This window comes from Mycolicibacterium phocaicum (assembly GCF_010731115.1).
Classification (GTDB): Bacteria; Actinomycetota; Actinomycetes; order Mycobacteriales; family Mycobacteriaceae; genus Mycobacterium; species Mycobacterium phocaicum.
The window spans coordinates 2,165,381-2,223,051 of the sequence record NZ_AP022616.1; the positions used below are offsets into that span (position 1 = coordinate 2,165,381).

A 57,671-nucleotide genomic window follows, 5' to 3' on the forward strand; every position below is an offset into this window, starting at 1 on the left:
GGGTCGGGCACGAATCCCATGGCGGTCAAGGCGAATACGCAACGCATCGGGATGCCCACCTCGATGTCGCCGGCGCTGACGGTGAGGACGTCCTGGTCGAGCAGCGACGGTGGCGGCCCCTGCGGACCGCTGTGCTCGCGGGCCAGTTCGACGCCGCGCTGAAACAACTCCAGCACCGCGGCCGCCGGCACGTCGTCGAGGTGGCTGAACCCGTCGTCGGGCGGCAACGCACCGCGCCACGCCGAGTCCATCGCGAAGCCCGGGTCGATCCGGCCAGAGCCGGGCAGCTCGTGGCTCAACGCGTCGGCTCCGGCGCACAGATCGGACGGCGCCACCCGCCCGTTCACCACGCGCGCGGCCAGCACCTCGAAACCTGTTGCGGCCCAGGCGACGACGACGTCGTCGTTCCGCGCCTTCAGCCGCACCACAGCCGCCTCGTCGAGCCGCAGCACGCGCTCGACGAAGGTCGCCAGGTTCTGCGCCTGGGCGGCGTCGGCGAGCCAGATTCCGCGTTCCGTCATCGGGCAAAACGCTGCAGGTACTCCCGCTGATGCGGGGCGATGCGCACCAGCATCTGCCGCTCGATGTTGAAGGTGGCGAGCTGGGTCTCCCCGATGACGGCCGGCTTGGAATCCGGATCGGCGTGCGCCGACCGCACCTCATAGCCCAGTGTGAAGTCGCAGGCCCGCAGCCGGTTGGTCCAGATGGTCACCTGCAGTGGTGAATCGACAAGGCGCAGTTGGTCCTTGTACTTCACGTTGACTTCGGCGATCAGCAGCCCGGTGGTGGCAACGTCCTCGGCGAAGGGCTCGGTGAGGAACGGCACCCGCGCCTCTTCGAGGATGGTCACCATGGTGGCGTGGTTGACATGCTGATACATGTCGATGTCCGACCAGCGCACCGGCACCGGCGTCGTGAAGCGTTCAGTCACCCGCCCATCATCCCTGATTGCCCGTCCCCGTCGTTCTCGTGGTCATGCTCCGCAGTTGCCGCGCGGCCACCGACAGCGTGGCCAGGTCACGCACCTCGTCGCCCAGGATCTCGGTCAGGGTCCGGCGGGCCCGCATGACCCGCGAACTGTTGGTCGACGCCCACTCGTGAATCTTCTGTTCGCCGGTCTCGTCGATCTCCCCGACCGCCATCACGTCGACGCACAGCGACCGGATGGACCCGTAGATATCGTCGCGAATGGCCAAGCGCGCCAACGAATGCCAGCGGTCGTTGCGGCTGAGTTCGGATACCGCGGTGAGCAGGTTGTCGATGCCCAGATTGTCGGTCAGCGCGAAGTAGGTGTCGGCCACCTCGGCGGGCTCCCGCTCGGCGATGTCGGCGATGTCGATGACGTCGAGCAGGCTGTACTGGTACAGGCCGGTGGCCACCATGTAGGCCAGCTCCTGCGAGACGCCGGCGGCCTCGAACTGTGCGGCATCGGTCTCGGCGATGGCCTTGTCGTCGCCACGCAGCCACTGCGCCATCTGCGGGGTGAGCTCGGCGACCTTCGCCGCGAACCGGTTGGCCTCGGCGCCGACCGCCAGCGGCTGGGGCCGGTAGTTCAGCAGCCAGCGCCCGGCCCGGTCGATCAGGCGCCGCAGATCCAGCGTCATGCGGTCGGTGACATCAACCGGGACACCGGCCATGCCGGCCGCCCGGATGTTCCGCCATACCTCGTTGACCCGGAAAATCTTGTCCACCGCGACGTAGCTGCGGACCGCGTCGACCGGCCCGACGCCGACATCCTCGGCGACGCGGTAGGCGTAGGTGATGCCGGCGGTGTCGACGAGGTCGTTCACCAGCATCGTGGTGATGATCTCCCGGCGCAGCTGGTGCGACCGGATGTCCGCGGTGAACCGGTCCCGCAACTCCTCGGGGAAGTAGTCCGGCAGCCGACCGGCGGACACCTCCTGGTCGGGCAGGTCACTGGCCAGCACGTCTTCCTTGAGCGCGAGCTTCACGTGCGCCATCAAGGTGGCCAGCTCAGGGGATGTCAGCCCCAGCCCGGTCTCCATCCGCCGACGGATCTCCTTGTCCGACGGCAGCGCCTCCAGCTCGCGGTTGAGTCCGCGTTCTCTCGCCAGGTCACGGATCTGGGCGGCGTGCACCGGCAGCAGGCTGGCGGCGTTGGCGCGGCTGGTGCCCATCAGGTCGTTCTGTGACATGTTGTCGGCGAGCACCAGACGACCGACCTCGTCGGTCATCGACATCAGCAGGTCGGTGCGCTCGGCGGCCGCGACCTTGCCCGCGGTCACCAGGGCGTCGACCAGAATCTTGATGTTCACCTCGTGGTCGGAGCAGTCCACACCCGCCGAGTTGTCCATGGCGTCGGTGTTGATGTGGCCGCCGGCCAGATCGAATTCGATGCGGCCGCGCTGCGTCACACCGAGGTTGCCGCCCTCACCGACCACCTTGGCGCGCACCTGATTTCCGTTGACCCGGATGGCGTCGTTGGCGCGGTCGCCGACGTCGGCGTCCGACTCGGTCTCGGCCTTGATGTAGGTGCCGATGCCCCCGTTCCAGAACAGGTCGACGGGCGCCAGCAGGATCGACTTCATCAGCGCCGGCGGCGTGAGCTCGGTGACGTCGGCGGCCAGGCCCAGCACCTCGCGCACCTGCGGGCTGATCGGGATGGACTTCTGGTCCCGGCTGTAGACGCCGCCACCCTCGCTGATGAGCGATTTGTCGTAGTCGTCCCAACTCGACCGGGGCAGCTTGAACATCCGGTCGCGTTCGACCCACGAACGGGCCGAGTCGGGGTTCGGGTCCAGGAAGATGTGCCGGTGGTCGAAGGCCGCCACCAGGCGAATGTGCTTGGACAGCAACATGCCGTTGCCGAACACGTCACCGCTCATGTCGCCGACGCCGACGACGGTGAAGTCCTGGGTCTGGGTGTCATGCCCCATCTCGCGGAAGTGCCGCTTGACCGACTCCCACGCGCCCTTGGCGGTGATGCCCATGGCCTTGTGGTCGTAGCCCACCGAACCACCGGAGGCGAACGCGTCGCCCAGCCAGAAGCCGTACGACTTGGCGACATCGTTGGCGATGTCGGAGAACGTCGCGGTGCCCTTGTCGGCGGCGACAACCAGGTAGGCGTCGTCGCCGTCGCGGCGCACCACCTGCGCCGGCGGCACGACGGCGCCGGTGGCCGTCTCGACGTTGTCGGTGACGTCGAGCAGCCCGGCGATGAACAGCCGGTAGCAGGCGACGCCCTCATTGCGCAGGGCATCGCGATCGGCGGCCGCGTCACCGGTGGGCGCGGGCGGCGACTTCAGCACGAAGCCGCCCTTGGCGCCGACGGGGACGATGACGGCGTTCTTCACCGCCTGCGCCTTGACCAGGCCCAGGATTTCGGTGCGGAAGTCCTCCCGCCGGTCCGACCAGCGCAGGCCGCCGCGGGCCACGTTGCCGAACCGCAGGTGCACACCTTCGACCCGCGGCGAGTACACGAAGATCTCGTATTTGGGCCTGGGCAGCGGCAATTCGTCGATGAGCTGGGGATTGAGCTTGAACGACAACGCGTTTCGCTGCCGCGCCGAGCCCTCTGCGGTGACGTAGTAGTTGGTCCTCAGCGTGGCCTGCACCAGCGCCGCGAAGGCCCGCAGCACCCGGTCGGTGTCGAGGCTCACGAGCGCGTCGATGTCCGCCGCAACGGCGGCCGCCGCCGTCTGGGCGCGACCGGCAGCGTCGGCACCGGTCGGGTCGAACACCGCCTCGAAGAGTTCGACGAGAGACTTCGCGGTGCCCGGGTTGTCCCGCAGCACCGTCTCGATGTGGTACTGGCTGTACGGAAAACCGGCCTGCCGCAAGTACTTCGCGTAGGCCCGCAGGATCGTCACCTGCTGCCAGGTCAGGCCCGCGCCCAAAACCAGCTCGTTGAACCGGTCGATCTCCACCTTGCCCTGCCAGATGGCGGTGACCGCGTCGGCGAAGCGGGTGGCGATGACTTCGCGTTCGGCTTCCGGGGCGTCCACGGTGGACTGGTGCCGGGAAATCTTGAACTGGTAGATCCACACCGGCACGCCGTCGGCGCGCACGACGTTGAACGGCTGCTCCTCCAGCACCACCACGCCCATGGACTGCAGCATCGGCAGCAGCTCGCTCAGCGAGGCCGACCGGCCGGCCAGGTACCAGGTGAGTTGGGCTGTGCCGTCATCGTCGGGGCCGGCTTCGGGATAGTCCAGCACCAGCTTGACGCTGTCGTCCTGCAGCTGATCGATGATGCTGATGGCCTCGATGGCACCGGTCGGCGTGAAGGCCTGCTTGTAGACCTCGGGGAACGCCACCGCGTAGTGCTCGGCCTCGGCGCGCGTGATGGTGCCCGGTGTGACGGCACCGATCAGCCGGTCGCCCCAGGTGCGCGCGGCCTCGGTCAGCAGACCCTGGATACGAGTTTCGTTGGCGGCCGAGGTGTCGATACTCGCGGCGCTGGCGTTCTCGCCCAATCGGACCGTGAAATGCACGACGGCCCAAGGTGATTCACTGACCCGGGCGGTGTACTCGATGCTCTCGCCGCCGAGTTCGCGCACCAGGATGTCCTGCATGGCCAGCCGCACGTCGGTGGTGTACCGGTCGCGCGGCAGGTACACCAGGCAAGAGACGAAGTGCGCCAGCTTGTCGGCGCGCAGGAACAGCAGCGCACGCCGCCGCGAACCCAGGTCGATGACGGACTTCCCCATCGCGACGAGGTCGCGCGCGGTCAGGGAGAACAGCTCGGAGCGCGGCACGGTCTGGATGATGTCCAGCATCAGCTGGCCGGGCCGGCTCGGATCACCTTGCGACAGCGCCAGCGCCTCGTTGACGCGCCGCGAGATCAGTGGAATCTCGAGCACATTGGCATTGCCCGCCGTCACGGTGAACTGGCCGATGAACCGGTGCTCACGCGCGGGCCCGTTCGGTCCCGCGCTTTCGCGCACCACCACGATGTAGGGGTAGGCGCCGTAGCGCAGGTAGCTCGGCATGGTGGCCTGAGCGACCGCCAGCAGTTCGTCGTCGCCCGCGAGCGGTGGCAGCACGTCGCTGCGCAACTTGGCCACGCCCAGCCGCGTCGCCGGGTCCACCTGGGCCTGCCCGTTCTCCACGGTGCACTGCTGGTAGCCCAGCAGGACGAAGTGCCCGTCGGCGAGCCAGCGCAGCAGGGCCGCGACGTCGCGCCGGTCATAGCCGGGGAACCGGCCGTTGTGGTCGGCGTCGAGCGCGTTGGCCAGGCCGACGAGCGCGGCGTTCATCGCGGGCGTATCGAGTTGCACCGCACGGGTGTCGGTCAGGGCATGCGGCAGCACAGCGGCCGCCTCGGCGACGGCCTTGCCGTCCCCCATGGTCGCCAGCTGCACGTGAATCCAGGCCTCGTCGACGCCGTCGGCCGGCGCGCTGGGGTCACCCGCCGGACCCATCGCGACGACCTCGCCGGCCGCATCCCGCCGCACCCGGAACTCCGGACTCATGATCGCGGTGTAGGCGACACCGATGCGGTGCAGCAGCACCATCACCGAGTCCATCAGCAGCGCGCTGTGATCGGTCACGATCTGCAGTGCCGGGCCGAAGCGGCCGGGATCGTCGGCAGGGTAGATCGCGACCAGCGTCTCCCCCGTCGACCGGCGATGACCGAGTCGATAATGCGCGGCCAGCAACTCCGGGGAAACCCGCGTCGCCATCGCGACGTCGATCGGGGCGGTGACCCCACCGTCGGCCGGCGAACCGTCGTTCGGGCCGCGGTAGGTGAGCAGGTATGCCCGTGCGAGACCAGCGTTGCCGTCCGCACCGGCGGACCGCGTCGTACCGCTGAGTCCGCCCCGATTTTCCGTCATCCGACTTGCTCCTGACGTCGCGCCGTCGTGCCCCAATCGGCACGTACGTGCGACGTTAGTCGCGAGTCAGCTTGCGGTGGGTCACTCTGTGCGGACGCGCCGCTTCGATTCCAAGTCGTTCCACTTTGTTCTCTTCATAGGCACCGAAGTTGCCCTCGAACCAGAACCATTTGGCCTCGTCCTCGTCGTCACCTTCCCACGCGAGGATGTGGGTGCAGGTGCGGTCGAGGAACCAGCGGTCGTGGCTGATGACCACGGCGCAACCGGGGAACTGCTCGAGAGCGTTCTCCAGCGAAGACAGGGTCTCCACGTCCAGGTCGTTGGTCGGCTCGTCGAGCAGGATCAGGTTGCCGCCCTCTTTGAGGGTCAGCGCCAGGTTCAACCGGTTGCGCTCACCACCGGAGAGCACGCCGGCCGGCTTCTGCTGATCGGGTCCCTTGAAGCCGAACGCCGACACATAGGCCCGTGACGGGATCTCGTTCTGGCCGACCTCGATGTAGTCGAGCTTGTCGGAGACGACCTCCCAGACCGTCTTTTTCGGGTCGATGCCCGCGCGGCTCTGGTCGACGTACGACAGCTTGACCGTCTCGCCGACCTTCACGGTGCCGCCGTCCGGCTGCTCCAGACCGACGATGGTCTTGAACAGCGTCGACTTACCCACACCGTTCGGGCCGATGACGCCGACGATGCCGTTACGCGGCAGGGTGAAGGACAGGTTCTCGATCAGGACGCGGTCGTCGAAACCCTTCTTCAGGTTGTCGACCTCCACCACGACGTTGCCCAGGCGCGGCGGCGTCGGAATCTGGATTTCCTCGAAGTCGAGCTTCCGCGTCTTCTCGGCCTCTGCGACCATCTCCTCGTAGCGTCCGAGGCGGGCCTTGTTCTTGGCCTGACGGGCCTTGGCACCGGAACGCACCCAGGCCAGCTCGTCCTTCAGCCGCTTCTGCAGCTTCTGGTCCTTCTTGCCCTGCACCTCGAGACGCTCGGCCTTCTTCTCCAGGTACGTGGAGTAGTTGCCCTCGTACGGGTAGGCGCGGCCGCGGTCGAGCTCGAGGATCCACTCGGCGACGTTGTCCAGGAAGTACCGGTCGTGGGTGACGGCGAGGATCGCGCCCTTGTAGTCGGCGAGGTGCTGTTCGAGCCAGTTCACGCTCTCGGCGTCGAGGTGGTTGGTGGGCTCGTCGAGCAGCAGCAGGTCGGGCTTGCTCAGCAGCAGCTTGCAGAGCGCGACGCGGCGGCGCTCACCACCGGACAGGTGGGTGACGGGCTCGTCCGGCGGCGGGCAGCGCAGCGCGTCCATGGCCTGCTCCAGCTGAGAGTCGATGTCCCAGGCGTCGGCGGCGTCGAGCTCCTCCTGGAGCTTGCCCATCTCTTCCATGAGCTCGTCGGTGTAGTCGGTGGCCATCAGCTCGGCGACCTCGTTGTACCGATTGAGCTTGGCCTTGACCGCCACGCCGGCCTCGACGTTCTCGCGGACCGTCTTGGTCTCGTCGAGTTCGGGCTCCTGCATGAGGATGCCGACCGTGGCGCCGGGCGCCAGGAAGGCGTCGCCGTTGTTGGCCTTGTCGATGCCGGCCATGATCTTCAGGACGCTGGACTTACCGGCGCCGTTGGGGCCGACGACACCGATCTTCGCGCCGGGCAGGAAGTTCAGGGTGACGTCGTCGAGGATGACCTTGTCGCCGTGCGCCTTACGGACCTTGCGCATCGTGTAGATGAATTCGGCCATGCCGTCGTCATGCCTTTCGTTGGCTGTTCGTCGTAGCGTTCTCGTCGCGCGCACCCCGACTCACTGGGATCGGGCGCGGTCCCGCGAAAACTCGCTGACCATCCTAGGCAAGCCGCCAAATCGCCCGCTGGCGCGGTCGGGGCGCCGCCGCTGGGCGCCCCGACATTCCCCCTACGCCGACAGCACCAGCGGGTCCGAGTTCGCGGTCTCGGGCGACTCCGAGGCCACCTCGGGCTCCGGCTGCGGCCGCTCCGGCTCGATCGGGCTCGGGCGCCGGGGATCGATCTTGACCTGGCAGCGCGCCATGTCCGGACCGACGGACGTCGCCCGCACCTCCATCGATGACCGGCGATTGCCCTCCTTGTCCAGGTACTCGTTGGTGAAGATGTAGCCGACGACCACCACCGGGTCGCCCTTGAACAACCGGCCCGCCACCCCGTCGGCCACCCGGCCCCAGCAGTTGACCGTGACGTACAGCGAGTTGCCCGGCTCCCAGCCGTCGTCGGTCTTCTTCCGTGAATTGCTCGCCATCCGGAACGTCGCGAGGTTGCTCTCCCCGGCCCGGCGCGCAACGACGTCGGTGATCACGTTGCCGACCACGGTGAAGGGTGTCTCGAACATGTGCTTCTCCATCCATCCATTTCGGTGTTGCCGGCGTTCTCGTCGGCCTGTGCGTCCATTGACCCGTCAGGCACCGACAAAAGAACCGGCGCCGCCCTCGGGGCGGCGCCGGTTGTGGATGAATCGCGAACTGTGGATAACCCGGGGTGGGACTCACCGGGCCCGGGTCACTCCGCCTCGATCGCCTTCTTGGACTTGCGCCGCTGCAACTCGCGGACATCGAACTTGATCCAGCCGATCGAATCGACGGTCGCCATGTCCGCCAGGATCGCCCGCAACTCGGCCAGGAACGCGGTGCGCCGCTCCTCCAGGTCGGGTGCCGCCTCCAGCAGCTTCTGGTCGGCCACCACCTGCCGCGCCGTCGTGAACAGCAGCGCCGACACCGACTCGTTGCTGCGAATCCGGCCCTGCGCGACGTACTGCCGGCCGACGCCGAGCGCCCTCTTGGTCAGGTCCTTCTCACTGATGTCGGGCGGCGTGCCCCGCAACACGTCGGCGACCAGTTCGTAGGCCTCCAGGAACGGCCGCAGCATGGCGCCGGCGATGATCGGCCGTTTGGCCCGCAGCATCGCGTAGATGGCCTCACCGCCCTCGGCCAGCTGCTGCTCACAGTTGTCCTGCCACGACATCTCTTCCAGGATGTGCTCGCGGAACGACGCCGAGTCGGCGAAGTAGAACTCGAACTTGAGCAGGTCGCGCAGCCGCATCACCTGGGCCCAGAACGCCCCAACCGGATCGGACTCCGCCTTGGCGGCGTGCGCCATGGCCAGCTCGACGATGGCGGTCTCCAGGAACGCGTCGATGGTCGTGTTGCGGTAGAACGCCGCCTCGTGCTCGTTCTCCGGCGCGATGAACCAGACCGGCTGGCGGCCGCTGTCCACCGCGGTCACCGGATGCCCGCCGGACATGGCGTCGAGCGTGGCCCGGACCCCCTCTGGGGTGCGGAGCCGCAGAACCGAGTTGGTCATCGGAATCTTCTTGCGCTCAAGGTAATCCAGCGCATCCTGCAGGGTGTGGTGCAACTGGTCGAGCGTCAGCGCCAGCCCGCGGGTGGTCAGCAGCAGCGCCGACACCAGAGCCGTGGCATTGATGGGGGTGGCCCGCAGGATGCGCCACGCCACCTCGAACGCCATCTTCTGCAGCGCAAGGCGTTTGAGCGCGGGATCGGTGGCCACCGGGCCGTCGGGCGGCCCCAGCTGTTCCCGCATCGACACCGCTTTGGGGAACCGCACGTAGATCTTGCCGAAGTTCCGGTCGCCCTGCGCCTTGATGTAGTGGTACAGCCAGCTCAGGCCTTCGGGCGTCTTCTCACCGCCGCGGGCGTACGCGGCGTACTCGGCAGTCTCGTGCAACTGGTCGAAACTGATGGAGACCGGCTGCAGCAGGATGTCCTCGCTGCGGCCGTCGAGGTAGGCGTCGGCGACGTATGCCAGCAGACCGAGCTTGGGGGGCAACATCTTTCCGGTCCGGGAGCGGGTGCCCTCGATGGACCAGTTGAGATTGAAGCGCTTCTCCACGATGTACCCGACGTACTCCTTGAGCACGTACTTGTACAGCGGGTCGCCGGCGATGTTGCGCCGGATGAAGATGACACCGGAGTGCCGGAAGATCGGCCCCATCAGACCGAACGCCAGGTTGATCCCGGCGAACGTGTGCACCGGCGGCAGGCGGTTCTCCTGCATCGCCACGGGCACGATCACGCCGTCGAGGTACGACCGGTGCGAGAACAGCAGCACGGCGGGGTGCAGCTCCAGCGCGTGCCGCATCGACTCGACCTGCTCGCGGTCGTAGTCGACGTTGGGGTCGAAACCCCGGCTGAAGATGGCGCGCCCGATCTTGGGGATGAAGTCGACGGAGAACCGGCTCCAGCCCGTCGACAGCTCGTCGAGCATCTCGCCGGCCTTCTCGACCGTCGCACCCGGGATCTTCTCCAGGCCCTCCCGGAACCGCGCCGACGCCAGCACCTCGGGCTTGACCAGCCGGGGTGACTTGTATTCGGGCCCGAGCAGCCGCAACTCCACCCGCTCGATGGCGAGCTGTGCCCGGCGCAGCACGAACCGCGCGAATTCCCTTGGGTTTTCGGCGGTCGTGGTGTCCTTCCACTGCTGCCGCAGCTGGCCCACCGTGGCGGGCTCACCGGCCACCACCCGGGCCCGCAGCGGGTCCTTGCGCAGGATGCGGCGCTGCAGCAGCTCCGGCGGCCGGTACCGGTCGCGGCCCGAGATGAGCGAGACGATCTTGGAGCGCGTCGGCAGGCCGGCGGGCACCCAGAACACCCGGACGGGGACCACCGAACGGCTTTCGTCGGCGCCGAGCAGTTCCACCAGCCGGGCCAGCGTGCCGGGCGACGGCTCGCCCTCGGTCGGCAGCCGGAGCACCTCGAGGCGGGTATCCGGGTGCTGCTTGCGTTGATGGGCCAGCCAATCGTTGAGCAGGTCCCACTCGGCCGCGGAACCGACCGCGGTCAGCACCAGCGCGTCGTCCGTCGGGTCGAAGCTGGCGAGGTCGTCAGCGGTGTGCTTCACCGTCGGCCCTTGGCGCTGCGCGGCGCATCGCCGCTGTCGTCGGGCGAGTCGGTCGGTTCGGCCGGCGCCTCCGCTCGGTGGTACAGCGGATTGTCGGGGACGTTGTCGTGCGGCCATTTTCGGAGGGTGTCGAGATACAGCTGCCGCACCTCGGCGATGCGCTCCGACAGATCGTCGAGCGTCCAGTCCTCGACCGAGATCGGCGGATAGACGACGACGTCGACCTTGCCCGCGTGGAAGGTCGACGAATCGCGCGCGGCGATCACCTCCGCGTTGCGGATCACGATGGGCACGACGGGGATACCGGCAGCCATGGCCATCCGGAACGGCCCCTTCTTGAACTCGCCGACCTCGGTGGTGTCCAGGCGGGTGCCCTCGGGCGCGATCAGGATGGAAAGGCCTTTACGGGCAAGCTCTTCCATCTTGTGCAGGCTCTCGATGGCCGAGGCGGGATCATCGCGGTCGATGAACGCGGCGTCCATCACCTTGCCGATGGTGCCCATGATCGGGTTGCTCTCGAGCTCCTTCTTGCCCACCGAGGTGAAGTTGTCGCTCACCAGGGCGCCGGCGATCATCGGGTCGGCCTGGTTGCGGTGGTTGAAGATGAAGACCGCGGGCCGTTGCGCCCGCAGGTTCTCCGCGCCGAGCACGTTCAGGTCGATGCCGAGCGTCGCCATCAGCGCCTTGCTCCACGCCGAGGTGAAGAAGTTGACGCCCGTGCGCCGATTGCCGGTCAACAGGCCGAGCCCGAGTGCACCGGCGGCAACCGGCGCCAGGGACGCGATGCCGGCGAAGGTCCGCAGCTGCGCGATGGGGCTGCTGCCACTGCGGCTGGAGAACTTCAGCACCGGCCAACCACGTTTGTCGGCAACGGATTCCAGCTTGGCGGCCGGGTTGGTGGGCCGCGGATTGCCGACCAGGTACATCAGGGCGACGTCTTCGTCACCGTCGGCGTAGAAGTAGCTCTTCGCCAGATCGACACCGTTGTTCGCCGCGAAATGCTGTGCGGCGTTGGCCTTTCCGGGGCCCCACAAGACGGGTCTGACCACCTCACCGGTGATGAGTCCGTCCTCGTCCGTCTCGAACTTGTTGCACAGCACGTTCTTGATGCCGAGGAAGTTCGCCACCGGTTCCACCTGGACCGTCAGCGCCGACGAGCTCAGCACGACGGTGTGCCCGCGCGCCTGGTGCGCACGGACGAGCTCACGCATCTCGGGATAAATCCGCTTCTTGATGTGCTGGATGAACAGCCGCTCGCCCAGCTCGTCGAGGTCACTGAGCGAATTGCCGTTCAGCATCCGCGCGCCCCGGCCGATCAGGTCCTCGAACTCGGCGCGACCCAGTTGATGATTCACCGCGGCCTGCACCATGCCGATGAATTCACCGACGCCCATCTGGCGGCGGCGCAACCGGTCCTGCGTCATGATGACGCCCGTGAACCCCGCCACCAGGGTGCCGTCCATGTCGAAGAACGCGCCGACCTCCGGCCCTTCGGGGCTGGCCAGAATCTCCGCCACCGAGCCCGGTAGCCGGGCGTTGCGGAACTCGCCCGCGTAGTCGTCGTCCGAACTCATTGTGCGGCACCCCCGTTCACTGCCGGCTCGGCCTGTTCGTCCGACAACTCGAACGACGCCGGAATGGCCCGGCCGTCGCCGCCCAGGGCCAGCACTTCGTTGAATCCGTCGAGCAGGCAGCGGGCCCACAGCTCCGGATCATTGATCGATGCCCGGTCGTAGCGGGTGCTGATGGTGACCCAGCCGCTGCGGGAGATGAGGACCGCCATCATCGCGACGCCGGGCAGCGGCCCGATTCCGTAGTGCCGCACCACTTTTGCGCCCGCGATGTACGTGTCGACCGGCGGACCGGGCACGTTGCTGGCCTGCACATCGGAATTGACCACCGAACCGGCCATGGATTCCAGCAGCGGATCCGGCACCAGGTTCAGCAGCGGTGCGACGACGCCCACGACCTCGATGGCGCGCTCCTCGCGCTTGCGGGTCATCTGGGCGCGCACCTTCTGGATGCGCTTACGCGGGTCGACGACGCCGATGGGCGCGGCGATGTTCACGCCGGCAAATCTGTTGCCGCCGGCGGGGTCCGAGTCGGACCGCACGTTCACCGGCACCGCCATGGGAAGTGATGCCACCGGGATGCCCTTGGCCTCGTGGTAGAGGCGCAGCGCGCCGCACAGCGCGGCGAGGTACGCGTCGTTGATGGAGCCCTCGGCCGCCTTGGAGGCCTTGTGCAGATCACTGAACTTGATGTCGATCGCCTCGCTGCGCGACGCCAGACCACGTCGTCGCAGCACCGGAGACGGCGGCGCCGCGGGCGTCATCACCCGCCGGCTCGACCGGACGTAGTCGACCACCCCGCCGACGGCGTCGGCCGGATCGCGCATCATGCGCCCGAGCAGCCCCGCCGCGCCGCGCGTTGCGTCGAGGACGTTGTTGGCGATGCCCTTCGGCAGCGCGTTGATTCCTTGGCGCGCAAGGTCATTCGGCGAAAGATCTTCGGGGATCGGCAACGGCGCCGACGGCCGTGGTGCGGGATCCCGCTCGAGGTCGTAGAGGTTCGCGAACATCTCCATGCTGCCGACACCGTCCGTGACGGCGTGGCTCATGTGCACGATGTTGGCGGCACCACCGCCCGGCAGCCCTTCGACCAACGTCGCCGTCCACAGCGGACGCGAGATGTCGAGCGGCGACTGCAGCGCCAGCTCGGCGAAATCGAAGACCTCACGCAGCGTGCCTGCGCCCGGGGCACGCACGCGGCGCACGTGAAAATCCAGATTGAAGTCGGGATCGACGACCCAGCGCGCCGCCGCCGTCGGCAGGCTCGGCATCACGACCTTCTGCCGCAGGCGGATGGCCTTGCGGGACGCCTGCTCGAAACGCGCGCGGTACTGCTCCCAGTCCGGCGTGACGTCCAGCAGTTCGACGCCCATGATGCCGGACCGCGTGCGGGGGTTGGCCTCCCCGCGATGCATCAACTGATCAACCGCACTCAACTCTTCGGGCAACCCGGCCGTGTCAAAGTCCGGCACGTCGCTCATGGCTGTCGCTCTCCTCCGTCGTTGCCCAGCGCTGGACCCTAACGCTAGTCCGCCGCCGGGAACGGTGCGGGCAATACCGCTGTTGCCATGGCCACTGCGCGGAGGCGTCGGGATAGACTTCGTCCGCATTGCCCCCGTGGCGCAACGGATAGCGCAGCGGATTTCTACTCCGTAGGTTGCAGGTTCGAATCCTGTCGGGGGCGCTCATCGGTTTCGGCCTCGATGACCGTGCGCGACGGCGCCGTCCGCTCCCACAGCACCGCGCCCACACACGCCGTGATGACCCAGCCCGCGCCGCTGATCCCGCACCAGGTGAGCAGTGCCATCGCCACCCCGATCGGCCCGAAGTCGTCCCACCCGCGCAGCAGCGGCGGGAAGATCATCCGGGCGGCCAGCGGCAGGATGGTGCCTTCGATGACCACACCCGCCAAACCCGCGAACAGCAGCGCGCGCCACGCCCGGCCGCCGTCGCGTACCAGGAGCGCGGGGGTGATCGTCCAGAAGATCCAGACCGGGATCAGCGACACCGCGAAGAGCAGAACCTGGCTCCACCCGTGGTGCTCGGCACCGAACGCGATCCGTTCGCGGACCCCGATCATCGTCAGATACAGGACGAACCACGTCACGCCGCGCCACAACTTGCCGCCCCAGCCGAACGGTTCGCGGCGCCAGGCCTTGGCAAAGATGCCGGCGATGGTCATCGACATCGGGATGCCCCACACCAGGAAGCTGGCGACGCCGAAGAACGTCCAGTTGGACCGCAGACCGGACGCACGGCCGAAGGCGGCTCGGACATGGTCGGTCAGCGGAGACGCCAGACCGAGCTGCCGGCTCACCACGACGCCGGGGCTGGCGCTGTCGGCGAACCCGGTGAGATAGCTGAACCCGATGATCGCCAGCGGGATGACCGTGGTGAACAGCTGGACCGACACCACGGTCCCCAGCGTGCCGCCATCGATCTCGTTGAAGCGGTTGACGACGGCGACGATGGGCCGCAGCTGGCGCATCTCGGCCAACCGCCGGTAGCGGTCCTCGACGCGCTGCCGCATTGCCGGCGATTCGGCGTCGTCGCTCATGCTCCCCCTCCTACGGACCCCGGGCATTGTGCCCGGTCGGGGGTGCTCCGCGCGCCGAAACGGCGCGAGGTGCGATCAGACCGTCTTCGTGACGCCGTAGTACGCGACGATGTCGTCGGTGTCGGCAGTAGAGCTGGTCAGCGTCGCGTAGGAACGCAGGAACGACTGTCCGAGGCAGCCGTCGACCTTGATGTGGACGTCCTTGAGGGTGATGCGCGCCGGCGCGGCCTTGAACGACTTCTTGTCCACCGGCACCTGGGTCACCGTGCCCGGCTTCGGGTGGACCTCGATGCTGCCGACGAGCGGGAAGGTGACGCCGGTGGGAATCGCGCCGGTGAAGAGGTTCGCGTTGGCGGTCTGTGCACCCACCGACCCGACCAGTCGGATCTGACCCAGTTCGATACCGCAGCCGATCTGGTAACCGGCCTCCAGTGTGCCGCCGGTCAGGGTGCCTTTGCCCTTGCCCGTCACCGTGCCCGTGAAGGTGCCGCCGACCAGGTACTCGCGCGAGCTGACCGCGGTGGTCAGCGGCGCGATGGGCAACTCGGTCTCATCCTTCGCCGCCACGGTCAACGTCCAGCCGTCCGGCGAGGTGACGGTGGCAGGTTCGTCGGAGACCACCACACCGGTATCCACCGGCGGACCCGCATCGCCGACCGGCGCGGGGTCAGCGTAGGCAGAGGTCGCCACCCCCAACGGGAGCAGCATGCCCACACCGGCAATCACGGCAAAACGCTTCAACATGAACTTCGGGTACCTCTCGTCACCAACTGCACAGCAATCGCACAGTTATGTCGCAGATGGTCGCGCATGTAAAGGTTTTGACTCACGTGAGTCGAAACACAGGCCATAGGCTGAGGTTGTGTCCGATCTCGTACTGACGCAGGTCATCGACCGCGTCGCACTCATCACGGTCAACGATCCCGACCGCCGCAACGCGGTGACCGCGGAGATGTCCGCCGGCCTGCGCGCCGCCATCACCGCCGCCGAGGCCGATCACGGTGTGCACGCCGTGGTGGTGACGGGCGCCGGCAAGGCGTTCTGCGCGGGCGCCGACCTCACCGCGTTGGGCGCCGCCACTGTCAACGGCCTGCGGGTCATCTACGACGGCTTCCTCGCGGTGGCCGACTGCACGCTGCCGACGATCGCCGCGGTGAACGGCCCGGCCGTCGGAGCCGGGCTCAACCTCGCTCTCGCCGCCGACGTCCGGATCGCCGGACCCGGGGCGGTCTTCGACCCACGGTTCCAGAAACTCGGGATTCACCCGGGCGGCGGCGCGACCTGGATGCTGCAGCGGGCCATCGGCCCCCAGGCCGCGCGGGCGGCGCTGCTGTTCGGCATGAAGTTCGACGCCGACGCCGCCGTGCGGCACGGCCTGGCGCTTGAGGTCGCCGACGACCCCGTCGCCGCGGCATTGGCCCTGGCCGCCGGTCCGGCCTCGGCGCCCCGCGAGGTGGTGTTGGCGACCAAGGCGTCGATGCGCGCGACGGACCACCCCGGCGTGCTGGACCACGAGCAGCACGCGAAGGCCGTCGACATCGAGATCGTCCCGCAGGCGGCGTCGATCGAGTCACCGGAATTCGCCGCTCGCTTGGCTGCTGCCAAGCAGCGGTGATCAGGCGTCGAGGAGCGCCAGTTCGGGCGCCTCGATGAGGGCCCGCAGTTCACCGAGGAACGCGGCCGCCCCCGCGCCGTCGGCGATCCGGTGGTCGAAGGCACAGGTGAGCGTCATGGTCGGCCGCGCCACCACCGCACCGTCACGCACGACAGCACGGGGTTTGAGCGTGCCCATCCCGAGGATCGCCGCCTCCGGATAGTTGATGACGGGTACGCCCTCGTCCAGGCCCAGCGCCCCGAAGTTCGACACGGTGAACGTCGAGCCATGCAGTTCAACGGGTTTCAGCGTGCCGTCGCGCGCGGAGCGGATCAGCCCGTCCACTGCCCAGGCCAGTTCCCGCGTCGAGAGGCGTTCGGCGTCCCGGACCACCGGCACCAGCAGTCCACGTGATGTCGCGACGCCGATGCCCAGGTGCACCGATTCGTGGAGATGAACGCTCGCGCCGTGTTCGGCCGGCACCCAGGTGGCGTTGAACTCACGGTGGTGCCGCAACGCGATGGTCAGCAGCCGCAGCGTCAGCACGAACGGTGTGACGGTGGCATCGGCACCGGCGAGGGTGTCGCGAACCCGGAGCAACTCGGCGCAGTCCACCTGAACCGATGCATGTGCATCCGGTATCTCCTTGCGTGACACCGCCATCCGGCGCGCCATCTCGGCCTGCACGCCGCCGACGGGAATCAGGTCGGCGTCGGCGGTCTGGTGCGCCGAGGCCAGCACGTCCTGGCGCGTGACGATGCCGTTCGGGCCCGACGGCGCCACTCCGGTCAGGTCAACGTGCAGGTCTGCCGCCAGCTTGCGCACCCGCGGTTTGGCCCGGGGCCGGCGGCGGGTGGTGTCGAGATCAGCATCCGCGCCGTACCCGACCAGCACGGGTTTGCGTTGCGGCGCCTGCTCTTTCGGGTCATCGGTCGCCGGCTCGTCGACGGTCGGCTCGGATGCAGCCGCCGCCGACGCGTCGGTGGCGATGCGGACCAGCACGGCGCCCACCGCGAGCGTCTGCCCCTCTGCCCCACCGAGTTCGGTCACCACACCGGCATACGGACTGGGTATCTCCACGGCCGCCTTGTTGGTCTCGACGGTGCACAACACCTGATTGAGTTCGACGGTGTCCCCCACCGCCACCGCCCAGGACGTGATGGTCGCGTCTTCCAGCCCTTCACCCAGGTCGGGGACCAGGAAATCGTGTGTTGCGGTCATGGCTGACTCATCGCCTTGTGCACGCAATCCAGCAGCCGGTCGACACCGGGCAGCCACAGTTTCTCCAGCCGGGCCGGCGGATAGGGCGTGTCAAATCCGGTGGCGCGCAACACGGGTGCCTCCAGGTCATAGAAGAGTTCTTCGGAGATCCTGGCGGCCAGTTCGGCGCCGAACCCCAGGGTGCGCGGCCCCTCGTGCATGACCACCGCGCGTCCGGTCTTCCGGATCGAGGCCGCGATGGTGTCGAAGTCGAGCGGGTTCAGCGACCGCAGGTCGATGACCTCCAGATCATGGTCGTCCGCCAGATCGGCTGCCGCCAAGGCGGTGTCGACGAGCGAGCCGTAGGTGATGACGGTGACGTCGCGGCCCGTGCGCCGTACCGCAGCCTGCCCGATGGGTGGCGCGGGCACGCTGGTGTCGAGTTCACCTTTCGTCCAGTAACGGCGTTTGGGCTCCAGGAAGATCACCGGGTCACGGGACGAGATGGCCTCGCGCAGCAGCCAGTACGCGTCCGAGGGCGTGGACGGGATGACGACCTTCAACCCGGCGGTGTGCAGCCAGTACGACTCGGTCGACTCCGAATGGTGTTCCACCGCACCGATACCGCCGAACGACGGGATGCGGATGGTCACCGGCATGTCGACATCGCCATGGGTACGCATCCGGTACTTCGCGAGGTGGCTGACGATCTGGTCGAACGCCGGGGCCGCGAATCCGTCGAACTGGATCTCGGGTACCGGCACCATGCCACGGATCGCCATGCCGATGGCGATGCCGACGATCGCCGACTCCGCCAGCGGCGTGTCGAAACAGCGGGCTTCCCCGAAGGTTTCGTGCAGACCATCGGTGACGCGGAAAACCCCGCCGAGTTTCGCGACGTCCTCGCCGAACACCAGCACCCGGTCATCGGCGGTCATGGCGTCGCGTAACGCGCGGTTGATGGCCTGCACCATCGACACTGTGGTCACCGTGGCGATTTCCCCCGCGGGCCGTCTCGGCTCGTCGGGCTCCGCGTCACCGGACCACGACGGTCGCTCGATGAGCTGCGTCATGTCAACCCTCCCAATCCAATTCGGCCAGCAACGCGTCGCGCTGCCGGGCCAGCTCGGGTGTGATGTCGGCGTAGACGTTGTCGAACATGTCCGCGACGTCGAAGTCCGGCGCGGTCAGAACCGCCTCGCGCAGGTCGGCGCGGAGCCGGCGGGAGCGGTTCTCGACGTGCTCCTGCAAGCGGGGCGTCCACACTCCGACCTGCTCCAGGTACGCCCGGTAGCGCGCGATGGGATCGCGTGCCTCCCAGTACTTCAGCTCGTCGGGGTCGCGGTAGCGGGTCGGGTCATCGGACGTGGTGTGTGGACCCATCCGATAGGTGACGGCCTCGATCAACGTCGGCCCGTCGCCACCGCGGGCGCGTTGCGCCGCCTCGGACATCACCGCGTAGCAGGCCAGCACATCGTTGCCGTCGACTCGGACGCCGGGCATGCCGTAGCCGATGGCGCGATGCGCGATCGACGGTCCCGCCTGCTGATGACGCACCGGCACGGAGATGGCCCACTGATTGTTCTGCACGAAGAACACACACGGCGCGGACGTGACGGCCGCGAAGTTGAGCGCTTCGTGCATGTCGCCTTCGGAGGTGCCGCCGTCGCCGACGAACGCCACGGTCACCGAGTCTTCGCCGAGCCGTTGTGCGGCCATCGCGGCGCCGACGGCGTGCAGACCGTGCGACCCGATGTCGATCGAGATTGGCGCACAATGTTTCTCGGTGAAGCCCAGACCGCCGTGCCAGCGGCCCCGCCACACCGCGCTGATCTGGGCCGGCGTGATGCCGCGGACCAGCAGGGCGCCGAGCTCCCGGTACTGCGGGAACAGCCAGTCGGTCTTGCGCAGACATGCTGCCGCGCCCACCTGTGCGGCTTCCTGACCGCGGCACGAGGCGAACAACGCAAGTTCACCCTGCCTCTGCAGATTGACGAATTCGACGTCGAGGTCGCGGGTGAGGACCATCTCCTCGTACAGCCAGCCCAGTGTTTCGGGCGGCAGGTCGCGGCGATATCGCTCGTCGGAGGTGGGCGCGCCGTCGGGCGCGATGAGTTGCACGGGCTCAAGGTCCACCCGGTTGTCCAGGCCAGGGACCGACACGTCAGCCATACCGCCTCCTTCCGGTGACGGCATGTTCGGCCGTCAGTCCGCGAGAAGCTCAGCGCGGTGGCGACCAGGGCAACCCTCAGGTGGTGAGGGTCGCCGGCCGATGCCGGGGTGTGGCATCAGTCGGATGATCCGCTCTGCTCGCCGCAGTGCTGGGGCATCACCGCCATTATGCGCCCGGAGGCCATCTGGCCGCGGTTATCGCAGGTAACAGACTGGCGACGTGTCGGACCGGCCGGCGCCGGTCGGCGGCAATACGGCCGACTTGTAGCCCGAACGTATGAATTCATTGTTATTTGTGCTGGTGACACGCTCATCGGCCCGAAGTCTGTCGTTGCCGCGTGCTAAAACCGTCGCATCATCAACGTGGCAGCGCCAGAAGCGAGAAACGATGAGACGTCCGAACCGCGCCGGCCCCTACGTCGCCCGGGCCTCAGCCGTACCAGGCCCCTGACCGCACCCGTACGTCAGCCACATCATGTTTGACACCGGTACAGGCGCCGCACGCCGCAACTTCCTCGAGCACACGATGCACGTCAGTGTGTTCCTGCGGCACGGCGGGGCGCTGGTGGTGTACGCCGTCGTGCTGGTCTCGGCGCCCCGGATCAGCGTGGCCGGCGTCGTCTTCGCCGGGCTGGCCGGCGCCTGGTCGCTGTACCGGCTGCTGACCCGCTCCGCGACGCCGCGCATCATCGCGATCGACTACGCCGTCACGCTGGCCGCGTGCCTGGTCCTGCCCGTCGCGGCAGCCGACGATCAGGTGTGCCCGTCGACCTGCGCGCCGATCACCATTGCCGGTACGGCCATCGCGAGCTTCACGGTGTTCGAACCCCTGCTCAACATCGCGATGACCGCCGGTGTCGTGGCGGCGCTCGCGGCGGGCGCGGCATCGGTCGATGGGGTGCACGACCCCGGTCAATGGGTCAACGTCTACTACTTCGCACTGCTGTGGGTGGCGGCGACACTGATCCGCGTCCTGACGGTGCGCGTCGCCGAAAAAGTCGATGTGGCCCGCGCCGAGCGCCTCGCCGTCGAGCTCCGCCAGAAAGTCAATGCCGCCGTGCGCGATTACGACCGCGAGCAGATGCGGCTGCTCCACGACACCGTCGCCTCCACCCTGCTGATGGTGGGCACCGGCACCGCCTTGTCGCCTGCGCGCGTCGCCGCCCAGGCGCGCCGCGATCTTCGCGTCTTCACCGAGACCACCCAGGCTCCCGTACCCCCGGCCGATCTCGTTGCCGCCCTGCGTGATCACGCCACCCACACCACGACGCCCGTGAGCTATGCCGGTGTCACCGCGATGTGGGTGGACGGTGCGACAGCGGCGACCATCGCAGCCGCCGCGCGCGAAGCCCTCACCAATGTCGACCGGCATTCCGGCGCCACCGCCGTCACCATCACCGTGCATCCCGGACGGATCCAGATCACCGACGACGGGTGTGGATTCGATCTCACCCGGCCGACGCGGGGACACGGCATCGCCGACTCCATCGTCGCCCGTATGCAACAGCTCGGCGGCGTCGCCGAGATCAGCACGCTGCCCGGGCAGGGCACCACGGTCGAATTGTGTTGGCCCACTGCAGCATCGGCCAGCGCCACGCCGGCACCCGACCCAGAGCGGCTCATCGAGCGCGCCCATATGGGATATGGGCTGGGGTTGGTCGCCTACGGGCTGGTGAACCTGCTGGTGACCGCCCCCGCGTCCGTGAGCTTCGCGGCGTATCCCCAGCTGCAACGGTCCCTCATCGTCGTCATCACGGTCGCGACACTGGCGGCGATCCCCCGGGTGATGGGCCGGACCAATCCGCGGGCCCGGTTCGGCATCGCAGCCCTGGTGATCGTTGCTCTGGTGCAGTCGCTCTCGATGCCGATCTATGACCTCGACCCGCAGTTGCAGTGGGCCCAAGGTGCGATCGGCTGGTGCGTGCTGCCGCTGCTGCTCAGCGTGCGGCTGAGGTATGCGGTGGGCGTCCTGGTGTGGTGCTGGGTGGTGCCCGGCGTCTACGCGATCATTCGGGATCCGTCGGTCCACACCATCGTCGACCTCGGATACGACACGGCGAGCGTCCTCGTCGCCCAACTCTGCGCTCTGGTTGTGGCCGACATGATCCGGCGGTCCGCGGCCGCTGCGTCTGCCGAGACCGAGAGCCACATGCGCCTGATCGCCGCGGCGCACATCGCCGACGCAGTACAGGAGGAATACGACCGCCGCTACGCGGACCTCGCCGCCACCATTCAGCCCCTGCTGTCCGGCCTCGCCGACGGTGCACCGGTCGACGCCGAGACCCGGAGTCGCGCGCAACTCGAATATCAGCGGCTGCGTACCCTTTTCGACCAGTCATCCAGCTTCGAGCACGTACTGCTGCGCGAGCTGCGCCCCCGCGTCGACGCGGCCCAGAATCGCGGCATCGCCGTTTCCGTCGACGTCCAGGGCACGCTGCCGGCCATGGATGTGCCCACCGCGCGGCGGCTGGCCCGGCTCGTCGACCAGGTTCTGCACGCCGCCGCCGCACCGGCCCGCATCACCGTGACCGCCGAAACGGCTGCCGTCGAACTCAGCGTCATGTGTCACCGCGCGCGCCACGCCGAATTGCCGACGAAATCCAGTGTCGGCGACGAAGATGAATTCGACCTGACCACCCTCGATGACACGGTGTGGATCACCGTGCGCCACCCACTCCCAGGAAGACCCACCGAACATGTCCGCGCCGGCCAATCCACCTGAGCCCCTGGCCATCGCCGTTGTCGATGACCACGACGTCATCCACACCGGCGTCTCGGCGTGGTGTGCCCAGGCCGACCCACCCATCCGCGTCGCGTCCGACCACCTCGACGCCGAGTCGTTCCTGGACGTCTACCCCAAGGCCGACGGCCAGTTGGCGGCGGTCATCCTGGACCTCGAATTGCGCAGCCGCCAGCCCGATTTCGACGCCGTCGCCGCCATCGTGGACGCGGGACACGCGGTGATCGTCTACTCGCACCTGGAGAACGCCGAGGTGATCCTGCGGTGCCTTGCCATCGGCGTGGTCACCTATCGCGCCAAGAGCGAAGGGCAGGGCCACCTCATCGAGGCCATCCGCGCGGCCAGCACCCACGAGCCGTACGTCGGTCCGCGGATGGCCGCGGCCATCTGCTCGGACACCGACTCCGGCCGGCCTGGCCTCACGCGGCGCGAACGCGAAGTGCTCAAAGCGTGGTTTCAGACCGAGAGCAAGGACATCGTCGCCAAGCGCCTGCACCTCGCGCCGACGACCGTCCGGACCCACCTGCAACGCGTCCGCGCCAAGTACGCCGCCGCGGGGCGGCCGGCAGCCACCAAGGCCCAACTCGTCGCCCGCGCCGTGCAAGACGGCATCCTCAGCGTCGAAGACCTGTAGCTCCCGCTACGGCGCCAGTGCGACGATCCGCTCGGCGCGGCGCAGCACCGGCATGTCGACCATGAGACCGTCGTACTGGAACACGCCGCGCTCGCGGGTCGCGGCATCGAGTACCGCACGCGCCCAGGCGATCTCCTTCTCGGTCGGCGCGTAGCCGTCCCGGATGACCGCGACCTGCGTCGGGTGGATGGCCACCTTGGCGTCGAATCCGACGGCCACGGCATCGTCGACCTCGGCCCGCAGGCCATCGAGGTTCTTGATGTCCAGGTAGACCGAGTCCAGCGCGAGCTTGCCAAAGGCCTTGGCCGCCAACAACGACTGCGACCGGACATGCTTGGCGACGTCGCGGTAGCTGCCGTCGGGCCAGCGGTTCGCGGTGCCGCCGAGCACGGCGAACAGGTCCTCGGCACCCCACATGACGGCATAGGTGTTGTCGACCCGGGCGGTCTCGGTGACGGCGAGCGCGCCGAGCGGGGTCTCGACCAGCACCACCACGTCCAGCGGCGCCAGGGCCCGAACCTGTTCGGCTGATTCGGTTTTGGCGAGCATCACCGTCGTGTACGGCGTCTTGGCCAGCGCCGCCAGATCCAGCGGGTGATCGGCGGTGTCCGACGGGTTCAGCCGCACGACCGTGTGCGCCGGGTCCAGCGGGGTGTCGATCAGTGCCTGACGCGCGGCCGGCCGGTCCTTCGCGGCGCAGCCGTCCTCCAGGTCGAGGATCACCACATCGGCTGCGGCGGCGGCCTTTTCGAACCGCTCGGGCCGGTCCGCCGGGCAGAACAGCCAGCCGGGTCCCGGAGACTCGAGCGCCATCAGACCGCGTCCGCCGGACGCTTACGCACCATGGTCTTGCGTGTCGCCGTGGCGACGATGTCGCCGTGCTGGTTGCGACCGGTGTGGGCGAAGGTAACGATGCCCTCCCCCGGCCGGCTCTTGGACTCGCGCTTCTCGATGACCTCGGACTCCGCGTAAAGCGTGTCGCCGTGGAAAAGCGGCCTGGGGAAGGCGATGTCGGAGAAACCGAGGTTCCCGACGATCGTGCCCTGCGTCAGCTGGGCCACCGAAAGGCCGACGAGCGTGGACAGCGTGAACATCGAATTCACCAGCCGCGCATGGAACGGCGGCAATGCGTCGGAGAACGCGGCGTCCAGGTGCAGCGCCTGCGTGTTCATGGTCAGCGTGGTGAACAGGACGTTGTCAGCTTCGGTGATGGTGCGGCCGGGCCGGTGTTGGTAGATGACGCCCGGCTGGAACTCCTCGTACCAGAGCCCGCGCTGCTCGATGATCCGCTTCTCGGTCACAGCCCGGCCTCACGCGCGATCAGCATCAGCTGAACTTCCGTTGTGCCCTCACCGATTTCGAGGATCTTCGAATCGCGGTAGTGCCGGGCCACCGGGTACTCGTTCATGAAGCCGTAGCCGCCGAACACCTGGGTGGCGTCGCGGGCGTTGTCCATCGCGGCCTCACTGGCGATCATCTTGGCGATGCAGGCTGCCTTCTTGAACGGCTTGCCCGCCAGCATCAGCGCGGCGGCGTCGTAGTACGCGGTGCGGGCGACGTGTGCGCGGGCTTCCATGCGGGCGATCTTGAAGGCGATGGCCTGGTAGCCACCGATCTTGCGGCCGAACGCTTCCCGTTCCTTCGAGTACTTCACGCACTCGTCGACGCAGCCCTGCGCGACACCGACCGACAGCGCGGCGATGGCGATGCGGCCCTCGTCGAGGATGCGCAGGAAGTTGGCGTAGCCGCGGCCACGGTCACCGAGCAGGTTCTCGGCCGGCACGCGGACGTCGTCGAAGCTCAGCGGGTGGGTGTCCGAGGCGTTCCAGCCGACCTTGTCGTAAGCGGGTTCGGCGGTGAAGCCCGGCGTCGGCACCGGAACCAGGATCGCCGAAATCTCCTTGTGCCCGCCGGGCAGTTCGCCGGTCACGGCCGTCACGGTCACCAGTTTGGTGATGTCGGTCCCGGAGTTGGTGATGAACTGCTTGGAGCCGTCGATCACCCAGCTGTCGCCGTCCAGCTTGGCGGTGGTCTTGGTGGCGCCGGCATCGCTGCCACCGCCGGCCTCGGTCAAGCCGAAGGCGCCCAAGGCCTTTCCGCTGGCCAGTTGCGGCAGCCATTCCTGCTTCTGCGCCTCGGTGCCGAAGCGGTACACCGGCATGGCGCCCAGGCCGACACCGGCCTCGAGCGTGATGGCGACGCTCTGGTCCACCTTGCCGAGTTCTTCCAGGGCCAGGCACAGCGCGAAGTAGTCGCCACCCATGCCGCCGTACTCCTCGGGGAACGGCAGGCCGAACAGACCCATCTCGGCCATGCCGTCGATGACCTTGTACGGGAACGTGTGGTCCTTGTCGTGCTGGGCGGCCACCGGCGCGACGACCGTCTGCGCGAATTCCCGAACCGTCTTGGCCAGCTCGGCGTAGTGGTCCGGCAGGGTGCCGGTCGAAATGAAGTCGCTCATTTGGTCTCCTCGGTTGCTGCGATAATCCGGGCCAGCGGCTGGCCCACTTTGACCTGATCGCCCACGGCGACAAGCAATTCCACGGTGCCGTCGACCGGCGACGACAACGCGTGTTCCATCTTCATGGCCTCGACGGTGACGACGACGTCACCACTACTCACCGTCGCGCCGTCCTCGACGCCCACGGCCACAACAGATCCCGGCATCGGGCTGACGATCTCGGCGTCACCGCTGTGTTCGTCGTCGGCGCGGACCGGGGCCTCGCGCACGTCCTCGATGACGGTCGTGCGGCCGGCGCCGGCCAGCCACAACCGGTGGTCCTCGACGGCGGTCAGATATTCGGTGCGCAGCCCGTCGACCGTGACGATCAGCCGGTCACCGGCCAACGACGCTGCCACGCTGCGTGATTCGCCATCCTCGATGCGCGCCGTGGCGCCGGCGGGCGTTCCGGTGAGGTGCACGTGGTCGGTGCGGTCGCCGGCCCGCAGCCGGATGGTGGTCGGTGCATGCTCGCCCACCCGCCAGCCGGTCGGGGTGGCCCACAGCTCACCGGCGTCCAACCAGCTGTGCAGCCAGCGGTACGCGGCCGCGGCGATGAACTCGTCGTCGCCGGCCTGGGCGGCGACATAGTCACCGGTGCGGCGGTCCAGCAGACCGGTGTCGAGACGCCCGGCGATGACGTCCTCGTCGGCCAGCAGGAACCGCAGGAAGTCGATGTTGGTCCCGACACCCAGCACGGCGGTGTCTGCCAGCGCCCGGTCCAGGCCACGCCGCGCAGACTCCCGATCCGGCCCGTACGCAATGATTTTCGACAGCATCGGGTCGTAGTCGCTGCCGATCACCGAGCCGGCCCGGATACCGGAATCGACCCGGGCATCGGCGGGTTCGGCCAGCGCCAGCACGGTGCCGCCCGTGGGCAGGAAGTCGTGCGCCGGGTCTTCGGCGTACACACGGGCCTCGATGGCGTGGCCGGTCATGGTGATGTCGTCCTGGGCCACCGGCAGCGCCTCGCCGGCCGCCACCCGCACCTGCAACTCGACCAGGTCGATGCCCGTGACCAGCTCGGTGACGGGGTGCTCCACCTGCAGGCGGGTGTTCATCTCCATGAAGAAGAACTCGTCCGGCCGGTCGGCGGAGACGATGAACTCGACGGTGCCCGCGCCGCGGTAGTCGACGCTGCGCGCCGTGTCGCAGGCGGCCGCACCGATCCGTGCCCGCGTCGCCTCGTCCAGCACCGGCGAGGGGGCCTCTTCGATGACCTTCTGGTGCCGGCGCTGCAGGCTGCACTCACGCTCGCCCAGATGCACGACGTTGCCGTGGCTGTCCGCGACGACCTGGACCTCGATATGCCTGGGGTTCAACACGAATCGTTCCAGGAACAAGGTGTCGTCACCGAACGCCGACGCCGCCTCGCGGCGGGCCGAGGCCAGCGCGGCGGGCAGCTCGGCGGCCGAATGCACCACGCGCATACCCTTGCCGCCACCACCGGCGGACGGCTTCACGAGGACCGGGAAGCCCACTTCGGGAGCGCCGGTGATGAGCTCGTCGTCGGTCAGGTTGGGGCGCGAAATACCGGGAACCACCGGCACGCCGAACGCCGACACCGCCGCCTTGGCGGTGATCTTGTCGCCCATGGTGCCGATGGCCTTGGCCGGCGGCCCGATGAAGACGATGCCCGCGTCGTGCAGGGCTGCGGCGAATTCGGCGTTCTCCGAAAGGAATCCGTAGCCCGGGTGCACGGCCTGGGCGCCGGTGCGCCGGGCCGCGTCCACGATGGCCGGGATGCTCAGGTAGCTCTGGCGGGCCGGGGCCGGGCCGATGTTCACCGCGACGTCGGCCTCGAGCACGTGCCGGGCACCGGCGTCGGCGTCGCTGAACACCGCGACCGAACGAATCCCCATGGCCCGCAACGTCCGGATGACGCGGACTGCGATCTCGCCACGATTGGCGACCAGGACAGTATCGAAGGTCTTCATCTCACATCCTGAACACGCCGTAGGACACAGGCTCGAGCGGAGCCTGCGCGACAACTGAAAGAGCCAGTCCCACCACGGTTCTGGTGTCCGCCGGGTCGATGACGCCGTCGTCCCAGAGCCGGGCCGTCGAGTAGTAGGGGTTGCCCTGGTCCTCGTATTGCTGGCGGATCGGCGCCTTGATGGCCTCTTCCTCCTCCGGAGTCAGGTCACCGCGGACGGTGGCCAGCACCGAGGCGGCCTGCTCGCCGCCCATCACCGAGATGCGGGCGTTGGGCCACATCCACAGGAAGCGCGGCGAGTACGCGCGGCCGCACATCGAGTAGTTGCCGGCGCCGTAGGAGCCACCGATGACGACGGTCAGCTTCGGCACCCGCGCGCACGCCACCGCGGTGACCATCTTGGCGCCGTGCTTGGCGATGCCGCCGGCCTCGTAGTTGCGGCCCACCATGAAGCCGGAGATGTTCTGCAGGAACAGCAGCGGTACCGACCGCTTGTCGCACAGTTCGATGAAATGTGCGCCCTTCTGGGCGGATTCGCCGAACAGCACACCGTTGTTCGCGATGATGCCGACAGGGTGGCCGTGGATGCGGGCGAAACCGGTCACCAGCGTGGTGCCGTATTCGGCCTTGAATTCGGTGAATTCGCCGCCGTCGACGATGCGGGTGATCACCTCGTGCACGTCATACGGCACCTTCGAGTCGATCGGCACGACGTCGTAGAGCTCGCTCTGGTCACACACCGCGTCCACCGTCGGGGCGACGTCCCACGGCGCCTGCGCGCGCGGCCCGAACGTCGAGGCGATGCGGCGCACGATGCGCAGTGCGTCGCGGTCGTCGTGCGCCAGGTGGTCGGTGACGCCGGAGATCTTGGAGTGCAGGTCGCCACCGCCGAGGTCCTCGGCCGAAACCACTTCTCCGGTAGCGGCTTTCACCAGGGGCGGGCCGCCCAGGAAGATGGTGCCCTGGTTGCGGACGATGACGGCCTCGTCGCTCATCGCGGGGACGTACGCGCCACCGGCGGTGCAGGAGCCGAGGACCGCGGCGATCTGCGGGATGCCCCGCGCCGACATGTTGGCCTGATTGAAGAAGATGCGGCCGAAGTGTTCGCGGTCGGGGAACACCTCGTCCTGGCGAGGCAGGAACGCGCCGCCGGAGTCGACGAGATACACGCACGGCAGCTGGTTCTGGCTGGCGATCTCCTGTGCCCGCAGGTGCTTCTTGACCGTGATCGGGTAGTACGTGCCGCCTTTCACCGTCGCGTCGTTGGCGACGATCATGCATTCGCGGCCCGACACCCGGCCGATGCCGGCGATCATGCCGGCGCCCGGGCATTCGTCGTCGTACATGCCACCCGCGGCCAGCGGTGCGATCTCCAGGAACGGACTGCCCGGGTCGAGGAGCCCGTTGACCCGGTCGCGCGGCAGCAGCTTGCCGCGACCGACGTGGCGTTCGCGGGAGCGCTCGGATCCGCCCAGGGCAGCGACGGCCAGCCTGTCCTTCAGATCGGCCACCAGCGCCAGGTGCTGCTCGCGATGCGATACCCGTTGGGAAACGCTCGGCGACATCGTCGCTCCATTTCACTTGAGTTAATGGCGAATAACCGAACGCGATGTTAGTCTCCATTAACTGAGTTGTCCAGACCGGGTTGGAGGTGTCCATGACGGCATCAGCGTCAGACGCCGAAACACCGCGCAGCCGAGCCAAATCCGACCGGCGCGGCCAACTCGTCGCCGCCGCCGAACGGCTCATCGCCGAACGTGGCTTCCTCGCCGTCCGCCTCGAGGACATCGGCTCCGCGGCCGGAATCAGCGGGCCCGCGATCTACCGCCACTTCCCCAACAAAGAAGCGCTCCTGGTCGAGCTGCTGGTGAGCGTCAGCGCCCGCCTGCACGAAGGGGGACGCGCGGTGGTCGCCGGCACCGACGACCCCGCCGACGCGCTCGACGGCCTCATCGAGTTCCACCTCGACTTCGCGCTCAACGAATCCGACCTGATCCGGATCCAGGACCGCGACCTCAACAACCTCCCCGACGCCGCCAAGCGGCAGGTGCGCCGCTCGCAGCGCCAGTACGTCGAGATCTGGGTCGACGTCCTGCGCCGGCTCGACCCGTCACGCAGCGAAACCGACGCCCGCACCATGGCGCACGCCGCGTTCGGGCTGCTGAACTCGACGCCGCACAGCGTCACCGCGGGCGGTGCCCGCAAGCAGGAGGAATCCTCGCGCGCGGTGCTGCGTGCCATGACCGTCGCCGCGCTGGCTCCGCACCGCTGACCCGGCCGCTGGAACGTCCCCACGGTCCACCGCGCGCCGCAGGTACCCTGCAAACATGAGGTGGGCATGACCGGATCGCGCGACGACGGGCTGGACGCCACCAAGAAACTCCCGGCCATGCCGACGGCCGGCTACCAGACCGACGCCTTCACCGATCCCTACGGTGTCACCGCACCGCCGAAGGTCCGCCGCCACAAGTGGCTGTTCCCGCTGGCCGGCGCGGTGCTGATCCTCGCCCTCTGCTCGGTGATCGCGCTGGTCATCGTCAACAGTTCCGAACAACAGACCCTCGTCGCCCCGCCGCCACTGCCGGTCCCGACGCAGGATCCGATGTCATCGTCGACGACTGTGACCACCACCACGACGCCCGAGAGCAGTGAGCCCAGCGAAGCCGTCAGTCCCCCTGCCGCGGCCGCGCCGCCGGACGCCGAAAGCGGTGACACCGAAGCCGTGCTGTACGCCGTGATCGGCAAAGGTCGTGCCGTGAGCATCACGTACGTCGACACCGGCGGGGTGCTGCAGACGGAGTTCAACGTGCCGCTGCCGTGGACCAAAGAGGTGCAGCTGAACCGCCCGGCGGCACGCTCGGCGAGCGTGAGCATCGTCAACGCCGGACGCGGCATCGCCTGCACCATCTCGGTCGACGGCACCCAGATTCAGCAACGGGAAGGCGCCGGCCTCACGGTGTGCCGGCAGGCCGGCAAACGCGGCCGCGGCCACGGGGCCTAGCGCCGCGCCGGCACCTTCACCAACAGCATCCCGACCAGTCCGATCCCCAGGACCGTGCACAGGCCGCCCAGGCCCGCGCGCGTCGTCGCGAAGATGTCGATGAACATCGAGAACAACCACGGCGACAGCACGTGCGCCGCCCGGCCCGTGGTCGTGTAGAGCCCGAAGGCCACACCCTCCTTGCCGTCCGCCGCGATGCGGAGCATCAGGTTCCGCGACGCCGACTGGGTTGGGCCCACGAACAGGCACAGCGTCAGGCCGCAGATCCAGAAGGCCAGCGGCCCGGACAGGAACATCAGCGTGATGCCCACCGCGACCATCGCGGTCAACGAGCCCACGATGACGCGCTTGGAACCGATCCGGTCGTCGAGCATGCCACCGAGCGCCGCGCCCAGTGCCGCGATGGTGAACGCACCGGCCCCGAACAACGGCACGCTCGTCGGCGCCAGCCCGTAGACGCTGACGCCCACCACCGGGCCGAAGATCGAGATACCCGTCAGGCCGTCACGGAAGATGGCACTCGAGAGCAGGTAGTAGACGACGTTGCGGTCACGTCGCCACTCCCCGACGACCTCCGTCCACAACCTGCGGTAGGCGCCGAAGAATCCGACGGCCGGGGTGCCGTCGTGCGGCGGCGACTTCACCGTCAGCAGCAACGGCAGCGCGAAGATGACGAACCACGCCGCGGCCGCCAGGACCGCGTACCGGTCCGGTTTGCCGTCCGAGTTCGGCACATTCAGGAGCCCGAGGGTGTCGCCGCTGCCGGACTTGAGCCCCACGAAGACCAGGAGCAGCAGCACGACACTGCCGAAAAACCCTGCCGCCAAGCCGAATCCAGAGACGCGGCCCGACGTCAGCGGCGTCGACAACTGGCGCAGCATCGCGTTGTACGGGACGGTCGCCAAGTCCATGCACGCCGCCGTGGCGGCCAACAACGCCAGGCCGATCCACAGGTAGTGGTAGTCGGGCTTGATGAACGTCATCGACGCCGTCAGCACCACCACGGCGCCCGTCAGCGCCGCGAGCGCGCGCCGCCGCCGGTACGCGGCGTCGACCATCACGCCCGTCACCGGCGCCAGCAACGCCACCGCGATGCCCGCCACCAGCACCGCGCGCCCCAGCCAGCTCTCCGGCGTCGTCGACCCGGGCAGCCCTTTGCCGACCTCGGAAATGAGATAGATGTTGAAACCGAAGGTCGTCACGATCGCGTTCACGCCCGTGGCACCGGAGTCCCACAGTGCCCAGGCGGCAACGCGACCCCGGCCGACGGGCGGGATACCCGCCCCGGGGCTACTCATGCGCCCACTCTATTGGTCCCTACGATTGCACCCATGCCTGTACCCGCTCCCAGTCCCGACGCCCGCGCCGTCGTCACCGGCGCCTCTCAGAACATCGGTGAAGCGCTGGCCGCCGAACTCGCCGCCCGCGGCCACCACCTGATCATCACGGCCCGCCGCGGCGACGTGCTGGCCGAGGTCGCCCAGCGCATCACCGACAAGTACGGCGTCACCGTCGAGGTCCGGGCTTGCGACCTGACCGACCCGGCCGACCGCGACAAGCTCTGCGCGGAACTGGCCGAGCGCAACATCTCGATCCTGTGCGCCAATGCCGGCACCGCGACGTTCGGCGCCGTCGCCGACCTGCCTGCCGAGGGTGAGAAGGCCCAGGTGCAGCTCAACGTGCAGGGCGTGCACGACCTGGTGCTCGCCGTGCTGCCCGGCATGATCGCGCGCAAGGGCGGCGGCATCCTGATCTCCGGTTCGGCCGCGGGCAACTCGCCCATCCCGAACAACGCGACCTACGCCGCGTCCAAGGCCTTCGCCAACACCTTCAGCGAGTCGCTGCGCGGCGAGCTCAAGCCGCACGGCATCAACGTCACGCTGCTGGCGCCCGGACCCGTGCGCACCGAGCTGCCCGACCCGTCCGAGCAGTCACTCGTCGAGCGTCTGATCCCCGACTTCCTGTGGATCGACACCGAGTACACCGCCCGGATTTCGCTGGACGGTCTGGACAAGAACAAGATGCGCGTCGTGCCCGGTCTGACCTCGAAGGCCATGTCGGCCGCGAGCGGCTACGCCCCGCGCGCGATCGTCGCGCCCATCGTCGGCGCCGTCTACAAGAAGCTCGGCGGGTCGTAAAGCCGGCCGCCGCGCCGACCTACCTCCGGCGGGTCGTGCCGAACAGGCTGCGAGTGATCTCGCGGCCTGCCACGGTCGCCGCCGACCGCAGGAAGCTCTTGAACGCCGAGCTCTGCAGCACCTCCGACACCATGCCGGGTCCTTCGGCCTCCACCTCGACGCGTCCGGATGCGGTGAGATCGGGCTCTTCGGCCGGTACGGGAGCGGGAACCGCGTCCGGGGCCGCGGGCGGCGCATCGGCCGGGGCCGGCTGCGCAGAAAGCCGCTCGAAGGCCGAGTCGCGGTCGACCGTCGGCCCATAGGTCGCCTGCAACGGGCTGGCCTTGGCAGCGGCGGCAATGGCGTCGGGTCCGATGGTGCCCATGAGCGACCGCGGCGCGCGCAGCCGGGTCCACGCCACCGGGGTCGGCGCACCCACCTCGGACAACACCGTGACGACGGCCTCGCCGATCCCGAGCGACGTCAGCGCCGACTCCAGGTCGTAGACCGTCGACTTCGGGTACGTCCGCACCGTCTTGGTCAGGGCCTTCTGGTCATCGGGAGTGAAGGCGCGAATCGCGTGCTGGACGCGCGCACCCAGCTGGCTGAGCACGTCGTTGGGAATGTCGGTCGGCAGCTGGGTGCAGAAGAACACGCCGACGCCCTTGGAGCGGATCAGCTTGACGGTCTGCTCGACCTGGTCCAGGAACGCCTTGGACGCGTCGGCGAACAGCAGGTGCGCCTCGTCGAAGAAGAAGACCAGCTTCGGCTTGTCCGCGTCGCCGATCTCGGGCAGCGTGGTGAACAGGTCCGCCAGCACCCACATGAGGAACGTCGAGAACAACACCGGGCGGGCGGCCTGGCTACCCAGCTCCAGCAGCGTGATGATGCCGCGGCCCTGCGGGTCCAGACGCATCAGGTCCTCGGGCTTGAGTTCGGGCAATCCGAAGAACGTGTCTCCACCCTCGGCCTCGAGGTTGATCAGCGCACGCAAGATCACGCCCGCGGTGGCCGGAGACACCGCACCCAGCGCCTTGAGCTCCTCTTTGCCCTCATCACTGGTCAGGAACTGGATGACGCCGCGCAGGTCCTTCAGGTCATCGAGGAGCAGACCTTTCTGGTCTGCCCAGTGGAAGATGAGCCCGAGCGTCGACTCTTGGGTCTGGTTGAGCCCCAACACCTTCGACAGCAGGATGGGCCCGAAGCTGGTGACGGTCGCGCGCACCGGGACGCCCGCACCCGTCGTCCCCAGCGACAGGAACTCGACGGGGAACGCGGTCGGTGTCCAGTCGTCGCCGGTGTCTTTCGCCCGCTGGGCGGTCTTGTCGCTGGCCGCGCCGGGCTGCGCGAGCCCGGACAGGTCGCCCTTGACGTCGGCCATCACGACAGGCACCCCGGCCGTCGACAGCTGCTCGGCGATGACCTGCAGCGTCTTGGTCTTGCCGGTACCGGTCGCGCCGGCGATCAGGCCGTGACGGTTGATGGTGGCGAGCGGAATCTTGACCTGCGCGGCGGGATCGACGGCCCCGTCGACGACCACGGCGCCGAGGTTCAGGGCCTGGCCGGTGACGTTGTAACCAGCGGCGATCTGCTGCGCGGGGGATGCACTCGAGTCAGTCGTCATGCGCCTGACCCTACTTCGTCGGGTCGCTGGTAGCCGGGTATGGACACCCGGTTGAGCGCCTGGGAATAGTCTGGAACACCGTGCGTGACGAACTGGTATGGATCGACTGCGAGATGACGGGGCTGGATCTCAAGTCCGACCGGCTCATCGAGATCGCGGCATTGGTCACCGACAGCGACCTGAACGTGCTCGGCGAGGGCGTCGACGTGGTGATCCACACCGACGACGCCGCTCTCGACGGCATGGCCGATGTGGTGATGAAAATGCACACCCGCTCGGGCCTGATCAACGAGGTGCGGACCTCGACGGTCACCCTCGAAGAGGCCGAGCAGATGGTGCTGGACTACATCCGCGGCCACATCGGGCAAGCGAAAACCGCTCCCCTGGCCGGTAATTCGATCGCCACCGATCGCGGCTTCATCGCCCGTGACATGCCGCGTCTGGACGACTTCCTGCACTACCGGATGATCGACGTCAGCTCGATCAAGGAGCTGTGCCGCCGCTGGTACCCGCGCATCTATTACGGGCAGCCGGACAAGGGGCTCGCGCACCGCGCACTGGCCGACATCCACGAATCCATCCGCGAGCTGAAGTACTACCGCGGCACCGCGTTCGTGCCCGCGCCCGGCCCGTCTACCAGCGAAATCGCGGCCGTCGCCGGCGAGTTGGGGCCGCCGACGAACGACGCGGTGGAGACCGATTCGGCTTAGCGGGCCCAAGCGGTTAGTATCTACGACGCTGCTCCTACAGAGCGGCGATGGTGGCTGTAGTTCAGCTGGTAGAGCACCAGGTTGTGATCCTGGGTGTCGCGGGTTCGAGTCCCGTCAGCCACCCCGAGGTAGAACATCGCCTCACCCGCACAGCGGGTGGGGCGATGTTTGTTTTCCAGGTCGTTCTCACCCGGCTGGCACAGTGGTGCGCGTGGATGATGCGATCGAGTTGCGAGCGTCCAGTCTCGAAGGGCCGCGAGTCCGCCTCCGCAAGGCGCGCGACAGCGACGCCAAGGGTCTGATCGAAACGCAGACCGACGAACGGGTGCGCCGGTATCTCGGTGGCCCGCGGCCCGTCAACGAAGTGCGCGCCGTGCTCGAAGGGGTCGGTGCCGCAACGCTATTGGAAGCCCCCGGCTGCTACATCGCGACGGCTGCGGATTCCGACGAGATGCTGGGGACGGTGACGCTGAGCCGCCGTCGCAACGACGTTCCCGGCCATCTGCACCCCGACGGCGACGAACTCGAGCTGAGCTACGTCTTCCGTCCGCACGCCTGGGGTCAGGGGTATGCGAGCGAAGCCGCGCGGCTGTTGCTGCGATACGCGGCCGGCGAGCTGGACGATCAACCTGTCGTGATCATCACCCAGACCGCCAACCGCCCCTCGCTGCGACTGGCTGAGCGCCTCGGGTTCAGTGTGGTGGCGACGTTCGAGCAGTACGACGCCGAACAAGCGCTGGCGACCGCTCAGCTGGCCGCGTTCCTACACACCGAGGTCTAGGTTCAGCCCGGCACCTGGTCCAGGAAGCCGTGCACCGACCGGATGCGGCCGTCGGCGTCCGTGGCCAGCACGTCGAACCCGACGATGGGCGGCTGCTCCCCCTCCGGCCCCAGGCCCCACTGAAAGCGGGCCTGGTTGTGGTGGCTGTCGGGGCCACTGACGAGCGAGAAGACGAATCCGGGGAATTGGGTGTGTACGGCACCGATCACGCCGGAAATGGCGTCGTGACCCGTGACGTCGGCCATCGGATCGGTGTAGGACGCCTCGGGCGTCCAGTGGTCGTCGAGCAGCGCCTTCCGCTCAATCGGGTCGGTGGCGTTCCAGGTCTTCAGGTACGCGGTGACGATGTCGTTCATGCTGACCTCTTTCGTGTCGGGGTGGTCAGCTCAAAGCTTGGCGGCCGTAGCGCGGCAAGTCGATTACGTGGCAGGTAATGATGTTCTGCTGCTTGGGTTTTCGTCGATGGCGGCCACCGTGGGCGTCCGCAGGCCGGCGTTGAGCCTGCGGGTCGGGCGTAAAAGGCCGGGTAGCGGAGGCCCACAGCGCAGGGTCGAGCCAAGGCCACCGTTGACCCTGCAGCTACGGCGCAGAAGGTCGCGTAACCAAGACCCACACCGCAGCGTCAACCCAAGACCGGCGCTCACCCTGCAACCAGGGCACAAAAGGCCGAGTAGCCGAGCCCCACAGCGCAGCGTCAACCCAAGACCGGCGCTCACCCTGCAACCAGGGCACAAAAGGCCGAGTAGCCGAGCCCCACAGCGCAGCGTCAACCCAAGACGACGAAAGCCCCCTCCCGAAGGAGGGGGCTTTCGCAGCTGTGCGCCGTCAGGGTTTCGAACCCCGGACCCGCTGATTAAGAGTCAGCTGCTCTACCAACTGAGCTAACGGCGCGCGAGAGAGACATTAACAGCCCGATGGCTGCAGGGTGAAATCGTATGGTCAGCGCTGTTTACGACACCTCTACCCGGGGTATGAACACCCTGCCGAGAAGCTGGGCTGCCCTGAAACCGGCCCGCGCTGTCACCAACATCACACCCCGACGGCCCGCTCGGCCGCACCGGCCCGAAATCGCCACGAGCGTCGGCCGATTCGCCACGTCACCGTTGCCACTACACACCTGCCACAGTGGTGTATAGCGACATGATCGTCAATAGCGGCTGGCGTCGACAGATCGATGAAAATCTGATGGACCTGCAATTTTGGAACAAGCAGCCCGAAAACAAAGTTAGCTGAAACCGCGTATGATGGTGTAGAAATGTAGGTGACGATAACTGAGGGGAGTTAGCTGATGACACCGATCGCCGGTGCGACCTACGCAGCGCCGAGCGCCGACGTTGCGACAGCAGCTGACGACGCCCTGGTCATCGTCCATAACTGCACCCGACTGGGCCGGGTGGCGAATCCCCCGCGCAGCTGGCTGCCAGGCTGGCTGACACCGCGTCGCGGGAACTAGAAAGTCGGGTTATCCGCGGATCTTGCGGATAACCACCACCAGCACCACGACGCCGAGTCCGGCGAACGTTGCGATCACCGCCGGCTTGGACGCGATCGCGATGGCCTTGGCCTTCGCGTCATCGGCCAGGCGCTGCGGGTTTGCCCGCTCCGCGAGGGCGTCAACCGTCAACGCCAACTGATCGCGTGCACGATCGATTTCCTGCTTGATCTCGTCAGGATTCCGGTCAGCCACTTCAGCCCTCCAGCTCGGGTTGCTCCTTGGCGCTCTACCCTAGAGCAGCTTGCTGTAACAGCAACGCCTGGCCGACAGAAGGGACCTCCCGGTGGCACCGACCCCGCGACTCGAAGTGGGCGACAAAGCCCCCGCATTCAGCCTGCCCGACGCCGACGGCAACACCGTGAAGCTGTCGGACTACAAGGGCCGCAAGGTCATCGTCTACTTCTACCCGGCAGCCTCGACGCCGGGTTGCACCAAGCAGGCCTGCGATTTTCGCGACAGCCTGGCCGAACTCAATGAGGCCGGCCTCGACGTCATCGGCATCTCCCCCGACAAGCCCGAGAAGCTCGCCAAGTTCCGTGACAACGAGGGCCTGACCTTCCCGCTGCTGTCGGACCCCGACCGCAAGGTGCTGACCGCCTACGGCGCCTTCGGCGAGAAGACGATGTACGGCAAGACCGTGCAGGGCGTCATCCGGTCGACCTTCCTCGTGGACGAGAAGGGCAACATCGAGGTCGCGCAGTACAACGTCAAGGCCACGGGCCACGTCGCCAAGTTGCGGCGGGATTTGTCGGTCTGAGTCTTTCGCGTCACCGCCGGTTCCTGGCGCGGCGAGCCCGCGCCGGGAACCGGGTGGCGTCCCGCCCAACCACGTGTGACATCCGCGTGGCCATTCGGGCAATCGTTGTCGTCACCGGTGTTCCGTCAACAGCCGCAGATGCGTTCAGGTGCAAGACTTTTGGCGTGACGCACAACATTCACATTCGCACCGTCGACAGCAGCATCCAGTACCCCAACGCGCTGAGCTATGGCGAGAAGGACCAGATTCTCTGGGTCCAGATCGGCGACCACGCCGACAGCTCCGACACCATCTACTTCAGCCCGTCCTACTGGCAGCAGTACACCGTGGACCCCCACAGTGAAGACCCGCTCGATCTGGAATTCGACGAAGACGAGGACGACGAGTAGAAGTCCGGCACCCGGAGGCACGACGTTTCGTACCCCCGGGCGCAACGGATAGGACGGGTGCCGACTTCGATCACCCGTCCGCCCCTCTCTGGCACTGCTTAGCGGCACGACGGTGCACGACTCGCTGGAGCACCGGCTGCGTACCGGCAGCCGGATCGTCGCCGACAGCAGTCCGCCTCTTCTGTGTCTACGTCGAACTGATCGGCTCGGCGACGCTGGCGCTCGACGAACTGTGCATACACCTGCTCACCCAGGACGTGTCCAAGAAACTGCTGCCCGAGCGGCTCATCGTGGTCGACGAGCTGCCCGGGTCATCGGGCGGCACGTCGCCAAAGGCCAACTGCGCGAGTATATTCGAGCCTGGACGGGAGACGGACATGACCGCGCCGCGCGGCCTCGAAGTGGGCACCATCCGTGACGCCGATCGGCGTCGACCTCACCCATGAGCAGGCCATGGCCGCCGCCCTCCGGCACCTCGCGACCATCGGCTTCGCCGAGAACCTGGCCGGGCACATCACCTTTCAGCCTGACGGCCAGACCGACATGTACGTCAACCCGTGGGGTCTGTGGTGGCAGGAGGTCACGGCGTCCGACATCTGCATGGTCGACGAAGATGCCCGCGTGCAGCGGGTTCGCTGGGACGTCACCCCGGCCATCCACATCCACACCGAGCTGCACCGCGCCCGCGCCGACGCGCGCGTGGTGATCCACAACCACCCCTACTACGTGTGCTGCTGCGCTGGGCCGGCTCCCAGGCCTCGTACACCAGACAGGCTCGTTGTTCCCGGACGACCTCTGCCTGGTCGACGAATACGACGGCGAGGTCGGCAGTCCCTCCCGCGCAGCCGAATTGGCGGGTCACATTGACCACATGCCCAGTTACCGCTCGATGTACGGCACCTGGGAACGGCTCGGCGAAAAGCTCGCGCCGGCCGCGGTTTTCACCCAGCGTGGTGGCGACCCTTCCCCCCATCGCCGGCCTCTACGACGACCTGGTGACATTGCGGGATCAACTGAACGGCGGCAAGGCCACTGGCAATTCGGGGCTTGCGATTGCGGGTGCCGTTAGTGCCTTGGTCGACCTCGTCCAGCTTGCACCGGGAATAGCGAACGGGAACATTGGCGACTTCGTCCATGGTCTTGGCGACGTTGCCACGATAACGATCGCCGTCGAATCATTCACGCGTGACGGCCAGGCGGCAACGCTATTGCTTTCTGGAGCGGACGTCGCGGTAACCGCGCTCGGGAACCTCTTCAAGTAGGCCGGCCGCAACGGATCTAGTGGTGTGTCTCGTAAATAAGTAGTCGTATGTTTGTTATTCTGTCCGGGTGAGTGCATCACCAGCAGCGGCCTTGCCAATGACGCCGGCCGAGCGTGAAACGTTGGAGAAGCTGGAACGGTCGCACACTGCGCCGCATCAGCAGGTGCTGCGGGCGAAGGTGCTGCTGATGGCCGCCGACGGTGAGGCCAATACCCGGATCGCCGAGGAAGTTGGGGTGGCACCGGTGACGGTGCGCAGCTGGCGTGAGCGGTTCAGTCAGGACGGGCTTGCCGGGCTGGGCAAGATCCGGGTCGGGCGCGGCCGCAAGCCGTCGATTTCGGAGGAGACGATCGCCGAGATTGTGCGGTTGACCACGACGACAACTCCCGATGGTGCCACGCATTGGTCATGTCGCACGATGGCCAAGCGAGTCGGGGTCAGTTCGGCTACGGTGCAACGGATTTGGTCCGACTTAGGTCTCAAGCCCCATCGGGTGGACACGTTCAAGGTGTCAGGGGATCCCAAGTTTGAGGACAAACTCATCGATGTGGTCGGGTTGTATCTGAATCCGCCCGAGCAGGCCATCGTGTTGTGCATGGATGAGAAGTCCCAGATCCAGGCGTTGGACCGCACCCAGGCGTCACTGCCGATGGTCAAGGGGCGGGCCGCCACCATGACCCATGACTACAAACGAAACGGCACCACTACGCTGTTCGCCGCACTGGACGTGCTGACCGGCACGGTGATCGGCCAATGCCTGCCCCGACACCGCCACACCGAGTTCATCAAATTCCTCAACACAATCGACCGCGAAGTTCCCCAGGGTTACAGGTCCACCTGATCTTGGACAATTACGCAACCCACAAGCACGTCGAGGTCACGAACTGGATGAAGCGGCACAAGCGGTTTCATTTCCATTTCACCCCGACCTCATCGTCATGGCTCAACCAGGTCGAACGGTGGTTCCGCGACCTGACCGACAAGAACCTACGCCGCGGTATCTTCGGCAGTGTGCCCGAGTTGATCGCCAGCATCGAGTCATACCTCAACGCCCACAACGCCGATCCCAAGCCCTACGTGTGGACGGCCACCGCCGAATCCATCCTCGCCAAAGTTCGCCGCGCACGCACCAAACTCCAACAAGTAGTCAACCAAAACTGAGACACACCACTAGCGCGCGAGTGCGTCCAGCAGCAGCGCCTCGGAGATCGCGGCCTTCTCCAGTACACCCAGGTGCAGGCTCTCGTTGATGCTGTGCGCCTGCGTGCCGGGGTCTTCCACACCGGTCACCAGAATCGTTGCCTCGGGGAAGGTCTCGGCGAACTCGGCGATGAACGGGATGGACCCGCCCATCCCCATGTCGACCGGCGCGACGCCCCACGCGTGCGTGAACGCCGACCGGGCCGCGTCGTACACCGGTCCGCTGGCGTCGATGGCATACGGCTGGCCGACGTCGCCCGGCGTCACGGTGACCTTGACACCCCATGGCGCGTGGCTCTCGAGGTGGCGGGTCAGGGCGGCCAGATGCGCCAGCGCGTCGCCGCCCGGGGCGACGCGCATGCTGACCTTGGCCCGCGCCCGCGGAATCAGCGTGTTCGACGCCTTGGCGATCGACGTGGTGTCGATGCCGATGACGGTGATGGCCGGCTTGGCCCAAAGTCGTTGCACCACAGAGCCGGAACCGATCTGCTGCACGCCGTCGAGCATGCCGGTCTCGGCGGCGACCCACTCGGGCCCGCGGTCGACGTCCGCGGCGGTGCCCTCGTAGAGACCCTCGACCGCGACGTTGCCGTCGTCGTCGTGCAATGTGGCCAGCAACCGCACCAAAGCGCTCAGCGCGTCGGGCACCACGCCGCCCCAGATGCCGGAGTGCAGCCCGTGGTCCAGCGTCGCCACCTCGACGACGCAGTCGACCAGGCCGCGCAATGACACCGTCAGCGCCGGCATCTCGGTGCTCCAGTTGTCCGAATCGGCGATGACGATGACGTCGGCCGCCAGCAGCTCCTTGTGCGCACTCAGCAGAGCACCGAGAGAAGGCGAGCCCGATTCCTCTTCGCCCTCAACGAAAACCGTCACACCGACGGGCGGGTTGCCGCCATGGGCCCGCATGGCGGCCAGGTGCACGGCGATGCCGGCCTTGTCGTCGGCGCTGCCCCGACCGTAGAGCCGGCCGTCGCGCTCGGTCGGTTCGAAGGGTTCCGAGTCCCACTGCGCGGCGTCGCCCTCGGGCTGCACGTCGTGGTGCGCGTACAGCAGCACTGTGGGAGCGCCTTCAGGTGCGGGATGACGGGCGATGACGGCCGGCGCCCCGCCCTCCTGGACGATGTGCACCTCGCCGAAGCCCGCGTCGGACAACAGCTTTGCGGTCAGCGCGGCGCTGCGGTGCACCTCGGCGTGCCGGGCCGGATCGGCCCAGACGGACTGGATGCGGACCAGGTCCTCCAGGTCGGCACGCACCGACGGCAGCACCTCGCGGACAGCGGCGACGAGATCACTCATGGCGCCAAGGTTAGCCGGTCACCCTCAAGCACGAGCAGACGCAAAACTGTCGATTCCCACTAGGAGATCGACAGTTTTGCGTCTGCTCGCGAGGGGAAGGTGACACCCAAAAAGAACTAGTCCTGCTCGAGGACCGCGACCGCGGCCGCGGTGTCGCCTTCGTGGGTCAGCGACACGTGGATGGCCACGCCCTTGAGGTGCTCGGCGATCTCACCGGACAGCCGCACCTTGGGCCGGCCCCACATGTCGGTGACGACCTCGATGTCACGGTGGATGCCCTCGGGCAGCACCGGACGCTTCGAGAACCGCGAGCCCGACCACGCCTTGATCACGGCTTCCTTGGCCGCCCAGCGGGCCGCCAGGTGCCGTGCCGCCGACGAACTCTTGTCGGCGGCGTCACGGCGCTCACCTGGGGTGAACGTCTCCGCGAAGACGGTGCCCGGCTGGTCGACCTGTTCGGCGAAATCCGGAATCGAGACCAGGTCGATGCCCACACCCAGGATGCTCATGGGCAACAACCTAGCGGACCCAATCCCGATACCTCAGAAGGCCTCACGACCGGGCGTACCAGCCGTCTTCACCGAGGCGCGCATCGGCGTCGAGCAGCATGTCGGCTTCCTGACGCTTCTCCGGCGCATCGTTGCTGAAGCGACGGTCGGCCGGCTTCTCGTACAGTGCACGCCCACCGGCGATGGCCGACGCCAACCGGTGCTGACCGGCCAGGACCCGCTCACCGGCACGGCGCAGGTAGTCCTCGCGCTCGGCCGGATCGAGGGCCGCCACCAGCGCCTGCGGGTGGACCAGAGCGATGAGGCCCGACACGTGACCGAAGCCGAGGCTGGTCACCAGACCGGCCTTGATCGGCAGGCGGTCGCCGAACTTCAGCGTCTCGCGGACCCACACGAAGTGCTGTGCGTTGGACAGCTCGTCGTCGACGCAGTCCAGGCTGCGGTTCGGCGGGATGACGCCGTCGCGCAGAATCTGGCACAGACCCAGCATCTGGAACGCCGCGGCGCCACCCTTGCTGTGTCCGGTCAGGCTCTTCTGGCTGACGATGAACAGCGGGTTGCCCGGGGACCGGCCCATCGAGGCGGCGAGCCGCTCGTGCAGCTCGGTCTCGTTGGGGTCGTTGGCCAGCGTCGAGGTGTCGTGCTTGGAGATCACCGCGATGTCGTCCGGGGTGACGCCCAGCTTGGCCAGGTCGCGCACCAGCTGCGACTGACGTCCACCGCGGCCGGCACCCAACGCACCCAGGCCCGGGGCCGGGATCGAGGTGTGCACACCGTCACCGAACGACGACACGTAGGCGACGACGGCCTGGATGGGCAGACCCATCTTCACCGCGAGGTCACCGCGGGCCAGCAGGACGGTGCCACCGCCCTGGCCTTCGACGAAGCCGAGACGACGACGGTCGTTGGCGCGCGAGAACTTCGAGTCGCTGATGCCGCGGGCCCGCATCATCGCGGTCTCGGCGGTGGCCGACATGTCGCCGAAGCCGATGATGGCTTCCAGCGTCAGGTCGTCGTAGCCACCGGCGACCACGAATTCGGCCTTGCCCAAACGGATCTTGTCGACACCTTCTTCGACCGACACCGCCGCGGTGGCGCACGCGCCGACCGGGTGGATCATCGCGCCGTAGCTACCGATGTACGACTGCACGACGTGACCGGCGAAGACGTTCGGCAGGACTTCCTGCAGGATGTCGTTCGGCTTGTTCCGGCCCAGCAGGTTGCCGTGGTACATGGTCTGCATCGAGGTCATGCCGCCCATGCCGGTGCCCTGCGTGGAGGCCACGAGGCTCGGGTGCACCCAGCGCATCAGCTCTTCCGGCGAGAAGCCGGCCGACAGGAACGCGTCCACCGTGGTGACCAGGTTCCACAGCGCCAGGCGATCGATCGAGCTGGCCATGTCCGGCGTGACGCCGTAGACCTGCGGGTCGAAGCCGGTCGGCACCTGGGCGCCGACGGTCCGCGACAGCTTGACCTTGCGCGGCACGCGAATCTCGGTGCCGGCCTTGCGGGTGACCTGCCAGTCGCTGCTGTCCGGCACCGGCGCGATGACGGTGTGCTCCGGATCGAACTGGAGGAACGCCCGGGCGTCGGCCTCGGCGGACACGACGAAGGAGAAGTCCTTGTCGAGGAACACCGAAACCAGCAGCGGCGCAGCGTGATCGGGGTCAATCGCGCCGTCGTCCACCCACTCGCGGATGCCGACGCGCTCGAGCACGGTCTCGTGGTAGCGCTCGACCAGCTCGGACTCGTCGACCAGTTCACCGGTGTTGGTGTCGTACCAACCCGGCTTCGGGTCGTCTTCCCACTTGACCAGACCGGTGGTCCAGGCCAGCTCGAGGACGCCCGCGGCCGACAGCTCGCCGGAGACCTCCATCTCGAAGCGGGTGCGCGACGAGCCGTACGGGCCGAGTTCGGCGCCCGACACCAGCACGACCATGTCGGCCGGGTCGATGTCCAGGTCGGCCCACTCGGGAGCCGGCGCGGCCTGGTAGCCGCGCGGCGGCGACGGCAGCGCCGAGATGGTGCCTTCGAGGTCCTCGTCTTCGACGGCGGCCTCGGCCACCATCTCCTCGCGGGCCTTGGCGGCCAGCTCGGCCATGTCGAGCTCGATGTCACCGAGGCCACCGGTCAGGTCGACCTGGATGGGCTCGCGGGCGGCCGACACCTTGGCGTCGATGCTGCACAGGTTCAGCAGCATGGCGGCCATCTCGTCGGTGGTGTACGTGATGACACCGGCTTCCTCGACGGCACCCACGATGGCGTCGTTGTGACCCATCAGGCCCGTGCCCTTGGTCCAGCCGATCAGCGCGTGCGCCAGCGAAACTCGTTGCGACCACGAGGTTTCCGCCTTCCAGCGGGCGACGACCGCGTCGAGCGCAGCCTTCGACTCGCCGTAGGCGCCGTCGCCACCGAACATGCCGCGGTTCGGGGAACCGGGCAGCACCACGTGCAGACGCGACGCGATGTCACGCTCGGAGCCGATGTGCGAGAGCCCACCGATGAGCCGCTGCACGGCCCACAGCAGGACCTTCATCTCCATCTCGGCGCGGGCGCCGGCCTCCGACAGGTCCCCGGCGACGCGCGGTGCGGCGAACGGGAACAGCAGCGTCGGGGTCTGCGCGTCCTTGAGGTGGATGGCCTTGGGGCCCAGGTTCTCGACCTGCTCGTTGCCGACCCACTCGACCAGCGCGTCAATGTCGCTGTAGGAGGCCATGTTTGCGGGCACGACCCACAGCTGGGCGCCGAAGCGGGCGTTGTCGCGGTACAGCGTCCGGTAGAACGCCAACCGGTCGTCGTCCAGCTTGGACGTGGTCGCGATGACCGACGCGCCACCGGCGAGCAGCTGGCCCACCACGGCCGACGCGATCGAGCCCTTGGAGGCACCGGTGACGACCGCGACCTCGTTGGCGTAGCGGCCCTTCTCCGGGTTCTCCGCACCGGCGGCGGCGCGGCCGTACAGCGCGGCGTGCAGGGTGCGGCCCGCGGCGAGCGCCTTGCCCTGCCACCAGCTGGCCTGCGTGGCCACGACATGTCCGGCGCCTTCGAAGCTCTCGGAGAGCTTGGCCCAGTCGGCGTTGACGTCGTCCTCGTCGAGCAGCCAGATGCGCGCCAGGTCCTCACGGGCGCTGGCCCAGCGGTCGTCGAACAGCACGGCTTTGCGGCCGTCGAACGACGGAGCCACCAAACGCGGCCAGTCCGAACCCAATTCGGCGGTCACGAGGTCGATCAGCTCGGAGTCGGTGGCGTCCGGCACGGAGACCGGGGCCTGCAGACCCAGCTCGCCCAGGATCAACCGGGCGGCGCCGGCCAGCACACCGTTGGGACCGGTGACCTTCTCGGCGAACTCGTTCAGCGCGGCCGAGTCGACCACGCCGCCACCGGCACCGCCGGCGGACGGCAGCGACACGGCGATGCCCTTACGGGCGCCCACCGCGGTGACCGCCGCGTCGATGACCTTGTCGACGGCGTTGGCGTCGGCCAAGGCACCCGAGTGCAGGCCGCCCATCTCGCCGCCACGGACGCTGCTGCCCTCACGGGTGCCCAGCGCGACCTCGGCGGTGACGTGCTTGGCCCAACCGGGGCCCAGTTCCCAGGCCTTGCTGACGCGCTCGGCGATGTACGCCGGACGCTTGCCCGAGGGGCCGAGCACCGTGCGCAGCTGGTCGTTGATCGCGTCGGAGAGGACGGGACCGAACGGCTTGTAGGTACGGGCCAGCTTGGTGACCTGTCCCTTCAGACCGGCCAGGTCGGCTTCCGCGGCACCGTCGATGGCGCCGAGGTTCAGCTCCGAACCCAGGTCGACGAGCAGCTGGTTGCGTCGTGACGACGCACCGTCGGTGATGGACTCGATGGAGTCCAGCGGCTCGATCTGGTCGATGCGCATCTTCGCCGACAGCGCGATGAGCGCCATGGTGGCGTCGGCGGCGTCGTAGCCGATGTCGTCGGGGCGCGGGCCACCGGCCGGAGCCGCGGGGGCGGCGGCCGGAACCGGTGCTGCCGCAACAGCTTCCGCCGGAGCTTCCGCAGCTGCGGGGGCGGCGGGGGCGTCGTCCTCGGGCTCCGGGTCGGTGTCGGTCGCGAACAGCACCGCGGCGTCGCGCTCGACATTGAGCACCTCGGTGGTGTTGTGCGAGTACTCCGGCAGCTTCAGCGTGTTGGTGGCCAGGCCGGCAACCGTCGGCATGGTCTTCACGCCGACCTCGACGAACCGCTCGACCCCGAGGCCGCCGGCGGCTTCCTCGATGAACAGCAGGTCCTGCGTCTCGATCCAGCGGACCGGGCTGGCGAACTGCCAGGCCAGCAGCTCGATGACGGTCTTGCGCATCAGCTCGGACGGGTTGTCCCGGCGCCAGGTGTCGTAGTCGGCGAGGATCTCGTCGAGCGGCTCGGCCGGCACCAGGTCACGGATCTCCTGGATGAAGTCCTTGTCCAGGGTGAAGGGCCGCGGCACCAGGTTCGGGATGTACTTGCCGACCAGCAGCTCCGGGTCCTGCCCGTGCGGCATGACGCGGTCCAGCGCGCGGCGGAAGTCGGCGACGCCGACCCGCAGCACCTCGGAGTGGAACGGCACGTCGATACCGGGCACGAGGATGAACGACCGCTTGCCACCGGTGATTTCGCGGCGACGCTCGATCTCGGCCTCCAGGGCCTCGAGGCCGCGGACGGTACCGGCGATGGCGTACTGCGAGCCGCGCAGGTTGAAGTTCACGATCTGCAGGAACTCACCGGTCTCCTCGGCGATACCCGCGACGAAGTCGGTGACGTCGTTGTCGTCCAGGTCGATCTGCGACGGCCGGATGGCGGCCAGACGGTAATCGGACCGGCCCTTGGCGTCACGCGGGACGATGTCGTGCATCTTGCTGCCGCGGTGGAACACGACCTCAAGCAGTGCCTCCAGCTCGTACACTCCGGACACGCAGGCCAGCGCGGTGTACTCACCGACGGAGTGGCCGCAGGCGATGGCGCCCTCGACGAAGGCACCCTGCTCGCGCATCTCGGCCACCTGGGCGGCCGCGACGGTGGCCATGGCCACCTGGGTGAACTGCGTCAGGAACAGCACGCCGTCCGGGTGGTGGTAGTGCACACCGCTGGCGATGATGCTGGTCGGGTTGTCCCGGACCACGTGCAGCACCGAGAAGCCCAGGGTCTCGCGGGTGAACTTGTCCGCGGAGTCCCAGATCTTGCGGGCGGCCTTGGACCGGGCCCGGACCTCCATGCCCATGCCCTTGTGCTGGATGCCCTGGCCCGGGAAGGCGTAGACGGTCTTGGGCGCGGCCAGCTGAGCGGTCGCGGCCATCACCAGATCGCCGCCGACCTTCGCGGTGACCTCGATGATCTCGGCGCCGCGGTCGATGCCGACGCGGTCGACGCGGAACTCGATCTCGTCGCCCGGCAGCACCATGCCCAGGAAGCGCGAGGTCCAGCCGACCAGGCGGGCCGGCGGGGTGGCGCGGCCGTCGGTGGCGGTGACCACATGCTGCGCGGCGGCCGACAGCCACATGCCGTGCACGATGGGCGATTTCAGGCCGGCCAGCAGGGCCGCGGCGCGGTCGGTGTGGATCGGGTTGTGGTCACCCGACACCACGGCGAAGGCGCTCATGTCGACCGGTGCGGTGACGGTGACGTCGCGACGACGACGGCGCGGGGTCTCGGTGGCGTTGTCGGTGATGGCACCGCCGGCGCGGACCGGGTCGGTCAGCTCGGCGGCACCGCTGCGGCCACGGATCGCGAAGCGCTCCTCGAGGCGGGCCAGCTCGGTGCCCTCGGCGTCGGTGATGCTCACCGAAACCGGGACCACGCGGCCGACCTCGGTGTCGACAGCGGCGGAAGCCGTTGCGGTGACGGTCAATTCGGCACGCTCGGCCGGCATCGGGGCCAGCAGGTGCGCGGCGTGGTCCAGGTGGACCAGGCTCAGCAGGCCTTCGACGACCGGGATGCCGTCGTCGGTGACGGCCGCGCCGATGACCGAGAACACGGCCGGCCAGCAGCGGCCGACGAGGGCGTCGGGCACCAGGGTCAGACCCGGCGCCAGCGGGGCGCCGAAGGTGGCGGTGACGCCGGTGTGGTCGGCGACCTCTTCGGGGTCCCAGTCGGCGGTGACGGTGGCGACGTTGTCGGTGACGACCGGCAGGGCGTCGACGCCGTCGGCGCCGGCGGCGATGGCGAGCACGGCGCGCATGGCGGCCGAGGCGTCCTCGGTGGTGACGACCGGCATGCCGCCGTTGACGGTGGCGGCCGGCAGCGTGAAGCGGATCGCGATCCAGATGTCCGACAGCGGGACGTTCAGGACGACGCCGTCACCGTCGAGCTCCAGCCGGGAACCGGTGGAAGGGTGTGTGGCCGAACGGTTTTCGTTGACCTGCCACTCGCTCGGGGCGCCGATGCGGTGCACCGGGTTGATGGCGGTGCGGCCGGCCCACAGCACGTCGGGCGAGTCGAGGACGACGGCCAGCGGGCCGGTGATGTCGGCGCGGGCCTGGCGGCGGGACACGACCGGAACCGGCTTGACGCCGGCGGCCAGCACCTCGTCGATGGCGGCCTGCTCGAAGCGGTCCAGCAGCTCACCGACGGGCTCGTCGACGCGGGTGATGCCGGCGACGGCAGCGGTGCCGGGGATGATGCAGACCTGGTCGGCGTCGTAGCGGGCGTCGTGGGCCTGCCACAGCGAGTCGCTGCGCCACCAGCGGCGCACGTCCTTGTCGATGACCGGGACGAAGTTGACGGGCTTGCCCAGCGTCTTGCACAGGGTGATGAAGAACGGGACGTCCGCCGGGTGCAGGCGCAGGGTCTCGGCCTCGGGGTACCGGGCCAGCAGCTCGGCGATGGCGCGCTGCGGATCCTCAAGCAGCGCTTCGCCTTCCGCGGTCGCCGGGAACAGCGTCTCGATGCGGCCGGCGTCGGCCGGGTTCAGGCGGGCCTCGGCGCGCTGCAGCATCTCCTCGAAGCGGTCGCGCCAGGTGACGTCGAGCCACGGCGAGTGGTCGCGCTTGGTGTCGGCGGTGCTGCTGCCGTCGCCGATCGCGAGCTCGACGTAGCGCTGCAGCCACTGCTGGTAGGTCATGTCCGCGACGTCGCCGAAGTACGGCTTGGCGGTGTTGGCCATCGCGGCGATGATCTCGTCGCGGCGCTCGGCGACCGCGTCGGCGTCACCGGCGACCTCGTCGAGCAGGCGGCCGCACCGCGATGCGGTGTTGTCGATCTCGTGGATGTCGGCGCCCAGCTGGCTGCGGCCGGAAGCCATGCCGCCCTGGGCCTTACCGGCGCCGACCCAGTGGTCGGTGCCCTTGGTGTCGACCAGGAGCTGCTTGACCTGAGGCGAGGTGGTGGCCTCGAGGGTGGCCATGGCGGCGGTGCCGACCAGGATGCCGTCGACCGGCATCAGCGGGAAGCCGTAGGTCTCGGCCCAGCGGCCGGACAGGTACTCGGCGGCGCGCTCGGGCGTGCCGATGCCACCACCGACGCAGATGGTCAGGTTGGCCTGCTTGCGCAGGTCCGAGTAGGTGCTGACGAGCAGGTCGTCGAGATCTTCCCACGAGTGGTGGCCACCGGCGCGGCCGCCCTCGACGTGGACGATGATCTCCTTGTCCGGGACCTCTTCGGCGATCTTGATGACCGACTTGATCTGGTCCACGGTGCCCGGCTTGAACACCACGTTGGTGATGCCGATTTCGTGCAGTTCCTCGATCAGCGCGACGGCCTCGTCGAGCTCGGGGATGCCGGCGGTGACGATGACGCCGTCGATCGGGGCACCCGACTGGCGGGCCTTCTGCACGATGCGCTTGCCGCCCAGCTGCAGCTTCCACAGGTACGGGTCCAGGAACAGCGAGTTGAACTGGATGGCGCGGCCCGGCTCGAGCAGCTGGGTCAGTTCCGCGACGCGGTTCTCGAAGATTTCTTCGGTGACCTGGCCACCACCGGCGAGCTCGGCCCAGTGGCCGGCGTTGGCGGCCGCGGCGACGATCTTGGCGTCGACGGTCGTCGGGGTCATACCGGCCAGCAGGATCGGCGAGCGGCCGGTGAGGCGGGTGAACTTGGTGGACAGCTTGACGTCACCGCCCGGCAGCTCGACAGCCGTCGGGGCGAAGCTGGACCACGCGGGCTGCACGACCGGGGCGGCGCCGACGGTGAACAGCGAACGCTGACCGGCGCGGGTGGCGGCCGGCACGATGCCGATGCCGAGGCCGCGGATGATCGGCGAGGTCAGGCGGGTGACGGTGTCGCTCGGGCCGAGGTCGATGATCCAGCGGGCACCGGCGTCGTGCATGCGCTCGACCTCGGCGACCCAGTCGATGGGCTTGACGAAGATGGCCTCGGTCATCGCGTGGGCCAGCTCGGTGTCGATACCGCACTTGGCGGCCCAGCGGTCGACGACCTCGATGCCATCGGCCAGACGCGGGGTGTGGAAGCCGACCTCGACCTGCACGCCCTGGAAGACGGGGCTGAAGACGGCGCCGCCGCGCAGCTTGTTCTTGCGCTCGGCCTCGTCCTTCTCGGTGATCTTGCTGCAGTACAACTCGAAGCGGGCCAGCTGCTCCGGGGTGCCGGTGATGACGACGCTGCGACGGCCGTTGCGGATCGACAGGACCGGCGGCAGGACGGTGCGGACGTCCTTGGAGAAGTCTTCGAGCAGTTCGGCGATGCGCTCGGGGTCCACGTTGGTGACCGACACCATCGGCGACTTGTCGCCGCGGCCGACCATGCCGCGACGGCGCGACACGAGCGAGCCGGCGGCGCCGATGAGCTGCAGCAGGGCGAGGAGTTCGGCGTCACGGGTGCCGTTGGCCTTGAGCGCCTCGGCGGCGATGATGCCCTGCGAGTGCCCGGCGACCGCGACCGGCGGGGTGCCCGCGAGGTCCAGACCCTGACGCTGCACGGCACGGATGGCGGCCATCTGGGCCAGCAGGATGCCGGGGCCGGAGATGGCGGCGGTGGTCAGCTGCTTGGCCGAGGGCAGCGGCTCGTCGGCGGCGAGGGCGCGAACCCACTGCATGGGCTCGAAGCCGATGGGCCGCACGACGACGAGTTCGCGCGCGACGGGCTCGAGCAGCAGGGCCGCTTCGCCGACGATCTCGCTGAGCTCGGATTCGATGCCGGCCGAGCTGACGAGCTCTTCGAGGTTCTCCAGCCAGGACGCGCCCTGGCCACCGAACGCGACGGCATACGGCTCGCCGGCATTGAGCAGATCCACGAGAGCGTGCGCGCTCGCCGCCACCGCCTCGGTGTTGCCACTGGTCACATTGCGGTGCTCGTTGATCGTCATGCGTCCCTCTCGTCTTTGCCGCGCGAACCGGTCAAGGTGCTGCTTGGTCTTGGTAGTCGGCCCTGGGGCACCGCGATGCGACGTCGGATCACGTGAGGCCCGTGCTACGTCTGGCGCCCGAGTTTTCGGGTGCCGGAGAGCCGGGCCGACTGCACTAAGAGTGTCATAAGATTCGCGGCGTTTTTCGGCCGGAAATGGTTACCAACGAGTTCTACGGATCGGTAACCACCTACCTGGGTAACACCGCGTCGCGGGACTGCCCGTACCCAACAGGACAAACGTCCTGTTGGCGGCTGGTTACGGTCGAGTAGTAACAACATCGCTGATCAAAGCGGTATTGTTATCAAATCGTGACCATGCTTGTGACGGTGCCGGACCTTACTAATGAGTAGGAAAAGACCCGTTCCAGAAAACACTCGACAATGATGGTCCGTATGTCTATACAGGCGGTAAGTTACCGAGCCGCCATTTGCTGCGGTTTGATCTCGTTTTCTTAGAGCTGGGCTCCAGCTAACTACTGAGCGGTAATCTGCGCGCCCGTCAGTCCCACTGCCCGAAGCGGGGCTTGAGGATGTGGTTGATGTCGACACCGACTCCCCCGACGTGGCGCTTGTCGATCTCGACCTGATGCAGTGCCGCCGCCGGATGCGCGGCTCCACCGGGCGAGCCCCAGTTGTGCTGCCAGAAGTACGACCCCAGGCCGTCCTGCACGGCCCACTCGATGGTCTTGGAGTTGGCGTACACGCCGACCCGCTGGTGCCCCAAGACCGATTCCCAGCCGCGCAGGTACGGCGCAACCTGCGCCTTGTACTGGGCCGGAGTCGGATCGTCGTCGATCGACGCGTAGATCGGCGCCCCGACCGGACCGCCCGCCGCGGTGTGCAATGCGAACCCACGCTGGGCATGCTGCACGCCGGCGGCGTGCCCGCCCAGCCAGTCGGCCGTCGATTCCTTCCCATACTGGTAACAGGACACGATCTTCAGTCCGCCCTTGTACAAGTCACGCGCTTCCGGCAGCTCGATGGGCTTGCCCAGCATCCACGCCCCGCCGGGCCGCCGGTCCGAGACATACCGGATGGCGCCGAGCGCCCCGGCCGACCGGATATCGGAGGCGCTGAGCACCCCTGCCGCGTAGTCCAGCAACACGCCGTACGGGGCCGCCGAAGCGGTCGTCGCGCCGAGTACCGATTGCAACCCAGCTCCGAGGCCGAGCGCCGCCGGCGCGGCTGCAGCGTATTTCAGCAGGTCACGACGCGAAATTGCCACGCGTCTCAGGATATGACAGCTACCTCTTCCGGCCCGTTAGCCACACCAGTGCGCTTTTGTCCCAGGCGTGCCCGCTCAACGTCACGTTTGGCGCGCAACCGCCGCGGCGACGTGCCGGTGCCCGATGATCTCGAACCCGGCCACGCTCACCATCGGTGCCACGCTCGCCACCAACAGACAGAGCGCCATCGGCACCCCGACCGCGGCGAGCACCACCGTCGCGATCAGGACCAGCGCGGTCAGCACCACCAGCAGCAGGTGCAGGGCGTCGACCGACCGCAGCATCAGCGTGTACAGCACGTAGACCAATGCGATGTAGATGCCGACCGGGATCACCACGCTGAGCACCGTGGCCACCGACCCCAGCGCCGAGTGGTGCTGGATGTAGTACGCGGCGGTGTGCAGGCCGGCACCGGTCGCGACGATGGCGCCGTACACCGGCATGTGCAGGTACCCGAACCAGAAGCCCCGCTCGCGGTGCGCGTGCAGGGCGTCGGCCGACGGCACCATGAAGTACACCCACCACATGCCGAAGGTCAGGGCCGTGCCCGCGATCGCCAGCAGCACCGCGTCCCACGACCAGCCGTGCTCGCCGACGACAGCCGACAGTGAGGCGACCGTCCCGACGACGCCCTCGCCGACGCCCTCGCCGAGCGCGATGATCGCCAGCAGTCCGTAGCGCTCGGCGATGTGATGCGCGTGCCACGGGGTCCCGCCGCACTTGGTCTCGGCGATCATCGGGCCGCCCAGTTCGATGAGCGCCAACAGCACCCAGGCGCCCAGGGTCACCGGCACACTCGTCGGCAGGAACACCGTGCCGACCCAGCCCACCTGGACCACCGCGACGATCCAGACGTACGTCATCGCCGCTGCGCGCCGTGACGGATCTTGCTTCGCGGCGCGTAACCACTGCCCCACCAAGGCAATTCGCATCACCACGTAACCGGCGACCAGCACCGCGTTGTCGACGTGGTGGCCGTGCTCGATCGAGGCGTAGAACGCGGGCAGGCCGAGTGCCAGGACCAGGACGCCGACCATCTCGACCATCGTCATCAACCGGAACACCCAGTCATCGGTGTCGTACGCCGAGGCGAACCAGGTGAAGTTGATCCACGCCAGACAGATCGCGAAGGTGGAAAACACGAACCCCGTGATGCCGGCGCCGACGTGGCCCGCGGCCAGCATGTGCGACAGCTCCGACGCCGCGACTCCGAACGCCACGACGAAGGTCAGGTCGAACAGCAGCTCCAGAGGCGTCGCGACGCGGTGCCTTTCGTGCGGATCGCGGCCCCGCATCGGCGTCAACCGATGTGCGCGCACCGAACTGTGTGGGTCAGGAGCGTCCTGTTCAGCCCCATCCATGCCGTGGTCCCTTCAGCGAATCCGGGCCCCGTCCGGGCCGCGTCACGGTAAGCCTGCCGCAGATCCCCGCTCCCGTCCCACTACCGTGAAGACGTGTCCGCTCCCCCGATCGCCGTCGGCGTCGTTCTTGCCGCCGGTATCGGATCGCGTGTCGGGGCCGACGGCAACAAGGCCTATCTGCAGTTGGCCGGCCGCAGCATGGTGGCGTGGTCGGTGGCGGCCGTGGCCGCCGGTCCCCAGATCGCCCGCACCATCCTGGTGTTCCGGCGCGGTGAGCGCGATCAGGTCGCGGCGCTCATGGCCGACGAACTCCCGGGAACCACAGTCGAATTCGTCGAAGGCGGCGACTCCCGGCACGGCTCCGAACACAACGTGCTGAGCTACCTCGCGGCGGACATCGAAGCCGGCACGGTCGACGTCGTGCTGATCCACGACGCCGCCCGGCCGCTGGCCGGTGCCGACCTGATGGACACCGCCGTCACCACGGCACGAGAGCGGGGCGGCGCCATTCCGGTGCTGCCGTCGGGCGACGTGTTGCGCCTGACCGAGCACGGCCTCAGCGCCATCGACCAGGCGCTGGTTCGGGTGCAGACGCCGCAGGCATTCCGGGCCGCGCCGCTGTGGCAGGCCTACGTCGCCGCGGCCGCCACCGGTTTCGAGGGCACCGACACGTCGTCGTGTGTGGAGCGCTTCACTGATGTCGAGGTCCACGCGATCGCCGGGTCGGCACAGAATTTCAAGGTGACGTTCGCACACGACGTGCAGGTCGCCGAGCGTCTGCTCAGCCGGCGCTGACAATCGCTTCCAGCAGTTCCCGGTCATGCGCGAGGTCGACCGCGAAGGCGTTGGGGTCGCCGTCGACGGTACCGACGTTGAGACCGGCCGAGAGCAGAGCGGGAAGGTCGTCGGGTGCAAAGCTGGCCAGCACCGCGGCGGTGTAGCCCCGCGGGTACTGCGCGGTGACGAGTTCCGACCGGTCCACGTTGCCCAGTACAATGCCTTTTGCGGCAACACTTTTCACGCTGTCGGTCATCGTCAGCACCGGCAGCACGACGTCGTGATCCGCGAGCCCCGCCGCCACGCGTACCGCCAGTTCGGCGGGAGCCAGCGGGTAGCGCACATCGTGCACCAGGATCGCGTCCCCCTCGGCGGGAAGCCCCGGCGCGGCAAGCACGGGCACACCACTCAGGCCATGAGCCGCAAGGCATTCCGTAGCGGCTGCGGCCAAGTCTTCGGTGGCCACCACCGTCACGGGCGCCACGCCGCGGACCGCGCGCACGGCCCGCACCAGCGCCGGCTCACCCGCGATCGGCGCGGTGAAGTCAGCCGGCGCGAGCGCTGCGGGCACCGTCACGATCGCCGAAAGAGTCACCGCGCCACCCTATCGTCGGTTGGCTGCTCCCCCTGGCCGCTCCGGAGAAATAAGCCGGCGCGCGGTCACATCCAGCAGAAATCCCAGCGCTCCGATCACCACGATCACCGCCACCACCTGGTCATAGGCCAGCTGGTCGCGGGCGTTGAGCACCTGGTAGCCCAGACCCGAACGCACGCCGAGCATTTCCGCCGGGACCAGCACCACCCAGGCGATTCCCAGGGCCACGCGCACGCCTGTCTGCAGCTGTCCCCGGATAGCCGGCAACACCACGGCGGTGATGAGCTCCCACCGGGTGGCATGGAACGACCGCGCCACGTCCAGGTAGCCCGGGTCGACGGCACGGACCCCGGCCACGGTGTTGATCAACACAGGCCATACGGCGGCCACCGCGATCAGGAAGATCACCGGCTCGTTGCCGATGCCGAACACGGCCACGGCGATGGGTGCCCAGGACAGCGGCGAAATCATCCGCACGAACTGGACGAGCGGCGCGGCCGCCCGCTCGGCCGTGGCGCTGAGCCCGAGCAGCAGGCCGGCCGGAATCCCGATGACGACCGCCACCGCCAGACCGATCACCAACCGCCACAGGCTGATCCCGATGTCGGGCAGCAGGACACCACGGGCGAACAGGTCGACGACCGCGGGCGCCACGCGCTGCGGGGCGGCCTGACGCAGCAGCGAGTGCGGTGCGGACAGCACGGTCGTCGTCAACCACCAGAGACCGACCGCGACGACGACGGCGCCGGCCGGCGGGGCCCAGCGGCGCACCGCCACCGGCGGATCGATCACCGCGCGGACGGGTGTCGTGGTCATGTCAGCTCCAATTGCTCGGTTCGGGTGTAGCCACCACTGAGGCCGAAGGCGGCCGGACCGCCATGGGCCGCAATGGAATTGCGGACGAAAGTGTCGTCGACAAGGTCGCCGTGCACGGTGGTGGGGTCCAACCGGTCGAGGAAGCGCCGGTCGCCGTCGATGACGGTGTCGTGCATGGCCGACACCAGCTCACTGGTGAAGCTCGGGAACGGGAACGGCTGAAAGCCGAGCCGCTGCGGCTGCCACTCCGGGTGATGCAGCGGGTAGGGCGCGGTGGGATACGTCATCGCCAGCGTGATCGCCGGCACCGGCTGGGGCAGGTAGCGCCCGCCGCCGAGTTTCGCCGCGGCCGCCTTCCGATCGTTCGACAGCGCGAGTTGCGCCGTCACCACCGCGTCCGTGAGCTGCTGCACTGCCGCCGGCCGACTGCTGATGACGTCGTCCCGAGTGACCAGAGCGCAGCAGGCATGGTCGCGCCACACATCGCCGAGGAAGGTGTGGATGCGCCCGATCTTCTTGGTCTGGGCCATCGCGTTGAACGGGTCGGCGACGACGTAGCCGCCGATGGTGCCGGTGGCCAGCGCCGGCACCATGTCCGACGGACTCATGACGACGAGTTCCACGGTGCGGTCGGCCCGCGACGCCGACCGCCGGATCACCGGTTGCAATCCGTTGGCCCGCAACAACTTCTGCAGCACGATGTTGTGAATCGACCACCAGAACGGGATCGCCAGCTGCGAACCCGCAAGGTCCGGCAACTCCCGGATGTGCGGTGCGACCGTCAGTGCCGAGCCATTGGTGTGGTTCCAGCCGAGTACCCGGACGCCGCCACCGAGCGCATAGCGCAGCTGCACCGCCATCGGCATCAGCAG

General features: G+C 68.1%; 44 protein-coding genes, 3 tRNA genes and 2 pseudogenes (2 of these 49 running past the window's edge). 19 read left to right on the plus strand and 30 right to left on the minus strand.

Translation table 11 applies throughout. The features are described from left to right. The 8 genes from G6N46_RS10465 to G6N46_RS10500 form a co-directional block, all read right to left on the minus strand. A protein-coding gene (locus tag G6N46_RS10465) for a DUF8185 domain-containing protein (protein WP_138248361.1) crosses the window boundary here: on the minus strand, positions 1-521 show its 5' portion. Its footprint begins 115 nt before the window's first position; only the first 521 of its 636 coding nucleotides appear in the window; the start codon lies at positions 519-521; its stop codon lies off the left edge, out of view. Then, positions 518-931 carry an acyl-CoA thioesterase gene (locus tag G6N46_RS10470; protein ID WP_061005995.1) on the minus strand — a complete coding sequence of 138 codons (414 nt, stop codon included), beginning with the start codon at positions 929-931 and terminating at the stop codon, positions 518-520. Before G6N46_RS10470 ends, G6N46_RS10465 begins: the two co-directional genes overlap by 4 nt. 7 nt (positions 932-938) lie before the next feature. After that, positions 939-5,798: an NAD-glutamate dehydrogenase gene (locus G6N46_RS10475; protein WP_163692709.1), complete on the minus strand. Its 4,860-nt coding sequence runs from the start codon at positions 5,796-5,798 to the stop codon at positions 939-941. Between the two features lie 55 nt (positions 5,799-5,853). Further along, complete coding sequence (ettA, locus tag G6N46_RS10480; RefSeq protein ID WP_061005999.1) at positions 5,854-7,527, minus strand: energy-dependent translational throttle protein EttA; 1,674 nt, start codon at positions 7,525-7,527, stop codon at positions 5,854-5,856. 171 nt (positions 7,528-7,698) lie between these two features. Then, entirely contained in the window at positions 7,699-8,148 is a 450-nt protein-coding gene (locus G6N46_RS10485; RefSeq protein ID WP_138248360.1) for a single-stranded DNA-binding protein, read from the minus strand. Between the two features lie 167 nt (positions 8,149-8,315). Continuing rightward, positions 8,316-10,673, minus strand: coding sequence for a glycerol-3-phosphate 1-O-acyltransferase (locus tag G6N46_RS10490; RefSeq protein WP_064860146.1), 2,358 nt, complete (start codon positions 10,671-10,673; stop codon positions 8,316-8,318). After that, positions 10,670-12,247: an HAD-IB family hydrolase/lysophospholipid acyltransferase family protein gene (locus tag G6N46_RS10495; RefSeq protein WP_138248359.1), complete on the minus strand. Its 1,578-nt coding sequence runs from the start codon at positions 12,245-12,247 to the stop codon at positions 10,670-10,672. The genes G6N46_RS10490 and G6N46_RS10495 overlap by 4 nt, the downstream gene beginning before the upstream one ends. Further along, positions 12,244-13,725, minus strand: a complete 1,482-nt coding sequence (locus G6N46_RS10500) for a wax ester/triacylglycerol synthase family O-acyltransferase (RefSeq protein ID WP_138248358.1) — start codon at positions 13,723-13,725, stop codon at positions 12,244-12,246. The genes G6N46_RS10495 and G6N46_RS10500 overlap by 4 nt, the downstream gene beginning before the upstream one ends. A gap of 130 nt (positions 13,726-13,855) precedes the next feature. Here G6N46_RS10500 and G6N46_RS10505 point away from each other — a divergent pair. From G6N46_RS10505 to G6N46_RS10515, 3 genes are all read left to right on the plus strand, one after another. Then, positions 13,856-13,928: transfer RNA gene (locus G6N46_RS10505), tRNA-Arg, on the plus strand. A gap of 19 nt (positions 13,929-13,947) precedes the next feature. Continuing rightward, positions 13,948-14,604: a hypothetical protein gene (locus G6N46_RS10510; RefSeq protein ID WP_163692711.1), complete on the plus strand. Its 657-nt coding sequence runs from the start codon at positions 13,948-13,950 to the stop codon at positions 14,602-14,604. Positions 14,605-14,613: 9 nt separating this feature from the next. After that, entirely contained in the window at positions 14,614-14,751 is a 138-nt protein-coding gene (locus tag G6N46_RS10515) for a hypothetical protein (RefSeq protein WP_163692713.1), read from the plus strand. A 125-nt stretch (positions 14,752-14,876) separates the two neighbouring features. Here the strand turns inward: G6N46_RS10515 and G6N46_RS10520 are convergent, their stop codons facing one another. Next, the gene (locus G6N46_RS10520; RefSeq protein ID WP_138248357.1) at positions 14,877-15,545 is read right to left on the minus strand and encodes an MspA family porin; all 669 of its coding nucleotides are present in this window, start codon (positions 15,543-15,545) and stop codon (positions 14,877-14,879) included. Between the two features lie 118 nt (positions 15,546-15,663). Here G6N46_RS10520 and G6N46_RS10525 point away from each other — a divergent pair, with 118 nt between their 5' ends. Continuing rightward, positions 15,664-16,416: an enoyl-CoA hydratase gene (locus G6N46_RS10525; RefSeq protein WP_064860142.1), complete on the plus strand. Its 753-nt coding sequence runs from the start codon at positions 15,664-15,666 to the stop codon at positions 16,414-16,416. On the opposite strand, the gene G6N46_RS10530 is transcribed toward G6N46_RS10525, so the two are convergent. Genes G6N46_RS10530 through pdhA form a run of 3 tightly spaced genes read right to left on the minus strand, consistent with a single transcriptional unit; the run spans position 16,417 to position 19,767 of the window. After that, entirely contained in the window at positions 16,417-17,616 is a 1,200-nt protein-coding gene (locus tag G6N46_RS10530) for a dihydrolipoamide acetyltransferase family protein (RefSeq protein WP_073696755.1), read from the minus strand. Beyond that, entirely contained in the window at positions 17,613-18,668 is a 1,056-nt protein-coding gene (locus G6N46_RS10535) for an alpha-ketoacid dehydrogenase subunit beta (RefSeq protein ID WP_073696756.1), read from the minus strand. Before G6N46_RS10535 ends, G6N46_RS10530 begins: the two co-directional genes overlap by 4 nt. Position 18,669: 1 nt before the next feature. Beyond that, entirely contained in the window at positions 18,670-19,767 is a 1,098-nt protein-coding gene (gene pdhA / locus G6N46_RS10540; protein WP_061006780.1) for a pyruvate dehydrogenase (acetyl-transferring) E1 component subunit alpha, read from the minus strand. 475 nt (positions 19,768-20,242) lie between these two features. On the opposite strand from pdhA, the gene G6N46_RS10545 reads away from it, so the two are divergent. Beyond that, on the plus strand, positions 20,243-22,489 hold the full coding sequence (locus G6N46_RS10545; protein WP_073696757.1) for a sensor histidine kinase: 2,247 nt from the start codon (positions 20,243-20,245) through the stop codon (positions 22,487-22,489). After that, complete coding sequence (locus G6N46_RS10550; protein ID WP_138248356.1) at positions 22,464-23,141, plus strand: LuxR C-terminal-related transcriptional regulator; 678 nt, start codon at positions 22,464-22,466, stop codon at positions 23,139-23,141. Before G6N46_RS10545 ends, G6N46_RS10550 begins: the two co-directional genes overlap by 26 nt. A 6-nt stretch (positions 23,142-23,147) precedes the next feature. Here G6N46_RS10550 and G6N46_RS10555 read toward each other — a convergent pair whose 3' ends face one another. From G6N46_RS10555 to G6N46_RS10575, 5 genes are read right to left on the minus strand one after another with little or no spacing between them, the layout of a single operon-like run. Then, positions 23,148-23,954, minus strand: a complete 807-nt coding sequence (locus tag G6N46_RS10555) for an HpcH/HpaI aldolase/citrate lyase family protein (RefSeq protein WP_138248355.1) — start codon at positions 23,952-23,954, stop codon at positions 23,148-23,150. Beyond that, positions 23,954-24,442, minus strand: a complete 489-nt coding sequence (locus tag G6N46_RS10560) for a MaoC family dehydratase (protein WP_061006775.1) — start codon at positions 24,440-24,442, stop codon at positions 23,954-23,956. The genes G6N46_RS10555 and G6N46_RS10560 overlap by 1 nt, the downstream gene beginning before the upstream one ends. Next, positions 24,439-25,602 carry an acyl-CoA dehydrogenase family protein gene (locus G6N46_RS10565; RefSeq protein ID WP_138248354.1) on the minus strand — a complete coding sequence of 388 codons (1,164 nt, stop codon included), beginning with the start codon at positions 25,600-25,602 and terminating at the stop codon, positions 24,439-24,441. Before G6N46_RS10565 ends, G6N46_RS10560 begins: the two co-directional genes overlap by 4 nt. Next, positions 25,599-27,578, minus strand: a complete 1,980-nt coding sequence (locus G6N46_RS10570; RefSeq protein ID WP_138248353.1) for an acetyl/propionyl/methylcrotonyl-CoA carboxylase subunit alpha — start codon at positions 27,576-27,578, stop codon at positions 25,599-25,601. Before G6N46_RS10570 ends, G6N46_RS10565 begins: the two co-directional genes overlap by 4 nt. A gap of 1 nt (position 27,579) precedes the next feature. Beyond that, positions 27,580-29,142, minus strand: coding sequence for a carboxyl transferase domain-containing protein (locus G6N46_RS10575; protein WP_133427312.1), 1,563 nt, complete (start codon positions 29,140-29,142; stop codon positions 27,580-27,582). Between the two features lie 92 nt (positions 29,143-29,234). Here G6N46_RS10575 and G6N46_RS10580 point away from each other — a divergent pair, with 92 nt between their 5' ends. Together G6N46_RS10580 and G6N46_RS10585 are read left to right on the plus strand one after the other, a co-directional pair. After that, positions 29,235-29,849 carry an SACE_7040 family transcriptional regulator gene (locus G6N46_RS10580; RefSeq protein WP_073696763.1) on the plus strand — a complete coding sequence of 205 codons (615 nt, stop codon included), beginning with the start codon at positions 29,235-29,237 and terminating at the stop codon, positions 29,847-29,849. 66 nt (positions 29,850-29,915) lie between these two features. Then, the gene (locus tag G6N46_RS10585) at positions 29,916-30,578 is read left to right on the plus strand and encodes an MmpS family transport accessory protein (RefSeq protein ID WP_064860260.1); all 663 of its coding nucleotides are present in this window, start codon (positions 29,916-29,918) and stop codon (positions 30,576-30,578) included. On the opposite strand, the gene G6N46_RS10590 is transcribed toward G6N46_RS10585, so the two are convergent. Continuing rightward, positions 30,575-31,876, minus strand: a complete 1,302-nt coding sequence (locus G6N46_RS10590; RefSeq protein ID WP_064860261.1) for an MFS transporter — start codon at positions 31,874-31,876, stop codon at positions 30,575-30,577. The genes G6N46_RS10585 and G6N46_RS10590 overlap by 4 nt on opposite strands. Before the next feature lie 33 nt (positions 31,877-31,909). Between G6N46_RS10590 and cmrA the strand changes: the two genes are divergently transcribed. Then, positions 31,910-32,716, plus strand: coding sequence for a mycolate reductase (gene cmrA, locus G6N46_RS10595; RefSeq protein ID WP_064860262.1), 807 nt, complete (start codon positions 31,910-31,912; stop codon positions 32,714-32,716). A gap of 19 nt (positions 32,717-32,735) precedes the next feature. Here the strand turns inward: cmrA and G6N46_RS10600 are convergent, their stop codons facing one another. Next, complete coding sequence (locus G6N46_RS10600) at positions 32,736-34,319, minus strand: helicase HerA-like domain-containing protein (RefSeq protein ID WP_135356549.1); 1,584 nt, start codon at positions 34,317-34,319, stop codon at positions 32,736-32,738. A gap of 80 nt (positions 34,320-34,399) precedes the next feature. On the opposite strand from G6N46_RS10600, the gene orn reads away from it, so the two are divergent. From orn to G6N46_RS10615, 3 genes are all read left to right on the plus strand, one after another. Next, positions 34,400-35,029, plus strand: coding sequence for an oligoribonuclease (orn, locus tag G6N46_RS10605; protein WP_061002188.1), 630 nt, complete (start codon positions 34,400-34,402; stop codon positions 35,027-35,029). Positions 35,030-35,079: 50 nt separating this feature from the next. Next, positions 35,080-35,152 (plus strand) — tRNA-His (locus G6N46_RS10610). Positions 35,153-35,240: 88 nt separating this feature from the next. Then, entirely contained in the window at positions 35,241-35,810 is a 570-nt protein-coding gene (locus G6N46_RS10615; RefSeq protein WP_163692715.1) for a GNAT family N-acetyltransferase, read from the plus strand. 2 nt (positions 35,811-35,812) lie between these two features. Here the strand turns inward: G6N46_RS10615 and G6N46_RS10620 are convergent, their stop codons facing one another. After that, positions 35,813-36,166, minus strand: a complete 354-nt coding sequence (locus G6N46_RS10620) for a nuclear transport factor 2 family protein (protein WP_064860264.1) — start codon at positions 36,164-36,166, stop codon at positions 35,813-35,815. Positions 36,167-36,628: 462 nt separating this feature from the next. Next, positions 36,629-36,701: transfer RNA gene (locus G6N46_RS10625), tRNA-Lys, on the minus strand. A 397-nt stretch (positions 36,702-37,098) separates the two neighbouring features. Between G6N46_RS10625 and G6N46_RS28255 the strand changes: the two genes are divergently transcribed. Next, positions 37,099-37,263 (plus strand): hypothetical protein, encoded by a 165-nt coding sequence (locus tag G6N46_RS28255; protein ID WP_165605581.1) that lies wholly within the window; start codon positions 37,099-37,101, stop codon positions 37,261-37,263. Between the two features lie 9 nt (positions 37,264-37,272). Here the strand turns inward: G6N46_RS28255 and G6N46_RS10630 are convergent, their stop codons facing one another. Further along, positions 37,273-37,497 (minus strand): DUF3618 domain-containing protein, encoded by a 225-nt coding sequence (locus tag G6N46_RS10630; protein ID WP_020102269.1) that lies wholly within the window; start codon positions 37,495-37,497, stop codon positions 37,273-37,275. A gap of 91 nt (positions 37,498-37,588) precedes the next feature. On the opposite strand from G6N46_RS10630, the gene bcp reads away from it, so the two are divergent. The 5 genes and pseudogenes from bcp to G6N46_RS10655 all read left to right on the plus strand — a co-directional run bounded on the left by bcp (position 37,589) and on the right by G6N46_RS10655 (position 40,874). Further along, entirely contained in the window at positions 37,589-38,062 is a 474-nt protein-coding gene (gene bcp, locus G6N46_RS10635) for a thioredoxin-dependent thiol peroxidase (RefSeq protein ID WP_029119327.1), read from the plus strand. A 164-nt stretch (positions 38,063-38,226) separates the two neighbouring features. Next, positions 38,227-38,451, plus strand: a complete 225-nt coding sequence (locus tag G6N46_RS10640) for a hypothetical protein (protein ID WP_138248352.1) — start codon at positions 38,227-38,229, stop codon at positions 38,449-38,451. Between the two features lie 453 nt (positions 38,452-38,904). Then, positions 38,905-39,316 (plus strand): annotated as a pseudogene (locus tag G6N46_RS10645) (class II aldolase/adducin family protein); the annotation flags it as partial. An 85-nt stretch (positions 39,317-39,401) separates the two neighbouring features. Further along, positions 39,402-39,713: a hypothetical protein gene (locus G6N46_RS10650; RefSeq protein ID WP_163692511.1), complete on the plus strand. Its 312-nt coding sequence runs from the start codon at positions 39,402-39,404 to the stop codon at positions 39,711-39,713. Between the two features lie 97 nt (positions 39,714-39,810). Continuing rightward, positions 39,811-40,874, plus strand: a pseudogene (locus G6N46_RS10655) (IS630 family transposase). Between the two features lie 9 nt (positions 40,875-40,883). Here the strand turns inward: G6N46_RS10655 and G6N46_RS10660 are convergent. From G6N46_RS10660 to G6N46_RS10680, 5 genes are all read right to left on the minus strand, one after another. After that, a complete protein-coding gene (locus G6N46_RS10660) occupies positions 40,884-42,212 on the minus strand; it encodes a dipeptidase (RefSeq protein WP_138248340.1) in 1,329 nt (442 codons plus the stop codon). 116 nt (positions 42,213-42,328) lie between these two features. Continuing rightward, positions 42,329-42,721, minus strand: coding sequence for a holo-ACP synthase AcpS (gene acpS / locus G6N46_RS10665; protein WP_020102278.1), 393 nt, complete (start codon positions 42,719-42,721; stop codon positions 42,329-42,331). A 43-nt stretch (positions 42,722-42,764) separates the two neighbouring features. Continuing rightward, positions 42,765-51,983 (minus strand): type I polyketide synthase, encoded by a 9,219-nt coding sequence (locus tag G6N46_RS10670; protein ID WP_138248339.1) that lies wholly within the window; start codon positions 51,981-51,983, stop codon positions 42,765-42,767. Positions 51,984-52,523: 540 nt separating this feature from the next. Next, the gene (locus G6N46_RS10675; protein WP_138248338.1) at positions 52,524-53,249 is read right to left on the minus strand and encodes a DUF1906 domain-containing protein; all 726 of its coding nucleotides are present in this window, start codon (positions 53,247-53,249) and stop codon (positions 52,524-52,526) included. Between the two features lie 81 nt (positions 53,250-53,330). Further along, positions 53,331-54,545 carry a low temperature requirement protein A gene (locus tag G6N46_RS10680; RefSeq protein WP_163693134.1) on the minus strand — a complete coding sequence of 405 codons (1,215 nt, stop codon included), beginning with the start codon at positions 54,543-54,545 and terminating at the stop codon, positions 53,331-53,333. A gap of 159 nt (positions 54,546-54,704) precedes the next feature. Here G6N46_RS10680 and G6N46_RS10685 point away from each other — a divergent pair, with 159 nt between their 5' ends. Next, positions 54,705-55,406 (plus strand): IspD/TarI family cytidylyltransferase, encoded by a 702-nt coding sequence (locus G6N46_RS10685; protein ID WP_138248337.1) that lies wholly within the window; start codon positions 54,705-54,707, stop codon positions 55,404-55,406. On the opposite strand, the gene G6N46_RS10690 is transcribed toward G6N46_RS10685, so the two are convergent. The 3 genes in view from G6N46_RS10690 to G6N46_RS10700 are tightly spaced (at most 9 nt apart) and all read right to left on the minus strand, a layout consistent with a single transcriptional unit that may run on beyond the window. After that, on the minus strand, positions 55,393-55,983 hold the full coding sequence (locus G6N46_RS10690; RefSeq protein ID WP_138248336.1) for an IspD/TarI family cytidylyltransferase: 591 nt from the start codon (positions 55,981-55,983) through the stop codon (positions 55,393-55,395). The genes G6N46_RS10685 and G6N46_RS10690 overlap by 14 nt on opposite strands. Before the next feature lie 9 nt (positions 55,984-55,992). Further along, positions 55,993-56,799 carry an ABC transporter permease gene (locus G6N46_RS10695; protein ID WP_138248335.1) on the minus strand — a complete coding sequence of 269 codons (807 nt, stop codon included), beginning with the start codon at positions 56,797-56,799 and terminating at the stop codon, positions 55,993-55,995. Then, positions 56,796-57,671 carry the 3' portion of an ABC transporter substrate-binding protein gene (locus tag G6N46_RS10700; RefSeq protein ID WP_138248334.1) on the minus strand. Its footprint extends 279 nt past the window's final position, so the window shows 876 of its 1,155 coding nt (coding positions 280-1,155); its start codon lies off the right edge, out of view; the stop codon is at positions 56,796-56,798. Before G6N46_RS10700 ends, G6N46_RS10695 begins: the two co-directional genes overlap by 4 nt.

Excerpts from the sequence above, each read along its gene's own strand:
- G6N46_RS10475 (WP_163692709.1), bottom strand. The coding sequence starts at position 5,798 with ATGACGGAAAATCGGGGCGGACTCAGCGGTACGACGCGGTCCGCCGGT.
- ettA (WP_061005999.1), bottom strand. The coding sequence starts at position 7,527 with ATGGCCGAATTCATCTACACGATGCGCAAGGTCCGTAAGGCGCACGGC.
- G6N46_RS10485 (WP_138248360.1), bottom strand. The coding sequence starts at position 8,148 with ATGTTCGAGACACCCTTCACCGTGGTCGGCAACGTGATCACCGACGTC.
- G6N46_RS10495 (WP_138248359.1), bottom strand. The coding sequence starts at position 12,247 with ATGAGTTCGGACGACGACTACGCGGGCGAGTTCCGCAACGCCCGGCTA.
- G6N46_RS10500 (WP_138248358.1), bottom strand. The coding sequence starts at position 13,725 with ATGAGCGACGTGCCGGACTTTGACACGGCCGGGTTGCCCGAAGAGTTG.
- G6N46_RS10510 (WP_163692711.1), top strand. The coding sequence starts at position 13,948 with ATGACCGTGCGCGACGGCGCCGTCCGCTCCCACAGCACCGCGCCCACA.
- G6N46_RS10515 (WP_163692713.1), top strand. The coding sequence starts at position 14,614 with ATGATCGCCAGCGGGATGACCGTGGTGAACAGCTGGACCGACACCACG.
- G6N46_RS10520 (WP_138248357.1), bottom strand. The coding sequence starts at position 15,545 with ATGTTGAAGCGTTTTGCCGTGATTGCCGGTGTGGGCATGCTGCTCCCG.
- G6N46_RS10530 (WP_073696755.1), bottom strand. The coding sequence starts at position 17,616 with ATGACCGCAACACACGATTTCCTGGTCCCCGACCTGGGTGAAGGGCTG.
- G6N46_RS10535 (WP_073696756.1), bottom strand. The coding sequence starts at position 18,668 with ATGACGCAGCTCATCGAGCGACCGTCGTGGTCCGGTGACGCGGAGCCC.
- pdhA (WP_061006780.1), bottom strand. The coding sequence starts at position 19,767 with ATGGCTGACGTGTCGGTCCCTGGCCTGGACAACCGGGTGGACCTTGAG.
- G6N46_RS10545 (WP_073696757.1), top strand. The coding sequence starts at position 20,243 with ATGTTTGACACCGGTACAGGCGCCGCACGCCGCAACTTCCTCGAGCAC.
- G6N46_RS10550 (WP_138248356.1), top strand. The coding sequence starts at position 22,464 with ATGTCCGCGCCGGCCAATCCACCTGAGCCCCTGGCCATCGCCGTTGTC.
- G6N46_RS10555 (WP_138248355.1), bottom strand. The coding sequence starts at position 23,954 with ATGGCGCTCGAGTCTCCGGGACCCGGCTGGCTGTTCTGCCCGGCGGAC.
- G6N46_RS10565 (WP_138248354.1), bottom strand. The coding sequence starts at position 25,602 with ATGAGCGACTTCATTTCGACCGGCACCCTGCCGGACCACTACGCCGAG.
- G6N46_RS10570 (WP_138248353.1), bottom strand. The coding sequence starts at position 27,578 with ATGAAGACCTTCGATACTGTCCTGGTCGCCAATCGTGGCGAGATCGCA.
- G6N46_RS10575 (WP_133427312.1), bottom strand. The coding sequence starts at position 29,142 with ATGTCGCCGAGCGTTTCCCAACGGGTATCGCATCGCGAGCAGCACCTG.
- G6N46_RS10580 (WP_073696763.1), top strand. The coding sequence starts at position 29,235 with ATGACGGCATCAGCGTCAGACGCCGAAACACCGCGCAGCCGAGCCAAA.
- G6N46_RS10585 (WP_064860260.1), top strand. The coding sequence starts at position 29,916 with ATGACCGGATCGCGCGACGACGGGCTGGACGCCACCAAGAAACTCCCG.
- G6N46_RS10590 (WP_064860261.1), bottom strand. The coding sequence starts at position 31,876 with ATGAGTAGCCCCGGGGCGGGTATCCCGCCCGTCGGCCGGGGTCGCGTT.
- cmrA (WP_064860262.1), top strand. The coding sequence starts at position 31,910 with ATGCCTGTACCCGCTCCCAGTCCCGACGCCCGCGCCGTCGTCACCGGC.
- G6N46_RS10600 (WP_135356549.1), bottom strand. The coding sequence starts at position 34,319 with ATGACGACTGACTCGAGTGCATCCCCCGCGCAGCAGATCGCCGCTGGT.
- G6N46_RS10620 (WP_064860264.1), bottom strand. The coding sequence starts at position 36,166 with ATGAACGACATCGTCACCGCGTACCTGAAGACCTGGAACGCCACCGAC.
- G6N46_RS28255 (WP_165605581.1), top strand. The coding sequence starts at position 37,099 with ATGACACCGATCGCCGGTGCGACCTACGCAGCGCCGAGCGCCGACGTT.
- G6N46_RS10660 (WP_138248340.1), bottom strand. The coding sequence starts at position 42,212 with ATGAGTGATCTCGTCGCCGCTGTCCGCGAGGTGCTGCCGTCGGTGCGT.
- acpS (WP_020102278.1), bottom strand. The coding sequence starts at position 42,721 with ATGAGCATCCTGGGTGTGGGCATCGACCTGGTCTCGATTCCGGATTTC.
- G6N46_RS10670 (WP_138248339.1), bottom strand. The coding sequence starts at position 51,983 with ATGACGATCAACGAGCACCGCAATGTGACCAGTGGCAACACCGAGGCG.
- G6N46_RS10680 (WP_163693134.1), bottom strand. The coding sequence starts at position 54,545 with ATGCGGGGCCGCGATCCGCACGAAAGGCACCGCGTCGCGACGCCTCTG.
- G6N46_RS10695 (WP_138248335.1), bottom strand. The coding sequence starts at position 56,799 with ATGACCACGACACCCGTCCGCGCGGTGATCGATCCGCCGGTGGCGGTG.